The following is a 49,228-nucleotide window of genomic DNA, read 5'->3' as shown; positions in this document are numbered from 1 at the left end:
ACGGCCATTATCTTCACAGTACATTTCAGCAAAATCTTCATCATCAAACAAAGAAGACCCCAAACGATGTAAGGAATGATAAAAACTATCTTTCGGTACTACGTCTTCACAGATGTAATCAGCATCATGAAAAGATTTCTGGGAAGACTTCTTGCCCATCATGAATTTTTGCCCCCATATATGTATTAAATTCAACCCTTTACTTAATTATATTATACCACATAGTTGCCTGCATTAACAGGGTTTATGGGAGTTTTCATGATGAAAACTGCGGCGAAATTTGTCTTGTACACATGGGGGTTTTTCAACACCCTCCTAGCAGAATAATTGTTGATGATATTATGGGTGATGATCTGTTTGATACAATGAGGATGGACTTTGATTTTATTGGTTTATAAATAATTTAGAGGTGTATTACGTATTGCCGAGATTGTCATAAGGAAACGAAAGGAGGGTTATTATTTATTGTCCAGAATGCGGTGAGGAAAACAAAGATGGTGCTAATTATTGTTATAATTGCGGTGAGAAACTGAATTTTTATTCTGAGGACAAAGATAATTCTGAAACCGAAAACGAAGCTGATAAGAATAAAGAAGATATTGAAGAGGCTTTTGAAGAAGAAGTAGAAAAAGATGAACCAGAAGGAGATGGGTCATTAGATAAAGAGGAAAGCGATGAAGAAAGGTTTACATATGATGATATAGCAGCATTACAATCTAATAAAAAAAGTAAAATAACATATTATTTTGTAAAAGTTATATTTATTTTATTAAATATATTCATTCCTCCTCTGGGAGCTATTTTAGTCTTTAAATCTAATAAGTTTTCCAAGGTAGGTAAGGGAATTGGAGTTCTTTGGGCAGTTGCATTTATTGCGATAATAATATTTGTTCCTGCTGAAGAGGTAGATATATCAGAAGAAATTGAGGAGGCTAGAGAATACAAAGAAGCAGGTAATTATTCAGAAGCTGCAGATAGTTATGAGACAGCTTTAGAACATTGGGATGAAGATGAAGATTATCCTTTTAGCAGAGAAGAAATTGAAGAAGAAATTGATACAATTAATGAAGAACATATAGTTGAGGTAAATTTGGAGGTTGCTCAGGGAGAAGGAAAAATTACACCATCATCAGGCACCCATCAGTTCTATGAAAATGAGAATATTGAAATTGAAGCAGAGCCTGAAGAGGAATGGGAATTTGATAAATTGCAAATTGGAGATGAAGAAATTGATAGCGCTGAAACAGCTATTGAAGAATTAAGTAAAGATAAAGTAATTAAAGCAAGCTTTAGTCGTTTAGAGGAAGATTTAGTTCAAGATGATAAAGAAGAGGTAGAACCTGAAAAAACTCCAGTTGCGGAAAAAGACATGAATGATTATGTTGATCATTTAATTAGTTCAACTGCTGGCCACTCAACAAATACAGGTTACAAAAGAATTGTAGATTTTTGGGCAGAAGGCCAAAACAATAATGTATTAAATTTACGCCTTCAAGGCGATGAAAATTTTACAACAGGAATGACTCGTGGAGGAATAATGGATAACACAGAAGATATTATTAAGCAAGTTTTTGAAGAAAGAGAAGATATATCAACTCTAAAAATTGAATGGTATATGGTTTTAATAGACCAGAAAGGCCAAGAAAATAACACCAATATTATTACGATTGAGTTTAGTCGACAAACTTATAACGAGATTAATTGGGATAGATTTTTAAGAGAAAACTTGCCAAATGTAGCTGACTATTTTTGGGCTCATCCAAATTATAGATGAGTGAATAAATGGCTTGTAGAAGTAAAATATCCAAAATAGAGTTTTAAAACAACTAGCTTTAAATGTGTGTTCTGATTTTCTTGCAACCGCCGATTGAGGGGCAGCAAAGTTGGTCAAAATTATTTTTTAATTAACTATCCGCTTATATTTATTTCTGCCAGGGAGTAAAACATCGCTGAGAGCTGATAAAAGGATAATTATATTGTTAAAAGTATGTACTCACATAATCCTGTTAATGCTTACTATGCCAGTAATGCCGGCCAAAATTAATTTTTTCCGGAAATGATGCCGCTTATATCGGAAAATTATTCCCGCCATAGGGTATTACACACTAAGAATGCCGCTAAGAGCCGATATATAAAGCGGTTTCCGGCTGAAGGGTTAAAAATGTAACATTTTCAACAAAAAAACAGGCTTAGCAATAGCAGGGTTAGTCTTAAGTGTTCTAGGGGTGATAATTGGTTTTATATTGGGTTTAAGATTAACTTCAGTGTAAGGAGCAGATGTAAAATTTATAGGAATGCAGCATAATTAATTATTTATTTTCTATGGAGGGATAATTATGAAAAAATATTATGTTTATCTATAACTTTGATTTTATTGCTTTCATTAAGTCTCAATTCTTTCGCTTCGAATGATATGACTGATAATGCTACTTACATTGATGACAGGACGGAAACAGAATACAATTTTTGGGGAGAAGATGATTGCTGAGGCTATGAAATTAGAGGAAGAAGAAACCACTCACACCTTTTATATGAGCAACAAAAAAGATAATCAATTTATTGATATAGATTACACTGAAAGCGAAAAGCAATTATTGAATAATTATTATGACAAAAAGTTAACGCTCGAAAATTTAAAAGAATTGAACGAAAATTTTACCCTGGTAGGTATAACTGGAAAAAGGCCGTCAGATGTTGCTATAGAAAAAACAAATTCTGCTGAACTTAGTGAGATAATGGCAATTAAGGAAGAAGGAATCGTTTATGATACTGATGAGTTGGAATATTTGACTGAAAATGAAGATTGGATTGAAAATGATTCCCTGCGATTTACCCCGGGGGGCGCTCCAGGTATGATCTATATATTACCGGAAACTGATTTTCAGTCTATGGTAGTAGAGTTTTACTCAACTGTGGATAATGTTTATAGAACTGAGAGAAAAGAAGTTAAATGATATAGCCTTAACATTATGCAAAAAAGCAATTCGAATATTTTTATTTTTAATCCTATTATTGTTTGTACTGCATAAAGTCCATTTAAACAAGATTCAAAATTATAATCCCCAGCATAGCAAGCTCCCTATCCATCGAATTAAGGATAAAATGACTTTTCGCATTGAATCCATTATTTTAATTTGTTCATTTATCACTTAAGGGGTGATCGAAATAGATAATTTAGACATTTTAAAAGAACTGGTTAAAAAAAATGAATTTGAGAAAAAAGTTTTTGCTAAAAACAAAAGTTATCGAAAACACCCTGTCAAGAAAATTATAGGTACACTTGAGAACCCAAAGCTTAGACCTGGCAGCTTAAAATATGCAAAATACACATTAAGAGCAATAATCAATGTCAAAAATACAAAGAATGACTGGTTCAAACGAATATGGGAAGAAAGAATAATGGATTTTAATGATAATTTTAATAATGTCATAGGAGCTTTGGGAGAAATAAGAACTTTATATAGGTTAATAAATTCAAATTTTAATGTAAATATAGTTAAAAAAGATAGTGATAAAAGCCCTGATTTTGAGGCCTGTTGCAAAGAAGATAAATCTATTTTCATTGAAGTTTTTACACCTCGCATAAAAAATGAAGAAGAGCAGAAAAAATCTTCTCTTTTTCAACAAGAGAAAAAATCGACATCTCTTCTGGATATATATACAGAAATTATTAGACCAACTACAGGAGAAACCGAAAATATTATACATTTTATTGGAAGATTACGCAATAGAATAGTGAGCAATAAAAAATATGCCAAACAAACAATAGACGGCAACTATAATATCTTGTGGGTGGATTTAATTTCAGATGAATTAAACATCAAAAAGGAAGCAACTAAACCTTATGTTTCAAAAAAATTTAAAAATAACTATATTACTGGCAATTTCGGTTTATGGCAAAGTTTTTATGGGGAACCTAAGATGAAAATTATTAAAGACAGAACTTCTTTAAAATATGCTCAAAGGCGAGATTTTAAAGAATTAGATAAGCCTGGATATTTCAGGCCAACAAATGAAAATCCGAGTCATAAATGGTCAGGAGTTATTTTTGCTTTTACTACAGGTATAGTTCTTTATCAAAATCCCTGGGCAAACATAAAATTAGATATAAAAACTCTAAAAAGAATGATTAGAATTGAGGACTTTAATGCGGAATATAGCTGGTTTTCTGTGAATAATGAAAATATCAAACGCAAAATAAAATTAACTATAAATGAATGTGAGGAGATTTATAATTTGATTTTATAAGTTAATACAACTAATTTAAGTTCACAAAACAAAAATTCAATAAATAGCAAAAACGTCGGTTTTACTGGTGTTTTACAAGTTATTCAGGGGAGGAAAATATATTATCTCGAGCTATTTGACTCCCACTCTGACCAACTACTCTATATCCTCTTCCGTCTGTCCGTATCTATCTGCCATAATGCATTCTCAATTATCTGCTTACATTTACATGTAAAATTTTTCGGATTTCTTGCTGCAAGACCCTAAATTTTAATTAGACCAATAAACCCATTTATTCAATTTACAGCAGTATTTTTATTCAACCGATTTTTAAATGCAAACAATTTGCTAATGCCATACTTAAGCTACCGCGATTAAAAAAGGCTAAATTAGGTTGATTCAAGAGGTAAATATTACTCGCATAGCGTCTTTTAATATCCACCACAAACATAGCATGAATTTTTAGAACAAATTAAAAACCGGGCCTTTTACAGCCCGGAATTTGAATAGCAGTACAATCAGTTTTTACATAATAAGCGGAGTTGCTTTGTTTGTTGACATAGCAATGGTGCGCCTGGGAGGACTCGAACCCCCAACCTGCTGATCCGTAGTCAGCCGCTCTATCCAATTGAGCTACAGGCGCAAAATAATTAATTATATTTATTAACCTTTATCCTGCATCACTCATTTTAATAAAAAAAACCCCGGTTGTCAACTCCAACACCGGTCAATTATTTTTCATATTCTATATTGTTTAACAGGAGAACTTTCTTCTCTGTTGCTTGAGGTGGTGCTAAAACAGTTATATCTTTGCTCCCCACCCTCTGAGTTTTCTTTTCCTGATAATTACTGCTATAATTAAAATTAAGCAAAATAATAAAGTTTTTGGAGGGGGGTTCACTGTGGATGATTTTTATGGAGAACAGCCGAATCATAAAGAGTCTACCTCTATTTCCGATAGTAAAAACTCCCGGGAAGATGAGAATGAGATTTTTTCTGCCATGAATAGAAGAGAATTTATAGTCAGAGGAGGAGCTATGATGGCCGGATTTAGCCTGATGCCCTATCTTTTTAGCGGAAATATTAGCGCGGAATCAGGTGAGAAAGCCGAGGTAGGTCTTATCAGGACAGATGATCGTCGCGAGGCTGTCCAGAGAAGTTTTGAGCTCATGTCTCCGCCCGAAGTTGAAGGGGATAGCGTGCTCATCAAACCCAATTTCAACACTGCCGATCCTGCTCCAGGTTCAACTCATAATGATACTCTCACAGCTATAATCGATTGGCTGCAGAAAGAAGGCGCCGGTGAGATAATTATCGGGGAGCGCAGCGGTCCCCCCAACACAGAAGAAGTGATGAAAGAAAAGGGAATTTTTGAGCTGGCTCAGGAAAAAGGAGTAGAAGTCGTAAATTTCGACCAGGTATCAGATGACGAACTCATTCATTTTCAGCATGATGATCTCAACTGGAGAGATGGCTTTCACATTCCTCGCATACTGCATGAGGTCGATCACATAGTAGCAGCAGGCTGTTTGAAAACTCATCAGTTCGGCGGTCAATTTACCATGGCTCTCAAACTGGCTGTGGGCATAATTCCCAGAGTCGACACGAATTATATGGATGAGCTGCATGGTTCTGACAATATGAGAGATCTCATAGCCGAAATAAATCTGGCCTATGATCCCGATATATACGTTATAGATGGAGTAGAAGCATTTACAGATGGAGGACCTTCCTCAGGAGAGCGGGTACAGGCTGATGTAACCCTGGTCAGCGGAGACCCGGTTGCCGTCGATGCTGCTGGAGTTTCAGTTCTCAAAGAACTGGGCGCTAAAGATGTGATAATGAAAACGCCTGTTTTTGAACTTGAGCAGATAGCTCGCGCGGCTGAAATTGGGCTCGGAGTGGGTCGGCCCGAGCAGATAAGGCTAATAAGCGATAATGAAGAAGGCAGGGAGTACAGTAGAAAAATAAAAGAGCAGCTGACTTAAAAAATCAGGGGGCGGGCTCTTTAAAGTTAAGTTTTATTGGAACAGGATTAGAATTATTATTTTAACTCCTTTCTTTTTCGCTCAATTTTGATATAATCTATTTGAGGCATCTTCAGCATCCTTTCTATTATCTCCCGAATTTTGGGTATTCAGGGGGCTTATTCGGGATGGCTGGAGATGTCTTTTGTTTATTAGCTGTATCTCCGTAATTTTAGCTGCGATTATCTGCATTTTACTCCGCCATAAACAATACTATATTACTTGAGCTCGGATATATTTTCAACAAAAGATATGATAGAAATTTTAACCGAAGCGGCATCTGGAGAAAAAAGGGGAAGTCAAAAATTTCTGAGAGGAGAAATAATATGTCATTAATCGATCAGGCTTACGGAACTTTGCTGGGAGTGGCAATTGGTGATGCTCTGGGAATGCCTTCTGAGTTGTGGCCCAGGCAGAAGGTAAAGAGACATTTTGGAGAAATTACCGATTTTATGCCCGGGCCGGATGGCCATTTTGTAGCTGAAGGGATGGAAGCGGGCGAGATTACCGATGATACAAATCAGGCCCTCAAAATAGCTGAGGCTGTAATTCAGTCCGAAGGTGAGATAGAAGCTCGTAAAATTGCCGATAATCTGCTGGAATGGGTGAAGGAAAATAATGCTTTAGAAAATAACCAGCTGGGGCCGAGTTCCCGCAGAGCACTTCAGAAAATTAAAGATGGTGAGCCGGTGGAAGAAACAGGTAAATTTGGCAATACCAATGGGGCAGCTATGCGGATCTCACCGATTGGTATCCTGAAATCAGAGAAAGATTTCGAGAGTTTAGTAGATGCCGTAGAGGAAGTATGTCTTCCCACTCATCATACCGATGTTGCTATAGCAGGAGCTTCGGGCGTGGCAGCTGCGATTTCTACAGCCATGACCTCAGATTCTTTAGATCGGGTTTTTAATAATGCGATCAAAGCCATGCGCATGGGTTATAGAAGAGGAAGAGGGGTATTTGATCCGTCCGTTATTGAACGAACTTATCTGGCTTTTCAGATAATCGAAGATAGTTCTTTGCAGGAAGAAGCTCTGGAAAAATTGTATAATGTTGTTGGTGCGGGAGTGTCAGTTCCTGAAAGTGTACCTACTTCTCTGGCGATAGTGAAATTGGCTCAGGGAGATCCAATTGAAGCTGCTTTTATTGCTGCCAACCTGGGCGGTGACTGCGATACAATTGGTGCTATTGCCGGCGGAATTGCTGGAGCATATACAGGGGCCAGAGAGATTCCCGATTATTATAAAAACAAAGTTGAAGAAGTCAATGATTTGAATTTAAAAGAAGTTGCCGGAGAGCTTTTGCAGCATCGGAAGTAGTTGAAAGATGGATTTTAAACTGGCTTTTCTCGGTTTGATAGGGCTGGCCTGGGGAAGTATTATATTATAAAAGGGTGAGGGAAACGATATGCCATTCATGCCGCTTTTAAATCAAATACTGGCCCTCTTTTTGATTCTTTTTTTCGGTTATTATCTGCGCAAAAAAGGGATCATAAAAGAGCGGGATAGAGAATTTTTATTTGATCTGCTTCTGGATTATATACTACCATTTATGATAATTTCAGCTATGATGGTTGATATAGAGGGGGAGATGCTGCAGAATGTTCTGCTGCTTTTGGCCGGCTGGGCGGGAGTATATTTTATCATCGTCCTGCTCGCCTCGCTGACGTCCAAAAGATTGTCGGGCTCTCCGCGGCACAGACAGACCATAAAGTTCCTGATGATTTTTTCTAATATCGGTTATATGGGACTTCCGGTTCTGGGGGCTATATTTCCCGAATACGGGGTTTTTTACGGTTCGATAGGACAGATTCCTTTTAACGCGGTTATCTGGACTTATGGAATATACATATTGCAGGAGAAAGGTGAAAGCATGAAGCCTGCCAGAATGTTACAGATATTCAAAAATAACGGAACACTGGCTCTGGGCGTCGGCTTTTTTATCCTGCTGACGGGAATAGAGGTGCCGGGAGCTCTGGCGGAAGCTATCAATTTGATCGGCGATGCAACTTTTCCCTTCTCCATGATAGTCATAGGTGCTTCACTTTACGGGATGGAACTGCGCAGACTGATTGTAAAACCTGAGCTGCTGGGCCTGAGCTTATTCAAACTTTTGGTTTTTCCCCTGGCAGCTCTGGCAGTTTTCCGGCTGGTTTCGCTGCCAGCAATACTGGCTTCAGTGATAACTTTGCAGATAGCGATGCCCGCAGCTGCCAACAGCGTTATTTTTGCTGCGCGCTTTTCGGGAGACCATCGGCTGGCCTCTGAAGGAGTCTTTATAACCACTCTATTGAGCCTCTTCACTATTCCTTTCATAACAGCAGTGGCAGTAATTGTTTTCTGAGCTGTTCTTGACAGCCGAGGGAAAATCTTCTAAAATAGATACTGATAAAAGAAAAAAATTCACAATTGAGGCGAGGTGGCCAAACCCGGTTAAGGCGGGGGACCGCAGGTCCCCGATTGCTGGTTCAAATCCAGCCCTCGCCTCCATTTATATTTTTTGATCTTCTCCATATCAGCTGGTTTAATATAGTTTTAGTCATATTCATGTTGCTTATCATCGCAGGCTATAATGCTCTGTTCACGATGAAATTTTTCCTGGGTTTAGGTTTAGTTTTCGGCCAAAAAATAGTGCTTCCTTCGCAAAAGCATTTCCCTGAGCTTTAAGTTCAGACCGGCAGATCCTGAGCCAGGGATACAATTTTTTTGGCCAGGGAGCTGACCCGAGCCTTGAAAAATTTCCAGTATCACCCCGCTTTATAGCTTACGATGCTTTTTGAAACCAACAATCAAGGTTATAAGCAACCTTGATTATACAGTAAATATAGAAATTTACCCAGCTGTTTCGGAGGAGGACCATATCTCTATATACATCGCAGGCAGGGGGATAAAAATGTCAGCAGAATTGATCCAGGTTCTGGGACAGAGGCCGGCCTGCACCGGCAGCGGTATGTACTTACAGTCAATCTACCGTCAGGCTCACCGCCGGGAATATGATCAGGCGGTTGTAGCTGCAGCACAAAAAGGAAGTGCAGAAGAGGACTGCGCAGACTTCAGGGAGGATTACTGGCCGGTGAAATTTCTTAACGGCCGTCTGGATTTTCCCATCTTCGGAATGAGCGATAATATGCCCTATCAATCCCGGAGATATTCTTCTCTGACGAAAAATGAAGAGAAAAAATTGTTGAAATCCTATCTTGAGCAGATTGAAAGGGCTGTAGGTGAATTTGAGGCCCCCACTATTCTTGCCCATCATCTCTGGCTTGTTACAGCTGAGGTTGCTAAAAAGTTTACCGGGTTGAAAGTCATAGGAATCTCTCACGGCACAGGATTAAGGCAGCTTCAAAAAAATCCCCGCTTCGCGGATAGAATAAAAAGAGGAACGGAAAGACTGGACAAAATATTTGCTCTCAATAAATATCAGAAGCGTCAGATTGTTGATATGCTTGAGGTTGATGAAAATAAAATAGCTGTCACAGGACTTGGCTATAATCAGGATAATTTTTATTTTCCCGGTCGGGAGGACATTTCCTCCCGGAAAGAAGACGATGAAATTGAAATCGTTTACGTGGGCAAGCTGAGCCGTTCTAAAGGCGTAATTTCGCTGCTGAGAGCCCTGGAGCGGGCTCTGACTTCTACCGAAAATAAAAACGTGAAGCTGACTTTGATCGGTTCCGGCCAGGGAAAAGAAAAAGAATTAATCTGTCAGCTTGCTGAATCGGCGGATTTTTCGGTTGAACTGACAGGACTTCTGCCCCAGCACGAGGTGGGAGAGAGGCTTCGCCAGGCCAGCATCTTTTGCCTGCCTTCCTTTTATGAAGGATTTGCTCTGGTTATCCTGGAGGCACTGGCCTGCGGTCTCAGGGTGGTAACCAGCGATATACCCGGAGTTTCGAATTATCTGCCGGAAGTAATTCAGGAAAAGTCAGTGCTTCAAAAAGTAAAACTGCCCCCCTTGAAAAATGTTGATATTCCATCCGAGAAAGGCATGAAAAATTTTGAAAAGAGGCTGGCCCGGGCACTACAGGCTCAAATTACAGAGTCAGAGGATTTTTCATTCCTCGCAGATAAGGAGTATAGAGAGGCTGTTAGATCGCTGGGCTGGGAGGGGGTTTTTCGGCGGCTGGAAGATTATTTTTGACCATTACTGCCGGTGATAATGATCGATCATCGGCGTATTCAATTGTCATTAAAATTTTATGAAATTTTTAATTTTTTTTGCAGGAGTTGCAGATCATGATATACAATTATAATAATGATCGATAGTTTTAATATAAAATTATACTAGTAATAAAAATATTATTTTTAAACTTATTTAATTATAATAACTTATACTGACAACAATTTCCCCTATCATTTCTATAAAAGCAGTAAAGGGAGTGGTGCTGAAAAATATAAAAATGCTTTAAACTGCGGATATTTTAATCGGCTGCATATAATAAAAATAGGGGGAATAAAGATGATTGAATCGCTCCTGGAGTTGAATGATGCGGTTAATGCAGTGGTTTGGGGACCGCCTTTTTTAATTTTGCTGGTTGGTACCGGCGTGTACCTGACAGTCAGATTGAACTTTTTTCAATTTACTCATTTTAAATTATCCTGGGATCAGAGTTTCGGAAGATATTTTAGCAAAGAAGCTGAAGATGAAGGCGGAGTTTTGAGCTCCTTTCAGGCGATAAGCTCGGCTATGGCGGCCACCCTGGGTGTGGGAAACATTGCGGGGGTCAGCACCGCTCTCTCGCTTGGAGGTCCGGGAGCTATTTTCTGGATGTGGATATGTGCTCTCTTCGGCATGGCCACCAAATTTGCCGAGGCCCAGCTGGGAATAAAATACCGTGAGAAAAAAGGTGAAGATGATTTTACCGGTGGAGTTATGTATTATATTCAAAACGGTATGGGTGGCAAATGGAAATGGCTGGCTGTTCTTTATGCTTTCTTTGCCGGCATAGCTGCTTTTGGTATCGGCAATATGGTTCAGTCGAACACGCTGGCACATGCTGCTGAAGACGGCTTTGCGGTTCCCACCTGGTTGACCGGCATTCTTGTGGTCTTTTTTGTGGCCCTTGTTATCCTTGGCGGAGTTAAAAGAATTGGTCGTGTTGCTGAACGACTGGTGCCGATCATGGCTATATTTTACTTTATCGGCGGCGGTTTGATCATAATTTTGCATATCGGTTCGGTGCCGGCTGTTTTTGCCGATATTTTCACCAAAGCTTTTACACCGGCTTCGGCCTTCGGTGGTTTTGCAGGAGCTACTGTCAGGATGGCGGTGCGCTTCGGTGTTGCCCGCGGAGTCTTTTCCAACGAAGCCGGCCTGGGAGCAGCTTCGATAATTCACGCTCAGGCCCGCAACAAACCTACCCGTCAGGGCATGTGGGGTATCTGGGAAGTATTTATAGATACGATAATTGTAGGAACCATTACAGCTCTGGTAGTTCTTTTGACCGGCGCTCTTGGTACCGGTGAAACGGGAGCGGTGCTGGCGGCTGAAGGTTTTTCCAGAGGCCTGCCAGGTCCGGGAGGTTATATCATAAACACCAGCATCATCATATTTGCCTACACCACCATGCTGACCTGGTCTTTTTACGGGGAGGAGAGCTGGCGGTATATATTCGGTAAGGGAGTAGTAGTACCCTATCGCTTTCTGTTTCTGGGCTTCCTTTTTCTAGGAGCGGTAGGTGCCTTAGAACCGATATGGCTGCTGGCTGACACGCTCAATGGTTTGATGGCAGCTCCCAACCTGATAGCTTTGATAGTGCTGGCCGGAGTTGTGGCCAAAGAGAAGGACAATTACATGGAAGAGCTTACTCGCCCGGCCGAAGAGTAATCCGTTAATCTCTTAAAATCTAAAATTGAAATTAAGCGTCTGATAAGCGGCCTCCTTTCATCAGGAATCACCAAAAGATGATTGAGGAGGCTGCTTTTTATCTGTTATTTCAGTGGATGGGTAAGGCGAATGAGGGTAGTCTGACTTACTTTTTATCAGGCGGGCTGAATTAAGAACCGCCAGCAGCGCCACTCCCACATCGGCAAAGACCGCCCCCCACATCGTGGCTAAACCAAAAGCTCCCAGCAGCAGAAATATTCCTTTGATGCCCAGAGCCATAATAATATTTTCCATCACTATCCGGCGGGTCGACCCGGCTACATTCAGAGCGGCTTGAAAATCTGATAGGCGGTCATTCATCAACACGACATCGGAAGCTTCCACCGCGGCATCGGACCCCAGACCGCCCATCGAGATGCCAATATCAGCCCGGGCCAGAACGGGTGCATCGTTGATTCCATCACCTATAAATGCCGTTTTTTTCTTGCTGTCGCGGATGATTTTTTCCAGCTTCTCGACTTTATCGTCAGGAAGCAGTTCGGCAAAATATTCTTCCAGCCCTGCTTTCTCTGCCAGTTCTGCAGCTGCTTCCCTGCTGTCTCCGGTGAGCATTACCACCCTGGTGCCGTTATCCAGAAGATTTGAGATAATATTCAGGCTGTCGGGCTTGAGACGATCGGAAATTTCTATCCTGCCGAGATAATTTCCGTCAGCTGCCACGTGAACCCGGGTTCGGCCGGAGTCAGAAGAGATATAATCGACATTTTTTTCCTCCATAAGTTTATCGTTTCCTACCAGTATTTCCTCTCCCTTTATGGTGGCAGTTACGCCCCGACCGGCCATTTCCCGATAATTATCTATATCGTCCTGCTTTATCGGCAGCTCGCCGGCGCTTTTGCGGAGAGCTTCAGCTATGGGATGGTTGGAGTTTAGTTCGGCTGCCGCGGCTGTTTTAAGAAGCTCAGAGCGCGATATATTGGCCGCCGGCAGGATCTGGTTGACTTCAAAAACTCCTCTTGTTATCGTGCCTGTCTTATCCATCACCACAGTCGAGACATCGTTTAAGGCTTCCAGATAGTTTGCACCTTTTATCAGCACCCCCTGCCGGGAGGCGGATCCGAGCCCTCCAAAAAATCCCAGGGGAATGGAGATTACCAGCGCACAGGGACAGGATATGACCAGAAAGATCAGCGCTCTGTAAATCCAGCTGCTGAAGGCTGCTCCTTCCAGTATTAGCGGGGGAATTGTTGCCAGCAGGGCTGCTGCCAGAACAACCGCAGGAGTATAATAATGGGCGAATTTGGTTATGAATCTTTCTGTTTTTGCTTTGCGGCCGGCAGCTTCTTCGACCAGCCGCAGAATTTTGTTTACCGTAGAATCGGAAAACTCCTCTTTCACTTTTAACGTCAGAGTTCCGCTTTTATTGATGGAGCCGCTGAGCACATCGTCACCGGGGCGTTTGGTTTCGGGCACCGATTCTCCGGTCAGAGCCGAGGTGTCCACTGCCGATTCCCCGTTTACGACCACCCCATCCAGCGGAATTCTTTCGCCGGGCTTTGCGATGATCTCATCGCCAATATTTACCTCTTCTGGAGAAACGGTCTTTATCCCTTTATCCATTTTTAAATGAGCTATTTCCGGTTTGATATCGAGAAGCGCTTTAATTGATTGGCGCGAGCGGTTGACAGCAGCGTCTTTAACTGTCTCACCGGTTTCATAAAATAGCATTACAGCCACACCTTCGGGATATTCACCAATGACGAAAGCTCCCAGAGTTGCTATCGTCATAAGAAAATTCTCATCGAAAAAATTGCCGCTGATTCCGTTTTTAACCGTTTTGATCAGGACTTTATAACCGGTGACTGCATAAGCTGACAGATAGAGAAAGAGAGTGACAGCAGTTCCAGCATTGAGCAGTAAAGCTGCTGCCAACAGAAGGACTCCGGCTGTCAATCTCAAAATTTTAAACTTAAGAAAGCTTAAACCCGTCAGTATTCTCCTGAAAGTATTCCTGTCCGCGGCAGATGATTTTCCAGGGCCGATATTACGGTCGTGGTTTGAATTTGAATCTTTAGGCACAACTCTGGCGTCGTTTTCTATCCTGTTCACGATATCTTTGATCTTTTTGCTGATCCTGTTCTGTTCCAGCTGTTCGGAGTTTTCTATTTTTAATTTGAGCTCTTTCGTGGCGAAATTCAGATCGGCCCGCTCGACCTCGGATAAATTATTCACTTCTTTTTCGATTTTCAATGAACAGTCAACACAGCTCAAACCGTCGATTTCAAATTTTTTTTGCAGCATGCAATACCCCCAAAAATTCAATGTTTGAACAGATATTCATATAAATGATAAAAATATATGCACGTTTATTCATATGTTGTCTTCAATTATAGGATAAATTCGTTTCTCTGTCAAAGTTTAAAAAGAACTGGCGATCTCGGAGAGAAAAAATTTACTCCCGCACATGATTCAATCCCTGACAGAAAAGCTGAAGTATGTGATCATCGCTCAGAGAATAATAGACCACTCTACCTTCTTTTCGATATTTAACCAGATCAAGATCGCGCAGTTTTTTCAGTTGATGGGAGATGGCCGACTGACTCATATCCAGAAGTTCACTGATATCACAGACACAGAGTTCTTCCCGGGCGAGAGCGTTTATTATTCTCAACCTGGTCGGATCTCCCAGCACCTTGAAAGTTGATGCCAGTTCCTTAACTTCACCCCTGGCCAGGTTATCATTCTCCAGTGACTCGATTTTATCCCAGTGAGGGCAGTAATGCTGGCAGGTTTCAAAGTCTTTTTCTTCCTGAACATCTATATTTTGCTGCTGTTCATCACCCATTTTTTTCATCTCCTGAAGAATTTCTGTATTGATTTTAATTATAACACCGGCTGGTGGTTTTGTCGAATTGAGGGGACTTTCTGTTTGAGTTAATCAAATGTGGGTGTGAAATTTCTATTCACCCGGGATTGGCTTTAACCTAAATTGGTGTTGAAAATACACTAACAGGGCAATATTAAAAACGTGATGTTGCGGACTGAATTAGCGGCTGAGAAAGTGTTTGAGCGTTCTGTGGGAATTATATCCGGAAAAAGCAAACTTTAATTATTACCTAAAGTGGTGGATCGAGTAATGACCTATATCGATTTCTGTAAACGTTTTTTTCAGCATGCTCTAAATGGATATGCCATCCACCGCATGATTTTTTCTCCAGAAGGCGAGCCTATCGATTACAAGTTTTTAGAGGTAAATGAAGCTTTTGAAAAGTTGACCGGACTCAAGCAAGAGGATGTAATCGGGAAAAATGTGAAAGATGCGCTCCCTTCGCGAGAGCTCGTCCTTGAGCTCACGCTCAGCCCGGCACATCCTGAGCCGGGGACACTATTTTTTGGCCAGGGACTTAACCTGAGTTTCGAAAAATTTCGAGTATCATTTTGCTTTATATCTTCCAGCCATTATTGTCATGACAGTGATCTTATGGGATATCTACCAGCTGAAGACAGGAAGATCCTGAATTAAAAGTTTGAGCAGAAAAAATTAATTTCAGAAAATTATTTTTACCTGTTTTGTGACAGGAATATTGTCTGTTCCTGCAGAACAATATAATGGATGAATACATGTATTGAAGTGGGCAGGTGAATTTTGAGCTGTCTTAATTTAATGTGTTTTAATTGGAGGAGGCGTAAAATTGGTCGATATCAGCAGCAAGGAGCGAGAGGATAAAAGCTCAGCAGAAACTTTAAGAGCTGTGATGATTGCCGGAACCGGCAGCGGGGTGGGAAAAACTTCAGTTTCCCTGGGATTGATGAGCGCTCTGAAGAAAAAAGGCCTGCGGGTACAGCCCTTCAAAGTAGGGCCTGATTATATAGATCCGGGTTTTCACGAATACGTCACCGATACCGGTTCTTATAATCTCGACAGCTGGCTCATTCCCTCCGGACAGTTGAGGCATCTATGGCAGCAGAAAAACGCCGAAGCCGAAATTTCGGTGGTCGAGGGAGTGATGGGGCTTTTCGATGGCGCAAGTCCCAGGACGGACCGAGGCAGCTCGGCGGAAATAGCAAAAATGTTAGACATCCCGGTGCTGCTGATTATAGATACAGGCGGCATGGCCAGGAGTGCAGCCGCCATGGCAAAGGGTTACAGCGAGTTCAGTTCTGAATTGAACCTGGCTGGTGTTATCGCCAACAGGGTGGGCAGTCAAAGTCATTTTGAACTCATAGCTGAGGCCTTAGAAAGCGAGACGGATCTCGAATGCGTCGGTTATCTGCCCAAAAATATCGATGTTGAACTTCCGGAGCGGCATCTGGGTCTGATTCCGGCCGGAGAACTAAAAGAGCTGGAGAGAGCTGCGACTGTTCTGGGTGACATGGTGGCAGAAAACTTATCGCTCGATTCTATCCTCAATCTCGCCGAAGAGGCTGATAATTTTACGAAGCCAGAAGAGGAGAAAAACAGCGGGCCGGCTGCCTCTCTGACCGCTAAAAATTCCGGAAACCTGCAGCTGCCGGGCCAGAATTTGAAAATAGGTGTGGCACGCGATGAGGCCTTCAGCTTTCACTATCGGGCCAATTTCGATCTTCTCCGGGAACTGGGCTGTGAGCTCGTTGAATTCAGTCCTCTGCAGGATGAAAAACTCCCCGCCGGACTTGACGGCCTCTATATGGCCGGCGGTTTTCCTGAGGTTTTTGCAGAAGAACTCAGCTGCAATCGCAAATTTCGTGAGAATTTGAAACAGCGGCTGGAACAGGGCCTGCCCTGTTTTGCTGAATGCGGTGGTTTTATGTATCTCATGGAGGAAATCTGCAGCCGCGGAGGAGATTGTTTTACCATGGTCGAATATTTCTCCGGAAGAACTGTGATGACCGACAGTCTGCAGAATTTTGGTTATGTAAATATCGATCTGTCCGACGGCTTAAAATTGCGCGGCCACGAATTCCACTATTCCCGCCTGGAAGAGAGCGGATCTTTGCCCTTTCAAGGCCGGGTGAAAAGACAGAGAAGCGGCGAGGCCCGCCCGGGAATGGCTGTAAAAGAAAATGTGCTGGCCGGCTATCCTCATCTGCATTTTTTCGGCAATCAAAAATTCGTGGCTCGCTGGTTAAACCTATGTGCGGGGGAGATAAATTCATGGCTGTAAACCTAGCTGATAATATTATGGTCCAGGGAACCGGCTCCTCGGTAGGCAAGAGTGTGCTGGTGGCCGGAATCTGTCGTCTGCTTAAAAGAGAGGGAATCAGCGCTGTTCCCTTCAAAGCTCAAAATATGGCTTTGAATTCTTTTGTAACAGCAGATGGCCGGGAGATGGGCAGAGCTCAGGTTTTTCAGGCGGAAGCTGCCGGGCTTGATCCCGATGTGAGAATGAATCCCGTGCTGTTAAAACCTTCTGGAGAGAAGGGATCGCAGATCATAGTGAGAGGGAAGCCTCAGGAAAATATGAAGGCTGGAGAATATTATGAGTATAAACCACAGCTGAAATCGGTCGTCAATGAAGCCTATCGAGAACTGGCTGCAAAACACGATGTGGTGGTTATAGAGGGAGCAGGAAGCCCGGCGGAAATAAATCTTCAGAAAAACGATATCGTCAACATGGGAATGGCTGAGATGGTGAATGCGCCTGTGCTGCTGGCTGGCGATATCGATAGAGGAGGAGTTTTTGCCTCGCTTTACGGTACCGTGGAGCTGCTTCCGGAAAAGCACCGCAAACTGGTCAAAGCTCTAATCATCAACAAATTTCGAGGCGACAAGAGCCTTCTGGAACCGGGTCTGAGGCAGCTGGAGGATATGCTTGACATTCCCTTCATGGGGGTGCTTCCCTATATCGAACTCGCTCTGGATGATGAGGACAGCCTCAGCGAAAGATTGAGCTCTTCTGTCGACGACAGCAGCGGTCTGCAGATCAAGGTGATTCTGCTGCCCCATATATCCAACTTCACCGATTTCAATCCCCTGGAGATGTATGATGGGGTCAGCGTTGAATACATCAAAAACCCCGAAGAGGTCGACTCTGCCGACGTGCTGATCATACCCGGCAGCAAAAATACTCTCGAAGACAGAATCTGGCTGCGCAACAGAGGGTTAGACCGGGCTATTAAACAGCATGCCAGCTCGGAGGGGATGCTGATCGGTATCTGCGGAGGGTTTCAGATGCTGGGCCGAAAGCTGGCCGATCCTGAGGGAGCTGAGAGCAATCTGCAGGAAATTCCCGGCCTCGATATGCTGCCGCTGGAGACCGAGATGAACCCGGACAAGCGCACCGTACAGTCATCGGGGAAATGGCTATATGAGGATGACGGTTTTTTTGCCGGTATGAAGGGGCTGGAACTTGAGGGTTATGAAATCCACATGGGGGAAACAGAACTTCTCTATGGTGATCATTTAAGGCCTCTGGTGCCGGGAGAAGAGTGCGATGATGAAGCTGCTGGCCTGGCCCGGGCCGATAGCAATATTATCTCTCTTCTCAACGAGGACGGCAGTATTCTCGGGACTTACTGGCACGGAATATTTGAGAATGGAGAATGGACAGGAAAGCTGCTGGAAAATTTGCGCAGGGAACTGGGGTATGAAGGAGTAGAGACGGAGGGAAAAAATTATCAGGAGTTGAAGGAACAGGAATACGATAAGCTGGCCGATATGCTGGGCGAAAATCTCGATCTCAACCTTCTGCGCGATATTATCGGCCTGTCGGAAAATATCTGGAGGTGATCAGATGTCGGATGATCTCAATCTACCGCCGCTCGACTCGTACAGCTATAAACCACTGAGAAAACAAATTTATGAAAATCTGCGGGAAAGCATACTGGATGGAATCTTGAAACCCGGGGAAAAAATAACCGAAATGGAGATTGCCAGCGAACTGGATGTGAGCAGAACCCCGGTCCGGGAAGCTATACAGATGCTGGAACTGGAAAATCTGGTAGCGGTAGTCCCCAAAAGGGGTATTTTTATCGCCGGAATAAAATCGAAAAAAGAGATCAATGACCTGTTTCAGGTGCGGGCGGAGCTCGAGGGGCTGGCTGCCTATCTGGCTGCCCGGGAGATGAACCAGGAGATTCTAAACAGGCTGGAGCAGCACATCGTTGATCTGGAAGACTGTCTTGATGAAAATGAGCTGGATGAATGCGTCGAAATTGAGATTTCCTTTCATCAGATTATTTACGATACTGCCGATAATATCTGGCTGAAAAAGATGCTCGACAATCTTTTTGAGCAGATAAATCGGTTCCGCTCGAGCAGCCTCGATCGAGAGGGCAGAATGAGGCAGACTCTGGAAGAGCTTCGGGAGCTGGTGGAAGCCCTCAGAGAGGAAGAACCGGAAAAAGCCCGGGCCCGGGCCCGGGAGCATATAGAACAGGCCAGAAAAAGCATCATAGAAGTTTTTGATGAAGTGTATGATGAAGAATGAGCTAAAACTAAATATGATCTAACCCTCAGCAGGGCTGATGCTTAATACATGTATACTAGTATCATAGTCAGCCCTGCTGTTTATTTTTGGCGAACTGTATAGTAGTATTAAACTAGCGAAGTTGAAAGAACAGATTTTGAACGGCCGGAACGAAAAGCAATTAGATTCTGTTATTAAACTTTAAAAAGGAGCTGTGATAATCATGAGCATGAGCAAAGAGATCATCCTGGAAGAAGCTGAAAAGCACAATGTCAAGTTTATCCATCTGCAGTTTGTCGACATTCTGGGTACTCTGAAAAATGTAGCTATAACAGTTGATCAGCTGCCCGATGCACTCGATGGTGAGATAATGTTCGATGGGTCCTCTATCGAGGGTTTCTCCCGGATCCAGGAATCGGATATGTATTTAAATCCTGATCTCGACACATTTACCATCTTCCCCTGGGAAAACGGCCACGGCAAGGTAGCCCGGTTGATGTGCGATATTTATACGCCTGAGGGAGAGCCATTTGCCGGCTGCCCGCGCAGCACTCTTAAAAACGTGATAGCCGAGGCAGAAGAGATGGGTTATTCCATGCACGCCGGACCGGAACCAGAATTTTTCCTTTTTAAACTCAGCGAGAATGGAGAACCCACCACCATAACTCACGATAAGGGAGGATATTTTGATCTTTCACCGGTGGATAAAGGCGAAAGTGCCCGTCAGGAGATTTCCATAGCTTTAGAGGAGATGGAATTCGAGGTAGAAACCTCCCATCACGAGGTGGCTTCCGGCCAGCATGAGATAGATTTCAAACATACTGATGTTCTGCGCACAGCTGATAATATAGCCACCTTTGAATTCGTCACCAAGAAGATAGCTCGGGATCATGGGCTGCATGCTACTTTCATGCCCAAGCCCATAGAAGGCATCAATGGCTCGGGTATGCACGTTCATCAGTCTCTCTTCGAGGACGGAGAGAACATATTTTATGATCCCGATGATGAGCTGGGGCTTAGCCAGGAAGCCTATTATTATATGGGCGGATTGCTGGAATATGCTCCTGAATTTGCCGCCATTACCAACCCCACAATCAATTCTTACAAGAGACTGGTGCCGGGTTATGAAGCTCCTGTTTATGTGGCCTGGTCTTCCCGCAACAGAAGCGCTCTGGTGAGGGTTCCTGCTGCCCGCGGTCAGGGTACCAGAGTGGAACTCAGAAACCCCGATCCTTCTTCCAATCCCTATCTGGCCATGGCGGTCATGCTCAAGGCTGGTTTAACCGGTATCAAGAACGAGATTGATCCCGGATCTGAAACCGTAGAGAATATTTATAACCTTTGCGATGAGGACCGTGAGGAGAAAGGAATCCCCAGTCTTCCCGGCAATATCAAGGAAGCTGTGGAAGAGCTCAAGCAGAGTGAATTGATGGAAGAGGCACTGGGCGATCATATCTACAACATGTTCATCCGGGCTAAGGAGCTGGAGTGGAACGATTACAAGAAGCAGGTTCATTCCTGGGAAATTGATACCTATCTCCGCAAATATTAAAACTTAAATCTCCGCCTGGTTATATATCTGCAGACTTAAGGGGTTTTATTCCGGAATGGGGCTTTTTTCCAGGCCCGGCCGGAATAAACCCCCAAATCTATCTTAGAAGCAAGCAGAACTGCAAAACACATAATATTATGAATAGCGAGGTTTGAAGACATGAATAGTACTGCAACCAGAAGATCTGATGGCTGTGCCATCAGCGGTGTTCTCGACCAAAAAAAGAATAGATTTTCCGCCAGCACAATAGTCAATTCTATCGCTTCGCTCAGGGAGAGATCTAACGGATTGGGCGGGGGATTTGCCGCTTATGGGATCTATCCCCAGCATGCAAACGAATTTGCCCTTCATATTTTTTATGAGGATAGAAAGAGCAGAAAAAGCACTGAGGAGCTGCTGGAAAGTAGCTTCATAATTTCCTCGCGGGAGGAGATTCCCACCCGACCTCCCAAAAATCTTTCCAAACCTCCACTGATCTGGCGCTATTTTGTCGAGCCCCCTACCGAAGGTCTCCGAGATCTCAAGATCAGCGGCAAAGAGTACGTAGCCCGGCAGGTTATGGAGGTCAACAGCAGCATAGAAGGAGCTTATATAGTATCCAGCGGCAAAAATATGGGTGTCTTTAAAGGGGTCGGTTTCCCCGAAGATATTGCAGAATTTTACCGGCTGGACGATTATGAGGGTTATCTCTGGACGGCTCACGGAAGATTTCCCACCAATACTCCCGGCTGGTGGGTGGGAGCACATCCTTTTTCACTTCTGGACTGGAGTATCGTGCACAATGGCGAGGTTTCATCCTATGATGCCAACAGGCGCTATATCAATACTTTTGGTTACAAGTGCACCATGAAGACGGATACCGAGGTCATCACCTATCTCTGCGATCTTTTGCTGCGGCGCCACGATATGGATCCCGAAGGGGCAGCGGCGGTTTTTTCCGCCCCTCTCTGGGAAAAAATCGCCAGAATGGACGAAGAGAACAGAGAATATTATAAAAAATTGAGGACGGTATATGGAAGCGGCCTGCTAAATGGCCCCTTTTCCATAATACTCGGTTCTCAAAACGGATTTATGATCCTTAATGATAGAATCAAGCTTCGGCCCATGGTTGTGGCCGAAAAGGGGGATAAAATTTTTGCCAGCAGCGAAGAATCGGGCATCAGAGAAGTCTGTCCGGATCCGGATGAGTTATATTTTCCTGCTGGTGGAGAACCGGTAGTAGGTCTTGTTGAAGGAGCTGATAGACTATGAAAAAAAATATGACCGGCGGTAATTTCCAGGTCATGAGGGATGATGATAAATGTGTGAACTGCCGCATCTGCGAAAAACAATGTTCATATGATGTTCACAGTTATGATGAAGATAAAGAGACCATGGAGGCCGAAAATGATGGCTGCGTAAACTGTCAGCGCTGCACCTCGTTCTGTCCGCAGGATGCCCTGCATATAGAGGAGAAAAATCAGACATTTCCCGATAATCAAAATTGGAGCGATGAAAAGATTCGCAGCATCTATCGACAGGCGGAGACGGGAGGTATATTGCTTTCCGGCATGGGTAATCCGGAGAGCGGTAAAATTTACTGGGATCATATGCTGCTCAATGCCAGTCAGGTGACCAACCCTTCCATAGATCCGCTGAGGGAACCGATGGAGGTAAAGACTTTTCTGGGCAGAAAACCCGACAGTTTTTCTGATAAGGATGAGGAAATTCCTCCGCAGCTGGAGATTGACACTCCGATACTTTTTGCGGGCATGTCCTTTGGGGCTTTGAGTCTCAATGCCTGCCGCTCAATCGCCCGAGCGGCTTCGGAGCTTAATACGATATATAATACCGGAGAGGGCGGTCTGCATGAAGATCTTTACAGATTTCAGGATAACACCATGGTTCAGGTGGCTTCGGGACGTTTTGGGGTACACCGCGATTATCTTCAGGCCGGGCGGGCGATCGAGATAAAAATAGGCCAGGGCGCCAAACCGGGAATAGGTGGACATCTGCCCGGAGAAAAGGTGAAAGAGGACATATCGCAGACGCGAATGATTCCGGAGGGAACCGATGCCCTCTCGCCGGCCCCTCATCATGATATTTATTCTATCGAAGATCTGCGTCAGCTCATATATTCTCTCAAAGAAGCCACCGATTACGAAAAACCGGTGGCGGTAAAAGTTTCGGCCGTCCACAATGTGGCCTCAATAGCTGTGGGTATAGCTACGGCCGGAGCTGATATCATAGCAATAGATGGATATCGCGGAGGCACCGGGGCTGCACCCACCCGCATCAGAAACAACGTGGGTATTCCGATCGAATTTGCCCTGGCTGCAGTCGACGATAGGCTGCGCGAGGAGAACCTCCGCAACAATGTCTCGCTGATAGCCGGCGGCAGCATCCGCAGCAGCGCCGATGTGGTCAAGGCTATTGCCTTAGGAGCTGATGCTGTTTACATTGGCACTGCGGCCATGATAGCTCTGGGATGTCATATGTGCAGGCAGTGCTTCACCGGCAGCTGTCCCTGGGGAATCGCCACTCAGGATCCTGATCTGGTCGGGAGGCTGGATCCGGAAGAGGGTGCTGAGCGCGTGAAAAATCTGATCACAGGCTGGACTCATGAGATAAAGGAAATGATGGGAGGAATGGGAATCAATGCTATAGAAAGCCTACGAGGTAATCGGTTGATGCTGAGAGGAGTAGATCTCACTCGGGAAGAGCTAGATATTTTGGGCATACATCACGCGGGGAGATAAATATTTTTGGATCTTCCTCTCTTCAGTTGATTAATAGGTGTGTCAAAAACCTCATTTAGTTGTACTGTAAGATATAAAGCTGCGTTCACAAAGCTGCGTTCACAATGAAATTTTCCCCGGTTTAAGTTTAGTTTTTGGCCAGTTTTGAAAGGAGTGAGCGGATATTGACAGCAAAAAGTTCTACGACCCAGCGCGGAGAGACAGCTGTGATAGATGCGGATGGAGTATATTATCAGGATTTGAATCGCAGAATCCGGGAGATTACGGCCGATGGAATCGAGAGAGTTATTTTGAAAAACGTCAATGGGCAGAGGTATATAGGAGATGGACTGAATCATGATGCCCACCTGAGAGTGGAAGGCACCCCCGGCAATGACATGGCTGCATTTGCCGAAAATATAGAGATCGAAGTCATCGGCAATGCTCAGGATGCGGCTGCCAATACTATGGGAGGTGGCCGAATAATCATTCACGGTGCGGCCGGTGATATACTCGGCTATTCCATGCGCGGAGGGGAAGTTTATGTAAGAGGAAGAGCGGGTTATAGAGCCGGTATTCATATGAAGGGTTTTGAGGAGAAACAGCCGAACATCGTCATCGGGGGAAAAGCAGGTGATTTTTTGGCTGAATATATGGCCGGCGGCCGCCTTGTGGTACTGGGCCTCGACTGCGAGGGAGAGATAGTCGGTGATCATGTGGGAGCAGGAATGCATGGCGGCAGGCTATTCATTAGAGGGGGAGTCCAGAAATATAAGCTGGGCCGCGAGGTAAAAATAACCGGAGTCGATGCGGAAGCCAGAGAAGAGTTGAGGGAGATCCTTTCAGATTATGCTCGTGTTTTTGATCTGAATCTCGATGAGATAATGAGCGAAGAGTTTTCATTAATCACTCCGGTCTCGCATCGACCCTATGGTGATCTCTACGTAGATTGACATCAAGATCATATAAATTTATTTAATTATTTAACTGGGGGATCATTTTAGGATCTGGAAAAAAGCTCGTCGGTCAGGGCGTTGAGAAAAAGTTCCACGTCGGTAACCATTCCGGTGGCCTGGGCGCTGCCTCGATCGGCGAGCTTGGTTACCGCGTCGGTGTTGATGTCGACACAGACAGATTGCACTCTGGCAGGCATCACGTTGCCGGTGGCGATGGAATGAAGCATGGTGGCGAGCATGAGCACAAAATCGGAATTTTGAGCTATTCTTCTCATCTCCTGCTGTGCTTCCATGGTATCGGTGATGGTATCAGGCAGAGGACCATCGTCCCTGATCGAACCCGCCAGTATATATTCGACGTCGTTCCGGACTGCCTCGTACATAACACCCTCATCGAGCACACCTTTTTCGACAGCTTCTTCGATAGATCCAGCAGCTCTTATTTTATTTATGGCTCGCATATGCATTCCCCGCTGACCTTCGCAGGAATCACCATCTTCAGAACGCTCTTTAACGCAGGAATCCAGGGCGGTTCCGAATATTGCTGATTCGATATCGTGGACGGCCAGGGCATTGCCCGTAAGCAAGCTGGTCACGTATCCTCCGCGGATCATCTCCGCCAGATACTTTTGAGCTCCGGTGTGAACTATGGCCGGACCGCCAACAACAGTTATATTTCCGTCCTGTTCCCGGATGCTTTTTAAAGCTTCCGCTATGCTGGCAATCTGCTCTCCTTTTGACCTTTCCGCGGAGACTTCGCTGCTCATAAAGTCGAAGTCATCTTCACTTTCTCTTTCTTTTTTTTTCACTTTTTCTTCCTGTGAAATTGTTTTGACTCCCCTGCTTCCCACAACTATTTCATCTCCTGTCTGAACCTCGGTAATAGCTACCAGCTCGGCTTCTCCATTTTCAATCTTTATGGCGCAGTCCATCTCCGCGAGTTCCGGCTTGAGCCATTTATTTTGATATCTAACCAGCGTTTCTTTATTGGTAGTTACATAAAAGCCCTCGGGCAGGACACCATTCGCCGGGGCTGACCGGGTTTGGACTTCCTCAATTTTTTGCTGTCCTTCATAATCCCGTTCTCCGATTTCCTCCGCTCTGTGATCATGATCTGCTAATTTTTGAGTTTGCATGTTTTTTTCCTCCCAAAAGCTATTTAATAATTTAGATTAGATAAACTAGAAAAACCCCGCTCCTGCTGATCAGCAGGAGCGGGGTTGTAATTTCCCGCGGTACCATCCTTGTTGACCTCTTTTGCGAGGTCCGCTTCAGTCACAGCCGCCCTTTGGACAGCCATAACCTATTTCTGTAACGGGAAATCCCGACGGAGCCTACTCTTTTCAGCCCGCGGCTCACAGATGGGTTCAACAAAATTTACGGTTCCCGGGCTTTCACCTGCCCCGGGTCGCTTGCAACCTCAATTTTGCCTACTGGCCTGATCAACGCCTTTAAAATATTTATTTTCAACCTCTGAATCAAATTATAATGCAAATCTGCGGCTTTGTCAAGAGTCAAACCTGAATATTTTTTTAGTTTATATTGAGCTGGCCGGACTTTGCCCAAAGTTCATGTATTTTACCGGGATATTAAATTATCAGGTTCTTCTCCGAGACAATTAGTTAAGATCTTGTTAACAGAGCTTTATATCTTCCAGTATAACTAAATAAGTTTTTGACACATTTATTAACCAGCTGACACTGAGAAGATCCAATTATTAAAATAGTAAAAAATTTGAAAGGATATTCCTCTCTTTCATAGAAGTTTAAACTATACGGGGGGGATTATCATGGAGAAGGAGTTTTCCGATAAGTTGGTCAGGGGAGTACTGGAGGAGATTGCCGGAGAAGGAGCAATTCTTGATGGGAGCGGAGATATTTTAATTGCCAGCAGCAGCGAATGGGAGGATTTTTTTCGGATAAGATCAAAAGATGGCGCCGGGGAAAAAGAAATTTTTAAAGAAGGTGATAGATTTTATCACCTAAAAAAAGATACAATCTCAGCTGGAGTTAACAGCGATTATACGCTCATGATGGCGGAGGATATAACCGAAAAGGAGAAATTATCGGCCAGGCTGGGTAGATTTCAGGAGTTTTTGGATGACGTTCTGGATCTAATGAGTGATCATGTTTTGATGATTGATACCGACTACACTATAAGATTTATGGATTCTGAGCTTGAAGAAAAGCTAAATATTAAAAATCCGGAAAAATGTCATGAGATATTTGGACGAAAAAACCCCTGTCAAAATTGTCCTCGCAAGGCTTTGAATCAGGGCAGAAGTCTTACCGGCAAAAATGCGGAACGCAGATCGGAAGAAAAAATTTTTATGGCCACATCACTGGTTAAAAAAACAGGGGAAAAAGAGCCTCTGCTGGTAGAGCTTCTCGAAGATTTGACCGAAAAAAGAATTCACCGGGCAGCTATAAAGTACAGTTCGTATCACGATCCCTTGACCGGTTTGTACAATCGCACATATATGGGCAAAGAGATTGAGAGGCTGGATACTAAAAGACAGCTGCCGATAAGTGTAATTATGGTAGATGTCAGGGACCTGCAGAGCATAAATAAAAAACGCGGCCATGATGTGGGAGATGAATTGCTGTTGAACACGGCAGATCTGCTGCGGGAAAGTATCCGCAGTGAAGATATTTTATCTCGCTGGTCGGGCGATGATTTTTTGATTTTGCTGCCGCAGACCAGCAGAAAGGAAGCGATAAAGGTTGGGAGCCGCATCGCGGAAAACACTAAAAATCTTTTTCCTGACGGCGACCTTTTAAATCTTGGGATGGGACTGGCGGTTAAAATGCATGTTGATCAGGATATTTATGGCATAATTTATCGTGCTGAAGATAATATGGATCAGAGAGATAACGAGAGCTTTTGATCACTTGTATTTCGTTTAAAGTTATGCTAGAATTAATACTGGATAATTTGCAGAGCTTTTCCTCGCGATCCTATTTGAATTGTCTTTCCTGCAGGGAAGAGGATTAAAGTGATAGATAAAGGTTTTCAGCGCAAATTTATGGATATAGCTCTTGATCAGGCAAAAAAAGCAGCTGCCAGAGGCGAAGTACCGGTAGGTGCTGTGGTAGTAAAAGAAAAAGAGATTATTGCCCAGGCTCACAATCTGTGCGAGACCAAACAGGACCCTGGTGCCCATGCAGAGATGCTTGCACTCAAAAAAGCCGCCCAAAGATTGGACAGCTGGCGCCTGGAAGATTGTTCTCTCTTCGTCACCCTTGAACCATGTCTTATGTGTGCCGGTGCTCTCCTGCAGGCAAGGATTTCCCTGCTGGTTTACGGAGCTAAAGACCCCAAAAATGGTGCTGTAGATTCTCTCTACAGTGTGCTTGGTGATGAGAGGCTAAATCATCAAGTAAAAGTTATATCTGGGAAAATGGCTGAAGAGAGCAGCAGGCTTCTCAAAAAATTTTTTCAGGATCTGAGGAATTAAATTAACAAATTTATATGCGGAAGGGTGGGTGAGTCTGGCTTAAACCGCTCGACTCGAAATCGAGTAGGCACTTCATCGTGCCTCGGGGGTTCAAATCCCTCCCCTTCCGCCAATAATAAAATTGACCATTGAAATTCAGTACGAAAAGCTTTATAATGTGACAGTGCAGCAGGAAAGAATATGTAGTAGTTAAGCAGTATATATAAGCTGATTAAAATTCTTAATAAATCGCGGAGAGGTGACCGAGTCTGGCTTATGGTGCATGATTGGAGATCATGTGTAGGCCTTGTTGCCTACCGAGGGTTCGAATCCCTCCCTCTCCGCCATTTTGTATTCTTATTTGAAAAACGGAGATATTGTAGCCCGGGATTTTTTACCCGGGCTTTTATAGATTTCATCCTATATTTTTCAGCTTAGCTTAACTTTCTAAATCTTTTATCCTATAATGGATAACAAAGAAAGAATAGAGGTGACTTCAATTTATGCAGGACTTTATTGATACAGGTATAATTGTTTCTTCGCCTGAAGGTGAAATGTTAATTTCAGTTCTCAAGGATATTTCCGAAAAATGGTGTGGCATTTTGCCGGCTGATGATCAAGAAGGATATTTTTCAATTTTCATGACCAGTCAGGATACCGTCTTCGTCATAAATTCGGAAGAAGTACTTGCTGATATCATCGAAAAAATTGAGCTGATTAGTGAGAAGGCTGTCAGCCTGGAGAAAGAATCTGATAAATTTGCCTCCATAGAAGAGGTCTCTGCCAGTCTGATCAGCAGACTCAAACCAATAAAACAGGAATTATCAGGTTAATTTCCCCTTGATTAATCATCATAAATAAGTTAAAATAAACATCGGACGATGAAGATATGTATTTTAGAAGAGTTGGTTTATTTAAATTTTGTTTCGTATTTGTGTTTATGCAAAAAAGTGTGGCCGCACTAGACGGGGTGGTAGCGGTGCCCTGTAACCTGCAAGCCGCTAAGCAGGGTCGAAGGCCGCTCTGAGGATTTCTCCCCTGGAGGCCTGGCCCCAATAAGTGGTAATGACAGCCGGGTCTCGCGCAATGGAGCTCTGTGAACCCCGTCAGGTCCGGGAGGAAGCAGCGGTAAGCAGATGTTTCCATGTGCCGCGAGGGAGCCTGGCTCGAGCTAACTGTTGGGGTAACGCTCCGGGGGAGGAATTCGAAGACGGTGTGCGGCCCTTTTTAATTTTTGTCATACTTTCGGGGGAACTTTATTGTCAAAGGAGAGATTTCACGCATGGGCTTTGTATCCCTTTACCGAAAATACAGACCGGTTAAATTCTCCGATCTTGTAGGACAAACCGGGGTTGTAAAAACTTTGAAAAATAGCATCAGGTATGACCGTATAGCTCATGCCTATCTTTTTGCTGGCCCCCGGGGTACCGGTAAAACTTCCATGGCCAAAGTTTATGCCCGCGCTTTAAACTGCAGGGATGACGAAGAAGTGGAGCCCTGTGGAGTGTGCGATAACTGCCGACGTATAGAATCTGGTCAATCAATGGATGTTATCGAAATTGATGCTGCTTCAAATCGGGGTATTGATGAGATCAGGGAACTCCGAGAACAGGTCAAATACCAGCCGGGCGAAGGAGGATACCGAGTATATATAATAGATGAGGTTCATATGCTGACCGATCAGGCATTTAATGCTCTTTTAAAAACCCTTGAAGAACCTCCGGATAACATAGTTTTTATTCTGGCCACTACAGAACCGCACAAAGTTATATCTACCGTTTTGTCCCGTTGCCAGCGATTTGATTTTTCACTTCTGACTGAACCCGAAATTGCTAAAAGATTGAAATACATCTGCAGTGAAGAAAATGTGGAGTATGAAACAGAAGCTTTAAACATGATCGCATACAGCTCCAACGGAGGGATGCGCGATGCCATAAGTATCCTCGATCAGGCGATTTCATTTTCGGTCGGTGCTTTAACTCCAGAAAAAATTGAAGATCTGCTCGGTAAAATAAATATTTCCGTTCTCTCCGAACTGGCAGCGAGCATATCACAGGGCAGTTCCTCTGACTCTCTCGATATTATTAAGGATTTACAGCAGCGTGGCAGGAGCGTGGACAGGATTGTCTCGGACCTGCTGGATTATATGAGAAAAATTGTTCTGGTTCTCAATGATGGTTATGAAATCGCCACCTCGGGCATTTCCGAAGCCAGAAAAACCCGCCTCAAGGAAGATAGTCAGCTTTTTTCTCGTTCGGAAGCCGGAAAGATAATGCAGGAACTTATTGAACTGGACAGCAGACTGCGTTACGCTGATAGACCTGATATTTTACTCGAATCATCTCTTATCAGATTGTGCGAAAATTCGGCCGGAATCCAGGAGACTTCTTCAGCTGCTGGAATTGAAAAGCTGCAGAGAAGGGTGGATAATCTGGAAAAAAGCCTGGAAAAACTAACCGCTGGTGAAAAGGGCGAGGATCAAAAAGTTCAAATCAGCAGCAGGAAAAAAGTAGAAAATAAAAAAAGTTATCCGGAAAGCAGCGAAACCAGCAAAAAGGAAACTGCCGAAAAGTCGATAGAACGAGAAAAGACAGAAAAAAAGGAAGCCCGGGAATCTCCTGATAGTTCGGCAAAAGAAAAGATTTCGGAGGTAGAGCCAGAAGGAGTAGATCTGCCCTGGCAAAAAATCCTTCATGAAATTCGCAGCCATGATATAAAAACGCATGCTAAATTAAAGGAGAGTCTACCTCCTCGTCTGGAAGATGGCAGGCTTATTCTGGAATTTCCGGAGGAAAAGGAATTTCACTGCAACCAGGCTCGCAAGGAAAAACAGTTTATCAGCCGGGTTGTCAATAAAAATTTTGATAAAGGTGTGGAAGTTATCATCAGACTGCAGGGGGAATCAGAATTTGACGGAGAAGATTTGGATTCATCATCTGCAAATCAAAGTCAGGAAGCTGAAGACAGCAATCAGGAACCAAATTTGCTGAAAGAACTTCAGCAGCGCCTGGGTGGAGAAATTATCACGGTTTCTTCGCAGGCAGTCAAAAAATGTCAGGGAGGTAATAATCATGGATATGAAGAAGATGATGCAAAAAGCTCAGCAGATGCAGAAGAAGATGCAGCAGAAGCAGGAGGAGCTTGAAAACGAAGAGGTTGAAGCCACAGCTGGAGGCGGAGCTGTCAAAGTTGTTATGAACGGAAATCAGGAGCTTGTTGATCTGCAGATCGATCCTGAAGTTGTAGATCCAGAAGAAGTTGAAATGCTGGAAGATCTTATCCTGGCTGCAACCAAACAGGCCATGGACAAGGTTCAGGATATGATAAATGATGAGATGGGAGATATAACCGGAGGCATGAATATTCCCGGGATGCCCTAAATGTATTCCTATCCAGGCTCTTTAAAAAAGCTGATAGCTCGGCTTGAGAGGCTGCCCGGCATCGGGGAAAAAACGGCCACCAGGCTGGCTTTTCACATACTTGAGGAAAGGCAGGAAAGGGTTAAAGAGCTGGCTGATTCTCTGCTGGAAGCGCGCAGAGAAATTCAGTATTGCTCAAAATGTCATAATATAACAGATGAGGATCCCTGCCGCATCTGCAGCAGCCCGGATCGTCACAGGGAGATGCTCTGTGTGGTCGAGAGCCCTCGCGACGTTGCAGCTATGGAAAAAACGGATGAATACAGAGGTTTATACCACGTGCTGCACGGTTTGATCTCGCCTCTGGATGATATTGGTCCAGAAGAACTGTATCTGGATAATTTTGTCGAAAGGATTCGCAATGAAGAAAAATTGGAAGAGGTAATAATTGCTACTGATCCCAGCACCGAAGGAGACGCCACAGCCATGTATATCGGACGTCAGCTTGAAGATGAAGATGTAAATGTCACCAGGCTGGCCCAGGGGCTGCCTGCCGGAGGAGATCTTGAATACGCTGATGAAGTGACGCTTTCTAGAGCCCTCTCAGGACGCAGCAAACTGGATAATAAATAGTAAACTCCGCCCGCTTATTGCTGATCGAGAGTTACGAATATCAGTCTGCGGGCGGATTCTGTATTTCTAATCGTCTTTCCATTTAAGCTCTGAATTTAAATTTCTTCAAGTTCATAATCTCTGCTGCCCATGCCCAGCTCTTCAGCGTATTCGATTAATCTCACTCCTCCATCGCTTTCCGGGTAAAGCAGCTCGAATTTATTTTTGCCGGCGGCCTCCCCCTGATATTCACCGAGCTCGGAGTTGGGGAGAACTTCAGCCTGATTGACCATATCAAGTGAGGCCTGTTCGACTGCTACCGGATCCTTTCCTGCTATGATACCCTGGTCAGGAATTATTGGCTGATCGCTCCAGGAAGGACAGTCGCAGTCAGGGGTTACATCGGTTATAAAATTGATGTGACCGGCCTTTTCATCGAGAACTTTGAGTACTCCGTAGGTGAACTCCACCATTCTTTCCTGGACACCGATGCTGCTCGCCTCCCATACTATCGAGATTGCGTCGTAATTGCAGGAAATCACGCATTCTCCACAGCCTATGCAGTCCTCTTCGATGATATAACTCTCATCTTTATTGATAATTATGCAGTCTTCCGGACAATATTTAACACACTCCCTGCATTTAACGCATTCTTCAGCATCTATTGAAGGCTCAACCGTCGAATGCATCATCTGTTTTCCGCTGCGGCTGCCCAATCCCATACCGATATTTTTGAAAGTTCCACCAAAAGCAGTGAGATCATGTCCTTTAAAATGGGCCAGACTAATTATGCTATCCGCCTGGCAGATCTCTTCGCCCAGTTTTACCCGGTCGAAGGTTTCCAGATTGACTTCGACTTCCCGGGATGACCTTCCGGTCAGGCCGTCCGCTATTATAATTGGAGCTTTTACTGTGGCCGGAGTAAAACCGTGAGAGTAGGCAGTGTTGAGGTGATCTATGCTGTTAAATCTCTGCCTTTCATAGAGAGTATTGGCATCGGTTAAAAAAGGTTCTCCACCCGCTTCTCTTATAGCTTCCACCAGTCTGCGAGTAAAAACCGGTCTGATATGGGCGGTGTTACCGGCTTCTCCAAAATGCTGTTTGATGGCGGTAAAGTCATTTTCCTCGATTATCTCATCAAAACCAGCTTTTTGAAATAGTTGATAAAGTTTTTCGACGAGACTTTCGCTGCCGCTCTCGGCGCGTGTATCAGCGAAGTAAACTTTGGATTTCATATTTGACCTCCTATAATTTTTAATTCTGTGTCAGTTATTGATATTAAGTAGGTTCACGTAACAAATATATATTATTTCGAAAGTTTTTGCAAGGAGGGCGTATTCCGGCTAATTATTTACAGAAGTCTAAAACTCCTAATCTATCAACTGATAACAAGAAGAACCATTATTAAAAACAGCCGGTGTTGACACGGCAGGATAACTCTGTTAAACTTATTTAAATAAAACAATCGGATAAAAGCAAGGTTCTTCCTGTCTTTAGCTGGTAAACAGGGGTGTCAAAAAAGCTTATTTAATTACACTATCTATCAACTGATAACAAGAGGAACCAAAAACAATTGGGGGGAGAAATTTATGGATTTTTCAGATAAGATGGGGGAAGTAGCACTCACATTTGACGATGTGCTCTTAAAGCCTGCGCATTCCAGAATAAAACCGCGTGATGTTGATACCAGTACAAGGCTAACTGATAATATAGAACTTGAAGTGCCTATACTCAGCGCCAGCATGGACACAGTCACGGATTCTGATCTGGCTATCGCTATGGCCAGAGAGGGGGGGCTGGGAGTTCTGCATAAAAATTACACAGCCGAAGAACAGGCTGCTGAGGTCGATAGAGTAAAAAGATCGGAAAGTGGTGTTATAATAGATCCATTTCATCTTTCTCCTCAGGACAGCATTTACTCGGCTGAGGAATTGATGTCCAGATACCGCATTTCAGGGGTGCCGATAGTTGATGATGATAAAAGGCTTGTCGGCATTCTTACAAATCGAGATCTGCGGTTCGAGGATGATTACGACCGCCCCATCAAAGAGGTGATGACCGAGGAGAATCTGGTCACGGCTCCGGAAGGGACCACTCTAGAAGAGGCAAAATCTGTGCTGCAAAAGCACAAAATAGAAAAGCTGCCCCTGGTCGATGAGAATAATGTTTTAAAAGGTCTTATTACAATAAAAGATATAGAAAAAGTCAAAGAACATCCCAATGCCAGCAAGGACAAGCAGGGCCGGTTGAGGGTAGCCGGCGCTGTTGGTGTCGGCGAAGCCGGCATGAAACGGGCTGAAAAACTGGTAGAGGCCGAGGTGGATATGCTGGTTATTGATACCTCTCACGGTCATTCTCAGGATGTGATCGAAATGGTTAAATCCCTGAAACAGAAATATTCGGAGGTCCCTCTAATTGCCGGCAACGTCGCCACAGAAGAGGCCGCTGATGATCTTTTTTCCGAAGGAGCTGACATAGTCAAAGTTGGTGTAGGCCCCGGATCTATATGTACAACCCGGGTTGTGGCCGGGATAGGTGTGCCTCAGATCACCGCTATTTTTTCCGCAGCGCGGGCCGCTCAAAAGCACGGTAAGACCATCATTGCCGACGGAGGCATAAAATATTCCGGGGATATAGCCAAAGCTCTGGCTGCCGGCGGCCATGCGGTTATGATCGGCAGTCTGCTGGCCGGGACCGAAGAAAGCCCAGGAGAAAAAGAGATATATAAAGGCCGCAGTTACAAAGTCTATCGGGGGATGGGTTCAGTTTCTGCCATGCAGGAAGGCAGCAAGGACAGATATTTTCAGGATGAGGCGGAGGATGAAAAGCTGGTCCCAGAAGGGGTAGAAGGAAGAGTGCCTTACAAAGGTCCTCTGGCCGATACTATCTTCCAGCTCGTGGGAGGAGTTCGCTCTGGAATGGGTTACTGCGGGACTCAAAATATAAAAGCTTTACAGGAAGAAGGCGAATTTATCAGGATCTCACCCGCCGGCCTCAGAGAAAGTCATCCCCACGATATCAATATTACCCGCGAGGCTCCCAATTACAGTCTCGATGAGCAAAATTAATTTTCTGGGAGCCCGGGGCCGCTGTTGTGAAAGTGTTAACTGTTTTATTGAAAATAGGTTAGTTTGCTGATTAAATTAATTACTGGATTATATTCCGGCCTTCGGGCCGGTAAATTTTTTGTAATAAATTAAGGATCTTCTTGTTATCAGTTGATAGATATCGTATAAGATCGGGGAAAAATTTCATTGTGAACGAAGCTTTATATCTTCCAGTACAACTAAATGAGGTTTTTGACACACCTATTAACTAACTGAAGACAAGAAGATATAAATTTAAATATTAATCGGGAGGGAGTTAATCATGGGTAATGCTGACAGAAAGACGCATGATCTAATAATAATTGGAGGAGGACCGGCCGGTCTAACAGCCAGTATTTATGCCGGCAGGGCAGGCCTTAAGCCTGTAACTATAAATGGGCCCAACCCGGGAGGTCAGATTATGAATACTGATGTGCTGGAAAATTTCCCCGGTTTTCCGGACGGAATAAAAGGTCCGGAACTCGGACAGAAGCTGGTGGAACAGGCTCAAAATCAGCAGGTGGAGCTTCTCTTTGAAGAGGTCAAATCCATAGATCTGGAGAGCAGGCCTTTTTCGGTCGTCACTCACATGCAGGAACTGCAGAGTCGGACAATGATAATAGCCACCGGAGCTCATCCGCGCCGGCTGGGCCTGCAAAATGAGGGAAGACTCACTGGTGATGGTGTTTCTTACTGTGCTGTCTGCGATGGAGCTCTTTATGATGATGAAACGGTGGCCGTTGTCGGCGGGGGAGACAGCGCGCTGGAAGAGGCCGATTATTTAACCCGTTTTGCAGACAAAGTCTATCTCATCCATCGACGTGATGAGTACAGAGCGGGCCCGACTGCAGTAGAGCTGATAGAATCCAACGACAGTATCAAACCTGTTTTGAGTGCAGAGATAACTGAACTGATGATAGATGAAGGTCTGGACGGTCTGGTGCTGGAGGATAAGAAAAAAGAAGAGGAATTCGAACTGCCGGAAGTCACCGGCCTCTTTATATCGATAGGTTATGAGCCAAACACGGATTTAGTCTGTTCACAGTTAGAATGTGATGACTGGGGTTATATCATAACAGATGAATTTATGAAGACCAGCAGAGAAGGAGTTTTTGCCGCTGGCGATGTTCAGGACCATCATTACCAGCAGGTTATAACTGCGGCTGCTTCGGGAGCTAAAGCCGCGATGGAAGCCAACAGCTATCTGCGCCAGCTCAAAAGATAGCACTCGCACTGTGTCGGGGAAATTGCATTATACCCCCTTATTGTGATAAAATTAATCTAAATATAGTGAATTAGCTCAGGATAATTTGGCATTGAACAGTCAGGGGGAGCAGAGATGACCGGCGTTTTTATAACCCTGGAAGGAATTGAGGGTTCAGGAAAAACGACTCAGGTTGAGAAGCTGGGAGATTATTTTAAACAAAAGGGGAGAGAAGTTAAGATCTCCCGGGAGCCAGGCGCAACTCCTATAGGAGAATCTATTAGAGATCTGCTGTTAAACCCCGGACTTGACAGCATGAATCGCCGCACCGAAATTTTGCTCTATGCTGCTGATCGGGCCGAGCATCAGCAGAAGGTAATAGCTCCGGCTTTAGAGCAGGGGAAAATTGTAATATCCGATCGCTATTATGATTCGAGTTTGGCCTATCAGGGATTTGGACGGAGAATCGATCTCGATATGATCAAAAAGATTAATCGCTGGGCTGTCAGGGATTTAAAACCAGATCTGACCTTCCTGCTCGATCTGGAGGCTGAGATCGGTCTCAGCCGGGCTCGTTCACTGGCTGCTGATGATCTGGGTGATAGACTTGAAAGAGAAGAGATCTCCTTTCATCGCCGGGTGCGGCAGGGATATCTGCAGCTGGCCTGTGATAGTGATCGCTTTGTAGTCATAAAAGCTGATAGAGATGCGGAAGATATTCAAAAAGAGCTCAGAAAAAAGATAGAGGAGAGGCTTTTATGAGTGATAAAAATGATTCTATCGAAGATGCTCGCCTGGTAATAGCTATAGTGCACGATAACGATGCTGATATTTTGGAATCGAGCCTGGAAACAGCTCACTTTAGAGTTACCAGACTTAAAAGCAGCGGAGGTTTTCTGAAAGAAGGAAACACCACCTTTTTTATCGGCACCGCAGCCAGATATCTGGATGAGCTTATGGAAATTATCGATGAAAACTGCCGGGAAAGAAAAAGAACCATCTCTCCGCTGTCACCAATCGCCGCTGAAATGCAGAGCTATCATACCCTCCCCATGGAAGTTGAGGTCGGGGGAGCAACGGTTTTTGTTATAGAGGTTGAACAGTTCAAAAAACTTTAGCTGGAGTGAACCGGATGAGCTGGAGCAAGATACCCGGCCAGGAATTTGCCAAAAATGTTTTGCAAAATCAGCTTCGCGAAGAGAGACTCTCCCATGCCTACCTTTTTTCTGGAGCGAAAGGGCTGGGAAAAAAAGCGCTGGCTCTGGAGCTGGCTGCTGCGTCTCTCTGTTCCCGCGAAAACTTTGAAAGCTGTGGTCGTTGTCTCAACTGTCAGAAAATTTCTCACGATAATCACCCGGATGTGCAGGTGTTTGGACCAGCTGAGAGCAAAAAAAGTCTGGGGATAGACGTCATTAGGGAGCTGCAGCGGGAGCTGGCCCTGAAGCCCTTTGAAGCCGGGCGAAGATTTTTTGTGATCGAAAAGGCGGAGGAAATGACTGCCCAGGCGGCGAACAGTTTGCTCAAATCGCTGGAGGACCCCCCGGCCTATACAGTTTTGATTCTGCTGGTCTCGGAGGAAAGCAGACTGCTGCCAACAATTATTTCCCGGTGTCAGCAGTTAAATTTGCATCCGCTCTCCCGGGAAAAAATTGCCTCTCTTTTACAGAAACAGGGTATTCGCCCCCAATTTGCCTCCCATATTGCCCGGCTGGCCGCCGGCAGTCCCGGGCGGGCTCAAGAACTGGCTGAAAAAGAAGAGCTTCTGGAAAGAAGAAACGAAGTTCTGAATTTCCTCGCCGGTCTTGAGCAGAAGAACGATATTGAAATATTTTCCGCAGTTTCTAAGTGGTCCGATTGGTTCGCTGAAGATTTTCCGCTAATACAGATCCTTTCGGAGTGGTGCCGGGATTTGATCGTTTACAGCTGTTCGAGATCTGAGGACGTGCGCAATCATAATTTTTTGCAGGATATCGAAGCAATAGCAACCAGCAGCAATTTCGATCAGCTCTCGCGTATGCTGGAACTCGTTGAGAAAGCTGCTGATGACATAGATGCCAATGTAATGTCAGACCTGGTTCTATCCGTGTTGTTTTTTGAATTAAAAACATTAATGGAGGCTGATGAGACGGAAAAGGTAGATCTTCAGGCCTCCGTTTATCAGGGAAGTGATCTGTAAAATAAAAGGGTGTGTGGTTTTATGCCAACAGTAATAGGTGTTACTTTCCGTCCGGCCGGCAAAATATATTATTTTGCCCCCGGAGATATGGAGATAGAGGAGAACGATTATGTAATCGTGGAAACTTCCAGAGGAGTTGAATTCGGTCTTGTTATTCAACCGCCCAAAGAGGTCAGCCAGGATGAGATAGTGGAGCCGCTCAAACCTGTGATTAGAAAAGCGACAATTCGCGATAAAGAACAGTATTATGAGAATAAAGAACTGGAAAAAGAAGCTTTTGGCATCTGCCTGGATAAAATAGAAGAACACGGCCTGCCGATGAAGCTTGTGGATGTTGAATACACCTTCGATCATAATAAAATAATTTTCTATTTTACAGCTGATGGCAGGGTGGATTTTCGCGAGCTTGTGAAAGATTTAGCTCATATTTTCAAAACCCGTATAGAACTCAGACAGATAGGAGTTCGGGATGAAGCGAAGCTGATAGGCGGCCTCGGCCCCTGCGGTATGCCTTCATGCTGCACAAGATTTTTGCGTGATTTCGAACCTGTCTCCATAAACATGGCAAAACAGCAGGAGCTTTCCCTCAACCCGGCCAAGATTTCCGGCATCTGCGGACGCCTGATGTGCTGTTTGAGATATGAAAAAGAATGTTATAAGGATATGAAAAAGGAGATGCCCGATAGAGGGGAAACCGTGGATCTGGAAATAGGTTCGGGGGAGATAGTTGATCGTAATTTGATCAAGAAAACTGTGAAGGTCGGTTTGAGTGAAGATGAAACAGTGGAAATCGATGCCGGCCAGCTGCCAGGCTATGATCCCGGTCGTGATGAAGAGATCGATGATGGTAGGGCTGAAGATATTAATAAAGAATAGAAAATCCGGTTATCAGGATATTAAATATCAAGATATAAATATAGGAGGGCCATTTATGGATGAAGAGCTTCTGAGCGCTCTGGCCCACTTCCAGGAGGAGATCGAAAGACTGTCTCAGAAGTTTAAAGAGCTTCAGAGCAAAACCTACGAGCTTTACAAGGAAAACGAAGAACTTCGCCAGGAAAACAAAGAACTGCGTGAGCTGGCCCTGAAGAAAAAAGAGGTAGAAGCAGAGGATGACTTTTCTCCTCAGGCCTTCGAATACCTGAGCCATTTATATGAAGAAGAATACCATATATGTCCTCTCAGTTTCGGGGAAAAGCGGGATAGAGATTGTCTTTTTTGTCGGGAACTGCTGGAGAGACAGCAAAAAAACGAGGGGGAGTAAATAAGCTCATGAATGATGAGCTGGACTCAGATCAAAAAAAAATATTTATATGTCCTACTCCCATAGGAAATCTTCGGGATATAACACTCAGAGCTCTGGATATTTTGCGCCAGGTCGATGTAATCGCCTGTGAAGATACGAGGAGAACCGGGGGTCTGCTCTCTCATTACGATATAGAAACTGACATGATCAGCTATCACGAACACAACGCCAGGAAACGCTGCCAGGAGCTCCTGGAGAAGATGAAGAGAGGCAAAGAGGTGGCTCTGGTCAGTGATGCCGGCACGCCGGGCATTTCTGACCCCGGACGGCATCTGATCAGCGAGGCCATCGAGGCGGGTATTGAGGTGATTCCTCTTCCCGGTCCTACCGCTCTTATACCGGCTCTGGTTGCTTCAGGTCTTCTATCCGATAGATTCGTATTTGAAGGATTTCTCCCCAAAAAAGGCGGAGAGAGGCAAAATCGGCTGAAAGCCCTCAAGCGTGAAAAGAGAACTTCTGTTCTGTACGAGTCACCTTATCGGACCATCGCCACTATTTCAGATCTGGCTGAGATTATGCCGGCCAGAAATTTGACCCTCATAAGGGAGATCAGCAAAATCCACGAAGAAAAACTTTATGGGACCTGTGCCGGGCTATCCGAAAGACTGACTCAGGAGGATGTCAGGGGGGAAGTGGTGCTGGTGCTGGCAGGCAAAGAAGAAGCAGATGAAAAGGCAGGTTACGAACATCTCAGCATTGTCGAACATGTTAGAAGGTTGATGGATGAAGGTTATCCCAAAAAAGAAGCCATAAAGATTGTGGCCGAGGAGAGAGAACTTTCCCGCAGCGAAGTTTACGAGGAAGCCATAGCCATAGATGCCCGGCCGGAGGAAAGCTGAAGAATAAAGTTAACCATATTATATCAAAAACATAAAATCAGGTTTTTCTTCGAATACAGCTGGTTAAATTTTCATATATACTGTATACTCAGCGTTGCTTATAATCTTAATTGCCGGGGCTTAAAGAGTATCGGAAGCTATAAAGCGAAGTGATACTGGAAATTTTTCAAAGTTCGGGTCAGCTTCCAGTAATAAGCAGTATGAATATGATTTAAACTATATTAAATCAGCTGACATTGAGAAGATCCTAAATTTATAAATCTAAAGACAAAAATGAGGGGATGAATAATGACGGAAGAACAGTCTGATACTTTTTACGTTACCACACCCATTTATTATCCCAGCGACAGGCTCCATATAGGACATGCATATACCACCGTTGCAGCTGATGCCATCGCCCGCTTTAAGGAGATGAAAGGTTACGACACCGTGTTTTTGACAGGTTCCGATGAGCACGGACAAAAAATCGAGAGAAGGGCTGCTGAAGCCGAAGAAAATCCCAAAGATTTTGTTGATGAAATTGTCGGCACCTTCGTCGACCTCTGGCAAACTCTGGGTATCGATTATGATCAATTCATACGCACGACCGACCAGTATCATAAAGATGCAGTCCAACATATCTTCGATACGCTTCATGATAAAGGGGATATTTACCTGGATGAATACGAAGGCTGGTACTGTACTCCCTGTGAAACTTACTGGCGTGAGCATCAAATCGGCACGGAGAACGAATGTCCTGACTGCGGCCGTGAGCTGGAATGGGTGGAAGAAGAGAGTTATTTTTTCAGATTGAGCGATTACGCAGATGATCTTTACAGCCACATCAAGGAAAATCCTCAGTTTATTCAGCCGGAATCGAGAAGAAACGAGATGTTGAGCTTCATTGAAGACGGACTTGAGGATCTCTCCGTCTCCCGGACCACATTCGATTGGGGCATCGATGTACCTTTCGATGAAGATCACGTGGTATACGTCTGGATCGACGCTCTCAGCAATTATATAACTGCTCTGGGTTATCCGGAGTCCGACCAAAGATTTGAAAAATACTGGCCGGCTGATATTCACATCGTCGGTAAAGATATTCTTCGCTTTCATACTATCATCTGGCCGGCAATTCTTATGGGGCTTGATCTTCCCCTGCCCGAGCAGGTTTTTGGCCATGGATGGCTTTTGACAGAAACCGGCAAGATGTCCAAATCGCGCGGTAATGTGGTCGATCCCATGGAGCTTTCTGAAGACTTCGGCCGCGATGCCATCCGTTATTATCTGCTGCGGGAAGTACCTTTTGGCTCTGACGGAACCTATTCGACCGAAGCTTTGATTAACCGCATAAACTCCGATCTGGCCAATGATTTAGGCAATCTACTTCACCGCACTCTAAGCATGGTGGAACAGAATTTTGCCGGTGTTATCCCGGCTCCGGATAAAAAGTCTGAGATTGATAAAGATCTCAAAAATATGGCGCTTAAAACAGCCCGATCCGTGGCAGATCAGATAGATGGTCTCCGCTATACTCAGGCGCTTGAAGAGCTTATGAATTTTGTTCGCCGCAGCAACAAATATATAGATGAGACCAGACCCTGGATATTGGCTGAAGATGAAGATCAGCACGACAGGTTAAAAACAGTTCTGTATAATCTTCTGGAGGCTTTGAGGTTTATCTCCATCATGCTCAAGCCCTTTATGGTGGACACCCCCGAGGAGATCGGACATCAGATGGGCTGCCGGCGTGAAATCGTTATGTCGGACTGGTCCGACCTTGATGAATGGGGTCAGCTTCCTGTCGGCAGATCAGTCCGCAAAGGAGACCCTATTTATCCGCGCATCGATTTGGAGGAATACTTTGCCGGTAAAGAAGAAACCGAAGAAGTCGATAGTGAAACAGAACAGACCCAGGAAGAAAAAAAGGAGATGCCTGAGGGTTTGATTTCTTTCCGGGAATTTCAGAGACTGGAATTGAAAGTTGCCAAAATAGAAGAAGCCGAAAGAATTTCGGGAAGCGATAAGCTGCTCAGGCTGGTCATCGAAATAGGAGAAGATGAAAAAAGACAGCTGGTTGCCGGTCTGGCCCGGCATTACAGCGCCGAAGAGCTTATGGATAAACAGATAGCTGTCATCGAAAATCTGGAACCGGCAGAGATTTTTGGAGTTGAATCTCAGGGGATGCTGCTGGCCGCTGAAGATAAAGACGGATCGCTTTCTCTGCTCGAGCCCGATGTCCGGGTTGAACCGGGAGCGGAAATCAGCTGATAATTTTAACAGATACAGTAATGCCTCTTCTTTCTGATCATGCAGGCTGAAAGAAGGGGCGCTTCCTGACTTTTTTCTATATGGTGTTATTTTTGCGATAATAGCTTTTTTTGTGCTATAATTAACATGCATTATAGTAAATTTCAATCATTATCCATTATAGCGAAGAATTCAAAATCTTTGACATAAATAATTCTAAACTGGGGGGATATTATGAAGGATAAAGATTCGATCCCGAAAGCGACCATCGAAAGGCTTCCTCTATACTACCGCTGCCTGGATAAACTCGATAAGTTTGAAGAAGTGGACGTGGTTTCTTCCAAGGAGCTGGGCGGCAGGCTGGGTATACCACCGACTCAGGTGCGCAAGGATCTTTCCTATTACGGCGAATTTGGACGCAGGGGAGTGGGTTATAATGTTCATGACCTGAAGAAATCTGTGGGCGAGATTCTGGGTGTAGACAGAAAATGGCAGACTGTTTTGGTCGGGGCCGGCAACCTCGGTAGAGCCCTGGTCAATTATGATGGTTTCGAGAAGATGGGTCTTGATATAGTGGGAGCTTTTGATAATGACCTCAATAAAATCGATAATAGAATAGAAAATTTGACTGTGCGCAGCACCAAGGAACTGGAGGAAACAATTGAAGAGGAAGACGTCAAGGTAGGAATAATAGCTGTACCGGCAGAAGCGGCTCAAAATGTGGCAGAGAAGCTGATAGAAGCCGGGGTTAAAGCTATATGGAACTTTGCTCCGACCCGGCTTTATGTTCCCGATGAAGTGGCGGTCAGAAACGAAGATCTTGCTGTGGGAATAGTCAGTTTGATCTATCATCTCAGCTGGCAGGAGAGAGAAGAACAGGAAGAGGAAGAAGAAAATTAGCAGCATGCCGGCAAACTGTACAGCCAAACAGACAGCACCGATGTTACGACCATTGCTATGATTTAATTTTTCTGATAAAATGACATCTGTACCTTTTCCAGATTAAACTTATTCGGATTGAATATAAATTCTGTATTGCCCAGGAAAAGATAACAGCCGGGATTGAGCACATCGACGAATTTTTGGGTGAGCTCCTGTTTGAGATCTTTGGTCAGATAGATAAAGAAATTTCTGCTCAATATCAGGTGCCAGTCATTTTGAAAGCCTTTGTTGATGAGGTCCATTTTCTTGAATTCGACTTCATTCCTGATCTTCTTTTTGAGCTGATGGGAGTCTCGCTCATCTGAAATTTGGTTAAAATATTTATCAATGAGTTCATCTGGAACGTTCTTGAGTGCTTTTTCTGGATAAATACCCTCTGCGGCTTTTTCAAGAATTTCCGGGTCTATATCGCTGGCGAGAATCGAATAATTTCTTTTCTTAACTCCCATTTCATTGAGAATAATCGCCAGCGTATAGGGCTCGGATCCATTTGAGCAGGGAGCACTCCATATATTTATCGAACCGTGTTCTTCCAGAAGTTCGGGCAGTATCTTCTCTTCCAGATATTCGAAACTGTCAGGATTTCGGTAAAATTCGGAAGTATTTATGGTGAAGTGGTTTAAATAAGCAGCTCTGAATTCGCTGTCGCGTTCGAGTTTTTCCAGACATTCGTCAAAATCATCGATATCGTGTCTGCGCATCAGGCTTTTGGTTCGTCTTTCGACTCTCTTCAGCTTATAACCATCCAGATTGAGATTTAATAGTTCTGCGGCTTCATCCTTAAATTCCATGAAGTCCAATTTAGACCAGTCTCCTTTCCACTATTTTGGTGATCTCGCGGGGTATTTTGGGGCGCGGAAGAATTATATCGTAGGCGTCTTTTTTTATGGCTGATTCAGGCATTCCATAGACCAGAGCGGTGCTTTTATCTTCGATGATTCCATATCCGCCTCTGGATTTAACCATTTTCATTCCCTCGCCGCCGTCGCTGCCCATGCCGGTGAGAATTACACCGATTACTCTGCTGCCGAAACTTTCAGCCAGCGAGCTCAACATATAATCAGCACAGGGTCTGACTCCCCATTTTTTAGGTTTTTGATTTAGTCTGGCTCTGATTCCTTCAAATTCCATATGATAGTCGCCCGGCGCCAGAAGTGCGGAACCTGGCTTTAAGCGGTCTCCGCTTTCAGCTTCCTGAACGTTTAAAGAGGTTTCTTTGTCGAGGCGGCTGGCGAGCGAAGCGGTAAAACCGGCCGGCATATGCTGAACTATGGCCAGAGCGGCAGGGAAATCAGCTGGAAGATGCATCATAACGTGCTTGATAGCTTTCGGTCCTCCAGAAGAGGCTCCTATAGCCACAACAGGAAATTCATCCCGGCGGGGGGATACAGTTTTTTTCTCTCTGTCAGGAGATTTTTTTTGGATTGTGGGTTTTTCAGCGGCTGCAGGAGTAGAAGCAGAGGCTGTTTTTGACCCGGCTCTGGCTCCCGCTTTGAGCTTGACCAGAAGTTCATCGGCTATGTCATCGATTTCCAGCGAGATCGAGCCGGAGGGTTTAGGGATGAAATCGAAAGCTCCCATATCCAGTGCTTTCATTACCGTATCGCGGTTGTCCAGGGCGCTGACCATGAGGACCGGAAGATCAGGGTACTTTTCGTTTAGTTTCTGCAAAGTTGTCAGACCGTCCATCTCAGGCATCTCTATATCGAGTGTTAAAATATCTGGATTTAAAGATTCTAACTTCTCAAGTGCCTTTTTTCCATTGCGGGCGGTATCTATCACTGTCAGTTCAGGGTCAGAATTTATATTCTCCGAAAAGATTTTTCTCATAAAAGCTGAATCATCAACAACGAGAACTTTTATCATTATATTCCTCCTGATTTTCTGGGCTTAATAGTAATTTCTCTTTATGGGAGGAAAGTCCTTCTTTTGAGCCCGGCTATTTTTAAGCAAAATGAGGTGATAAAATTGTCATTACAGATGGCAGTGCTGGCCAGCGGCAGTTCAGGTAACTCGATATATGTCGCCGGCGAAGGCACCGAGATATTGATAGACGCAGGACTGAGCGGCCGAGAGATAAAGAAAAGGCTTGAGCGGATAGAGCGGAATCCGGAGGATCTGGATGCGCTGCTCCTGACTCATGAACACAGTGATCATATCAATGGAGCTGGAGTTTTATCCCGGCGATATGAGCTTCCTATATTTGCCAGCCCGGGCACTCTGTCCGCCTGCAGCGAAAAACTGGGTGAAGTGAGCCTGGGAGGAAAAATATCTGCCGGCGGCAGTTACAGAATGGGAGATCTTCAGGTTGATTGTTTTTCCCTCCCCCATGATGCTTCCGAACCGATAGGTTTTACCATAGAATGCGGGGGAGATAAATTTGGGCTGGCCACCGATATAGGTCAGGTTACCGAAGAGATAAGGACAAAACTTGCCGGGCTGGATCTGCTGGTCCTGGAAGCCAATCATGATGAAGATCTGCTGCGAACGGGGAGTTACCCCGATTTTCTCAAGAGGAGAATCAGAGGCCAGAGAGGACATCTTTCCAATATGGAAGCGGCCAGGCTTTTGCCGCAGCTGCTCTCTTTTGATGGGGACAGGAAACCTGTGATCGTTCTCTCCCATTTGAGCGAGGAGAATAATAGACCGGAGCTCGCCTATATTTCAGTAAAGAATTCTCTGCGAGAAGCCGGCTGGGAGGTAGGAGAAGACGTAGTTTTAGCCTGTGCTTCACGGAAAGAAGCAGAAGAAATCCATCATTACCGGACGGATTGTAGAGGAGGTATCGTAGACTGAGATGATGGAGATAAATGTTATTGCCGTGGGAAAAATAAAAGAGGATTATATTGTTCAAGGCATTAATGAATATACTCAAAGGTTATCATCATACTGTAATTTGAACATAATAGAAGTCAAAGAAGCGAGCATGGCCGGCAAAAATGAAAAAAATGCCGGCGATATCATCAAGAAAAAAGAAGGCGAAAGGTTGCTGGAAAAACTGCCTGAGAGAGGTTATGATATAGCGCTTGATGCCCGGGGTAAGCCGATGACCTCGGAAGGACTGGCCAAGTCCATAAATAACCTGCAGGTCAAGGGTCACAGCAGTTTGAATTTCCTGATTGGAGGATCGCTCGGGCTCTCCGAGGAAGTTCTCGACAGCGTAGATTATTCCCTCGCGCTATCGCGCATGACTTTTACACACCAGATGATCAGATTGATTCTTCTTGAACAGCTTTACAGAGCCTTCAAAATAAAGTCAAACGAACCCTATCATAAATGAGGAGGAATTAAATATGCAGATTAAATCTGAATGGCAGGGTGGACTGTGTTTTACCGGTCTGGGAGATTCTGGTCATGAGGTAGTCACAGACGCTTCGCGTGAGGCTGGTGGAGAGAATCGGGGAGTGAGCCCGCTAGAGCTTCTTCTGCACGGAATAGCCGGCTGTATGGGGATAGATATAGTCAAAATACTCGACAAAAAACAGGCTGATATCGAGGACGTGGAGATAGCAATTTCCGGTGAGAGAGCTGATGATTATCCGCGCAAATTTGATAAGATAGAAATAGATGTGAGGGTAACCGGCAGCAATATGAGCCAGAAGGACCTGGAGCAGGCCGTCAGCCTCTCCCACGAAAAATACTGTTCGGCCAGCAACTCCGTAGCCGCCGAGCAGGAAACCAGCTGTGAGCTCATAAAAGAATAAAAAATGAATCTTCTTTAGTGCGCCAGGACAGTTTCATACCATATAGCAGGCAGTAAAAACATTGTTGAAGTTATTGAGCTCAGAGAGGGTGTGTGAAGCTTTCGGGTGACTCAGTTTAAACAGGTACAAACAATCTCATCTGCCTTCAATTTCTATCCGACAGCTAATTTTTCCAGGAACTAAGTGATTGCACTGCGAAAAGCAATTTTACTGACAACTTGATTGATATGATCCTTGCTATGAAGGCGATTATATTTTCGATATATTATGAAATTGACTTTATGCAGTGCAATCACTCTTTTAATTGGAAGCTATAAAACTCTGTTCACGAGAAATTTTTCTCTGCCTAAGTTTAATTTTTGGCCAGGTAACTGACCGGGATTGCGAAAAATCTCAAGTATCACTTCGTTTTACAGCTTCCAGTAATATACATTATTAAGCCGATCTTAAAGTATCACAACAACTGTTATGGAGAAGATCCTTATTTTTTTATACCTTTTTTAAGCAGTGAAGTCAGGACACTGTGAGCATTGTCAAGCGAATCCAGGTTATCACTGCGCAGGGCATTGTCCATGATTCCCTGAATTGAACCGAAAATTATGGCAGCTGATATTTCGGGATTTTCAATTTCGATCTCGCTTTCATTTTCTATTTCTACGAGCAGTTTTTCGATCTTTTGAGGTATACTGTAAAAATACTTTCTTATCGCTTCAGACTTTTTGCGTGGAAATTCTCTTTCTCGTACCAGCACCCTGCCCAGACTGGGATTATTTTTGATGCGAGCAAAATGATGAAATAAAAATTCCTCCAGCTTTTCCATGGCAGCCAGATCGGACCTGGCGGATAATTTCTCCAGGGATTGCAGACGATCTTCCAGTTCTTTAGCAAAGATCTCCTCCAGTATGGCATCTTTGCTGTCAAAATAATTATAGATAGTACCGACGGCCACGCCCGCTTTTTCTGTTATGAGGGCGGTATTTGTATTGTAAAACCCCTCCCTTGCAAATATATCTACTGCCGCCTTCAGAATAATATCCTTTTTATCCGAGGACATCCCCTCCACCCCTTTCTTATGAATGATCTTTCACTCATAAAGTATCAAAAATAATATCTGTCTGTCAATAAATATATTCAATGTTGAAATTAACTGCATCTGACAGTGAGAATTTCTCCACAGATCTAGTATCATAATAAATCATCTCCTTTGTCAAACTGAAATTTATATTCTTTGATTTATTTAAGCGGTGTGATTAATGTCACAGATTTTATCCAGCAAAAATTATATAATTGAATTGTGATTCAGTCAGAAGTATAAAATTTATCCTGGGAGGTAAAATTAATGGAAGTAATTAAAATGGATGAGATCGAAGGAATAACCAACAAAAGAGGCGTAACTGCCAAACAGCTTCACAAAAACGAAGATGTTCAGATAATGAATTTAGTTTTAAAACCAGGGGATGAGGTGCCATCTCATTCCGTGCCGGTTAATGTTTTCTTTTATGTAGTTTCAGGGCGAGGCACCATTGCTATAGGAGATGAAGAAGCTGAAGTAAAGCAAGATGATATTATTCCCTGTCCAAAAAATACAGAGATGGCGCTATCAGCTGATAGAGGAGAAGATTTTTCCGTGATCAATGTAAAA

The 49,228-nt window shown here is 44.2% G+C and carries 44 protein-coding genes, 4 tRNA genes, 1 other RNA gene, 1 pseudogene and 1 other annotated feature; of the genes and pseudogenes, 41 read left to right on the top strand and 9 right to left on the bottom strand.

Annotated elements, in window-relative coordinates; all coding sequences use genetic code 11:
- Positions 1-457: 457 nt before the first annotated feature.
- A pseudogene (locus BLT15_RS13835) lies at positions 458-526 on the top strand (zinc ribbon domain-containing protein); the annotation flags it as partial.
- A 215-nt stretch (positions 527-741) separates the two neighbouring features.
- On the opposite strand, the gene BLT15_RS13555 reads toward BLT15_RS13835, so the two are convergent.
- Complete coding sequence (locus tag BLT15_RS13555; RefSeq protein ID WP_234985587.1) at positions 742-945, bottom strand: hypothetical protein; 204 nt, start codon at positions 943-945, stop codon at positions 742-744.
- A gap of 145 nt (positions 946-1,090) precedes the next feature.
- On the opposite strand from BLT15_RS13555, the gene BLT15_RS13550 reads away from it, so the two are divergent.
- From BLT15_RS13550 to BLT15_RS09915, 3 genes are all read left to right on the top strand, one after another.
- Positions 1,091-1,774 carry a hypothetical protein gene (locus BLT15_RS13550; protein WP_234985586.1) on the top strand — a complete coding sequence of 228 codons (684 nt, stop codon included), beginning with the start codon at positions 1,091-1,093 and terminating at the stop codon, positions 1,772-1,774.
- Positions 1,775-2,492: 718 nt separating this feature from the next.
- A complete protein-coding gene (locus BLT15_RS09920; RefSeq protein WP_159429897.1) occupies positions 2,493-2,954 on the top strand; it encodes a hypothetical protein in 462 nt (153 codons plus the stop codon).
- 202 nt (positions 2,955-3,156) lie between these two features.
- The gene (locus tag BLT15_RS09915) at positions 3,157-4,248 is read left to right on the top strand and encodes a hypothetical protein (RefSeq protein WP_089761211.1); all 1,092 of its coding nucleotides are present in this window, start codon (positions 3,157-3,159) and stop codon (positions 4,246-4,248) included.
- Positions 4,249-4,793: 545 nt separating this feature from the next.
- Here the strand turns inward: BLT15_RS09915 and BLT15_RS09910 are convergent.
- Positions 4,794-4,870 (bottom strand) — tRNA-Arg (locus BLT15_RS09910).
- Between the two features lie 259 nt (positions 4,871-5,129).
- On the opposite strand from BLT15_RS09910, the gene BLT15_RS09905 reads away from it, so the two are divergent.
- From BLT15_RS09905 to BLT15_RS09875, 6 genes are all read left to right on the top strand, one after another.
- The gene (locus BLT15_RS09905; protein WP_089761209.1) at positions 5,130-6,215 is read left to right on the top strand and encodes a DUF362 domain-containing protein; all 1,086 of its coding nucleotides are present in this window, start codon (positions 5,130-5,132) and stop codon (positions 6,213-6,215) included.
- A gap of 365 nt (positions 6,216-6,580) precedes the next feature.
- Entirely contained in the window at positions 6,581-7,573 is a 993-nt protein-coding gene (locus BLT15_RS09900) for an ADP-ribosylglycohydrolase family protein (RefSeq protein WP_089761207.1), read from the top strand.
- An 88-nt stretch (positions 7,574-7,661) separates the two neighbouring features.
- Positions 7,662-8,597 (top strand): AEC family transporter, encoded by a 936-nt coding sequence (locus BLT15_RS09895; protein ID WP_089761205.1) that lies wholly within the window; start codon positions 7,662-7,664, stop codon positions 8,595-8,597.
- A gap of 69 nt (positions 8,598-8,666) precedes the next feature.
- Positions 8,667-8,743 (top strand) — tRNA-Cys (locus BLT15_RS09890).
- Positions 8,744-9,146: 403 nt separating this feature from the next.
- Positions 9,147-10,394: a glycosyltransferase family 4 protein gene (locus BLT15_RS09880; protein WP_089761200.1), complete on the top strand. Its 1,248-nt coding sequence runs from the start codon at positions 9,147-9,149 to the stop codon at positions 10,392-10,394.
- A 318-nt stretch (positions 10,395-10,712) separates the two neighbouring features.
- On the top strand, positions 10,713-12,080 hold the full coding sequence (locus BLT15_RS09875) for an alanine/glycine:cation symporter family protein (protein ID WP_089761198.1): 1,368 nt from the start codon (positions 10,713-10,715) through the stop codon (positions 12,078-12,080).
- Positions 12,081-12,140: 60 nt separating this feature from the next.
- Here BLT15_RS09875 and BLT15_RS09870 read toward each other — a convergent pair whose 3' ends face one another.
- On the bottom strand, positions 12,141-14,381 hold the full coding sequence (locus BLT15_RS09870) for a heavy metal translocating P-type ATPase (RefSeq protein WP_089761195.1): 2,241 nt from the start codon (positions 14,379-14,381) through the stop codon (positions 12,141-12,143).
- 151 nt (positions 14,382-14,532) lie between these two features.
- Entirely contained in the window at positions 14,533-14,925 is a 393-nt protein-coding gene (locus tag BLT15_RS09865) for an ArsR/SmtB family transcription factor (RefSeq protein ID WP_089761192.1), read from the bottom strand.
- A gap of 279 nt (positions 14,926-15,204) precedes the next feature.
- Here BLT15_RS09865 and BLT15_RS09860 point away from each other — a divergent pair, with 279 nt between their 5' ends.
- The 8 genes from BLT15_RS09860 to BLT15_RS09825 all read left to right on the top strand — a co-directional run bounded on the left by BLT15_RS09860 (position 15,205) and on the right by BLT15_RS09825 (position 24,690).
- Positions 15,205-15,603 (top strand): PAS domain S-box protein, encoded by a 399-nt coding sequence (locus tag BLT15_RS09860; protein WP_159429896.1) that lies wholly within the window; start codon positions 15,205-15,207, stop codon positions 15,601-15,603.
- Positions 15,604-15,772: 169 nt separating this feature from the next.
- Positions 15,773-17,224, top strand: coding sequence for a cobyrinic acid a,c-diamide synthase CobB (locus BLT15_RS09855; protein ID WP_089761186.1), 1,452 nt, complete (start codon positions 15,773-15,775; stop codon positions 17,222-17,224).
- Complete coding sequence (locus BLT15_RS09850; RefSeq protein ID WP_200769743.1) at positions 17,215-18,789, top strand: cobyric acid synthase; 1,575 nt, start codon at positions 17,215-17,217, stop codon at positions 18,787-18,789. Before BLT15_RS09855 ends, BLT15_RS09850 begins: the two co-directional genes overlap by 10 nt.
- A gap of 4 nt (positions 18,790-18,793) precedes the next feature.
- Positions 18,794-19,489: a GntR family transcriptional regulator gene (locus tag BLT15_RS09845; RefSeq protein ID WP_089761184.1), complete on the top strand. Its 696-nt coding sequence runs from the start codon at positions 18,794-18,796 to the stop codon at positions 19,487-19,489.
- Positions 19,490-19,691: 202 nt separating this feature from the next.
- Positions 19,692-21,020 carry a type I glutamate--ammonia ligase gene (gene glnA / locus BLT15_RS09840; protein WP_089761182.1) on the top strand — a complete coding sequence of 443 codons (1,329 nt, stop codon included), beginning with the start codon at positions 19,692-19,694 and terminating at the stop codon, positions 21,018-21,020.
- A 159-nt stretch (positions 21,021-21,179) separates the two neighbouring features.
- Positions 21,180-22,271, top strand: coding sequence for a class II glutamine amidotransferase (locus tag BLT15_RS09835; RefSeq protein ID WP_089761180.1), 1,092 nt, complete (start codon positions 21,180-21,182; stop codon positions 22,269-22,271).
- On the top strand, positions 22,268-23,758 hold the full coding sequence (locus BLT15_RS09830) for a glutamate synthase-related protein (protein ID WP_089761177.1): 1,491 nt from the start codon (positions 22,268-22,270) through the stop codon (positions 23,756-23,758). Before BLT15_RS09835 ends, BLT15_RS09830 begins: the two co-directional genes overlap by 4 nt.
- Before the next feature lie 164 nt (positions 23,759-23,922).
- Positions 23,923-24,690, top strand: a complete 768-nt coding sequence (locus BLT15_RS09825; protein ID WP_200769742.1) for a GltB/FmdC/FwdC-like GXGXG domain-containing protein — start codon at positions 23,923-23,925, stop codon at positions 24,688-24,690.
- A 47-nt stretch (positions 24,691-24,737) separates the two neighbouring features.
- Here the strand turns inward: BLT15_RS09825 and BLT15_RS09820 are convergent, their stop codons facing one another.
- Positions 24,738-25,829 (bottom strand): ornithine cyclodeaminase, nickel-pincer nucleotide-dependent, encoded by a 1,092-nt coding sequence (locus tag BLT15_RS09820; protein ID WP_089761174.1) that lies wholly within the window; start codon positions 25,827-25,829, stop codon positions 24,738-24,740.
- Positions 25,830-25,900: 71 nt separating this feature from the next.
- Positions 25,901-26,148, bottom strand: a binding site (T-box leader).
- A 334-nt stretch (positions 26,149-26,482) separates the two neighbouring features.
- On the opposite strand from BLT15_RS09820, the gene BLT15_RS09815 reads away from it, so the two are divergent.
- The 9 genes from BLT15_RS09815 to recR all read left to right on the top strand — a co-directional run bounded on the left by BLT15_RS09815 (position 26,483) and on the right by recR (position 32,121).
- Positions 26,483-27,580 carry a GGDEF domain-containing protein gene (locus tag BLT15_RS09815; RefSeq protein WP_089761171.1) on the top strand — a complete coding sequence of 366 codons (1,098 nt, stop codon included), beginning with the start codon at positions 26,483-26,485 and terminating at the stop codon, positions 27,578-27,580.
- A 138-nt stretch (positions 27,581-27,718) separates the two neighbouring features.
- Complete coding sequence (tadA, locus tag BLT15_RS09810) at positions 27,719-28,150, top strand: tRNA adenosine(34) deaminase TadA (RefSeq protein WP_200769744.1); 432 nt, start codon at positions 27,719-27,721, stop codon at positions 28,148-28,150.
- An 18-nt stretch (positions 28,151-28,168) separates the two neighbouring features.
- A tRNA-Ser gene (locus BLT15_RS09805) sits at positions 28,169-28,262 on the top strand.
- A gap of 120 nt (positions 28,263-28,382) precedes the next feature.
- Positions 28,383-28,476 (top strand) — tRNA-Ser (locus BLT15_RS09800).
- A gap of 156 nt (positions 28,477-28,632) precedes the next feature.
- Positions 28,633-28,962, top strand: a complete 330-nt coding sequence (locus tag BLT15_RS09795) for a hypothetical protein (protein WP_089761169.1) — start codon at positions 28,633-28,635, stop codon at positions 28,960-28,962.
- 123 nt (positions 28,963-29,085) lie between these two features.
- Positions 29,086-29,350, top strand: an RNA gene (gene ffs / locus BLT15_RS09790) — signal recognition particle sRNA large type.
- A gap of 61 nt (positions 29,351-29,411) precedes the next feature.
- Complete coding sequence (gene dnaX / locus BLT15_RS09785; protein ID WP_089761167.1) at positions 29,412-31,274, top strand: DNA polymerase III subunit gamma/tau; 1,863 nt, start codon at positions 29,412-29,414, stop codon at positions 31,272-31,274.
- Entirely contained in the window at positions 31,201-31,509 is a 309-nt protein-coding gene (locus tag BLT15_RS09780; protein ID WP_089761165.1) for a YbaB/EbfC family nucleoid-associated protein, read from the top strand. Before dnaX ends, BLT15_RS09780 begins: the two co-directional genes overlap by 74 nt.
- Positions 31,510-32,121 carry a recombination mediator RecR gene (gene recR, locus BLT15_RS09775; protein WP_089761162.1) on the top strand — a complete coding sequence of 204 codons (612 nt, stop codon included), beginning with the start codon at positions 31,510-31,512 and terminating at the stop codon, positions 32,119-32,121.
- 95 nt (positions 32,122-32,216) lie between these two features.
- On the opposite strand, the gene BLT15_RS09770 is transcribed toward recR, so the two are convergent.
- Complete coding sequence (locus tag BLT15_RS09770; protein ID WP_089761159.1) at positions 32,217-33,335, bottom strand: DUF362 domain-containing protein; 1,119 nt, start codon at positions 33,333-33,335, stop codon at positions 32,217-32,219.
- 354 nt (positions 33,336-33,689) lie between these two features.
- On the opposite strand from BLT15_RS09770, the gene guaB reads away from it, so the two are divergent.
- From guaB to BLT15_RS09720, 10 genes are all read left to right on the top strand, one after another.
- A complete protein-coding gene (gene guaB, locus BLT15_RS09765; RefSeq protein ID WP_268762246.1) occupies positions 33,690-35,168 on the top strand; it encodes an IMP dehydrogenase in 1,479 nt (492 codons plus the stop codon).
- A gap of 301 nt (positions 35,169-35,469) precedes the next feature.
- The gene (gene trxB, locus BLT15_RS09760; RefSeq protein WP_089761156.1) at positions 35,470-36,411 is read left to right on the top strand and encodes a thioredoxin-disulfide reductase; all 942 of its coding nucleotides are present in this window, start codon (positions 35,470-35,472) and stop codon (positions 36,409-36,411) included.
- 114 nt (positions 36,412-36,525) lie between these two features.
- Positions 36,526-37,152, top strand: a complete 627-nt coding sequence (tmk, locus tag BLT15_RS09755) for a dTMP kinase (protein WP_089761154.1) — start codon at positions 36,526-36,528, stop codon at positions 37,150-37,152.
- Positions 37,149-37,508 carry a cyclic-di-AMP receptor gene (locus BLT15_RS09750; protein ID WP_089761151.1) on the top strand — a complete coding sequence of 120 codons (360 nt, stop codon included), beginning with the start codon at positions 37,149-37,151 and terminating at the stop codon, positions 37,506-37,508. The genes tmk and BLT15_RS09750 overlap by 4 nt, the downstream gene beginning before the upstream one ends.
- Positions 37,509-37,522: 14 nt before the next feature.
- Positions 37,523-38,566, top strand: coding sequence for a DNA polymerase III subunit delta' (holB, locus tag BLT15_RS09745; protein WP_089761149.1), 1,044 nt, complete (start codon positions 37,523-37,525; stop codon positions 38,564-38,566).
- Positions 38,567-38,587: 21 nt separating this feature from the next.
- Positions 38,588-39,442, top strand: a complete 855-nt coding sequence (locus tag BLT15_RS09740) for a PSP1 domain-containing protein (protein WP_089761147.1) — start codon at positions 38,588-38,590, stop codon at positions 39,440-39,442.
- 55 nt (positions 39,443-39,497) lie between these two features.
- Entirely contained in the window at positions 39,498-39,830 is a 333-nt protein-coding gene (locus BLT15_RS09735; RefSeq protein WP_089761223.1) for an initiation control protein YabA, read from the top strand.
- Positions 39,831-39,838: 8 nt separating this feature from the next.
- Positions 39,839-40,711 (top strand): 16S rRNA (cytidine(1402)-2'-O)-methyltransferase, encoded by an 873-nt coding sequence (gene rsmI / locus BLT15_RS09730; RefSeq protein WP_089761144.1) that lies wholly within the window; start codon positions 39,839-39,841, stop codon positions 40,709-40,711.
- A gap of 288 nt (positions 40,712-40,999) precedes the next feature.
- A complete protein-coding gene (gene metG / locus BLT15_RS09725; protein WP_089761142.1) occupies positions 41,000-42,961 on the top strand; it encodes a methionine--tRNA ligase in 1,962 nt (653 codons plus the stop codon).
- Positions 42,962-43,174: 213 nt separating this feature from the next.
- Positions 43,175-43,840, top strand: coding sequence for a redox-sensing transcriptional repressor Rex (locus BLT15_RS09720; protein WP_089761140.1), 666 nt, complete (start codon positions 43,175-43,177; stop codon positions 43,838-43,840).
- A 62-nt stretch (positions 43,841-43,902) separates the two neighbouring features.
- Here the strand turns inward: BLT15_RS09720 and BLT15_RS09715 are convergent, their stop codons facing one another.
- Positions 43,903-44,673, bottom strand: a complete 771-nt coding sequence (locus BLT15_RS09715; protein ID WP_089761220.1) for a CheR family methyltransferase — start codon at positions 44,671-44,673, stop codon at positions 43,903-43,905.
- Positions 44,674-44,683: 10 nt separating this feature from the next.
- Complete coding sequence (locus tag BLT15_RS09710) at positions 44,684-45,748, bottom strand: protein-glutamate methylesterase/protein-glutamine glutaminase (protein WP_089761138.1); 1,065 nt, start codon at positions 45,746-45,748, stop codon at positions 44,684-44,686.
- Positions 45,749-45,850: 102 nt separating this feature from the next.
- Between BLT15_RS09710 and BLT15_RS09705 the strand changes: the two genes are divergently transcribed.
- Genes BLT15_RS09705 through BLT15_RS09695 form a run of 3 tightly spaced genes read left to right on the top strand, consistent with a single transcriptional unit; the run spans position 45,851 to position 47,586 of the window.
- The gene (locus tag BLT15_RS09705) at positions 45,851-46,678 is read left to right on the top strand and encodes an MBL fold metallo-hydrolase (RefSeq protein ID WP_089761218.1); all 828 of its coding nucleotides are present in this window, start codon (positions 45,851-45,853) and stop codon (positions 46,676-46,678) included.
- 4 nt (positions 46,679-46,682) lie between these two features.
- A complete protein-coding gene (gene rlmH, locus BLT15_RS09700; RefSeq protein ID WP_089761216.1) occupies positions 46,683-47,162 on the top strand; it encodes a 23S rRNA (pseudouridine(1915)-N(3))-methyltransferase RlmH in 480 nt (159 codons plus the stop codon).
- A 13-nt stretch (positions 47,163-47,175) separates the two neighbouring features.
- A complete protein-coding gene (locus BLT15_RS09695; protein ID WP_089761135.1) occupies positions 47,176-47,586 on the top strand; it encodes an OsmC family protein in 411 nt (136 codons plus the stop codon).
- Between the two features lie 481 nt (positions 47,587-48,067).
- Here BLT15_RS09695 and BLT15_RS09690 read toward each other — a convergent pair whose 3' ends face one another.
- Positions 48,068-48,640 carry a TetR/AcrR family transcriptional regulator gene (locus BLT15_RS09690; protein ID WP_089761133.1) on the bottom strand — a complete coding sequence of 191 codons (573 nt, stop codon included), beginning with the start codon at positions 48,638-48,640 and terminating at the stop codon, positions 48,068-48,070.
- Between the two features lie 285 nt (positions 48,641-48,925).
- On the opposite strand from BLT15_RS09690, the gene BLT15_RS09685 reads away from it, so the two are divergent.
- Positions 48,926-49,228 (top strand): cupin domain-containing protein (locus BLT15_RS09685; protein ID WP_089761131.1); only part of this gene is annotated, 303 nt, incomplete at its 3' end.

This window comes from Halarsenatibacter silvermanii (genome assembly GCF_900103135.1).
Lineage (GTDB): Bacteria > Bacillota > Halanaerobiia > Halanaerobiales > Halarsenatibacteraceae > Halarsenatibacter > Halarsenatibacter silvermanii.
The sequence above is the reverse complement of the archived record's forward strand: the minus strand, read 5'-3'. Positions and strand labels throughout refer to the sequence as shown.

Excerpts from the sequence above, each read along its gene's own strand:
- BLT15_RS09920 (WP_159429897.1), top strand. The coding sequence starts at position 2,493 with ATGAAATTAGAGGAAGAAGAAACCACTCACACCTTTTATATGAGCAAC.
- BLT15_RS09900 (WP_089761207.1), top strand. The coding sequence starts at position 6,581 with ATGTCATTAATCGATCAGGCTTACGGAACTTTGCTGGGAGTGGCAATT.
- BLT15_RS09895 (WP_089761205.1), top strand. The coding sequence starts at position 7,662 with ATGCCATTCATGCCGCTTTTAAATCAAATACTGGCCCTCTTTTTGATT.
- BLT15_RS09880 (WP_089761200.1), top strand. The coding sequence starts at position 9,147 with ATGTCAGCAGAATTGATCCAGGTTCTGGGACAGAGGCCGGCCTGCACC.
- BLT15_RS09875 (WP_089761198.1), top strand. The coding sequence starts at position 10,713 with ATGATTGAATCGCTCCTGGAGTTGAATGATGCGGTTAATGCAGTGGTT.
- BLT15_RS09870 (WP_089761195.1), bottom strand. The coding sequence starts at position 14,381 with ATGCTGCAAAAAAAATTTGAAATCGACGGTTTGAGCTGTGTTGACTGT.
- BLT15_RS09865 (WP_089761192.1), bottom strand. The coding sequence starts at position 14,925 with ATGGGTGATGAACAGCAGCAAAATATAGATGTTCAGGAAGAAAAAGAC.
- BLT15_RS09850 (WP_200769743.1), top strand. The coding sequence starts at position 17,215 with ATGGCTGTAAACCTAGCTGATAATATTATGGTCCAGGGAACCGGCTCC.
- BLT15_RS09845 (WP_089761184.1), top strand. The coding sequence starts at position 18,794 with ATGTCGGATGATCTCAATCTACCGCCGCTCGACTCGTACAGCTATAAA.
- glnA (WP_089761182.1), top strand. The coding sequence starts at position 19,692 with ATGAGCATGAGCAAAGAGATCATCCTGGAAGAAGCTGAAAAGCACAAT.
- BLT15_RS09835 (WP_089761180.1), top strand. The coding sequence starts at position 21,180 with ATGAATAGTACTGCAACCAGAAGATCTGATGGCTGTGCCATCAGCGGT.
- BLT15_RS09830 (WP_089761177.1), top strand. The coding sequence starts at position 22,268 with ATGAAAAAAAATATGACCGGCGGTAATTTCCAGGTCATGAGGGATGAT.
- BLT15_RS09820 (WP_089761174.1), bottom strand. The coding sequence starts at position 25,829 with ATGCAAACTCAAAAATTAGCAGATCATGATCACAGAGCGGAGGAAATC.
- BLT15_RS09815 (WP_089761171.1), top strand. The coding sequence starts at position 26,483 with ATGGAGAAGGAGTTTTCCGATAAGTTGGTCAGGGGAGTACTGGAGGAG.
- tadA (WP_200769744.1), top strand. The coding sequence starts at position 27,719 with ATGGATATAGCTCTTGATCAGGCAAAAAAAGCAGCTGCCAGAGGCGAA.
- BLT15_RS09795 (WP_089761169.1), top strand. The coding sequence starts at position 28,633 with ATGCAGGACTTTATTGATACAGGTATAATTGTTTCTTCGCCTGAAGGT.
- dnaX (WP_089761167.1), top strand. The coding sequence starts at position 29,412 with ATGGGCTTTGTATCCCTTTACCGAAAATACAGACCGGTTAAATTCTCC.
- BLT15_RS09780 (WP_089761165.1), top strand. The coding sequence starts at position 31,201 with ATGGATATGAAGAAGATGATGCAAAAAGCTCAGCAGATGCAGAAGAAG.
- recR (WP_089761162.1), top strand. The coding sequence starts at position 31,510 with ATGTATTCCTATCCAGGCTCTTTAAAAAAGCTGATAGCTCGGCTTGAG.
- BLT15_RS09770 (WP_089761159.1), bottom strand. The coding sequence starts at position 33,335 with ATGAAATCCAAAGTTTACTTCGCTGATACACGCGCCGAGAGCGGCAGC.
- guaB (WP_268762246.1), top strand. The coding sequence starts at position 33,690 with ATGGATTTTTCAGATAAGATGGGGGAAGTAGCACTCACATTTGACGAT.
- trxB (WP_089761156.1), top strand. The coding sequence starts at position 35,470 with ATGGGTAATGCTGACAGAAAGACGCATGATCTAATAATAATTGGAGGA.
- tmk (WP_089761154.1), top strand. The coding sequence starts at position 36,526 with ATGACCGGCGTTTTTATAACCCTGGAAGGAATTGAGGGTTCAGGAAAA.
- BLT15_RS09750 (WP_089761151.1), top strand. The coding sequence starts at position 37,149 with ATGAGTGATAAAAATGATTCTATCGAAGATGCTCGCCTGGTAATAGCT.
- holB (WP_089761149.1), top strand. The coding sequence starts at position 37,523 with ATGAGCTGGAGCAAGATACCCGGCCAGGAATTTGCCAAAAATGTTTTG.
- BLT15_RS09740 (WP_089761147.1), top strand. The coding sequence starts at position 38,588 with ATGCCAACAGTAATAGGTGTTACTTTCCGTCCGGCCGGCAAAATATAT.
- BLT15_RS09735 (WP_089761223.1), top strand. The coding sequence starts at position 39,498 with ATGGATGAAGAGCTTCTGAGCGCTCTGGCCCACTTCCAGGAGGAGATC.
- rsmI (WP_089761144.1), top strand. The coding sequence starts at position 39,839 with ATGAATGATGAGCTGGACTCAGATCAAAAAAAAATATTTATATGTCCT.
- metG (WP_089761142.1), top strand. The coding sequence starts at position 41,000 with ATGACGGAAGAACAGTCTGATACTTTTTACGTTACCACACCCATTTAT.
- BLT15_RS09720 (WP_089761140.1), top strand. The coding sequence starts at position 43,175 with ATGAAGGATAAAGATTCGATCCCGAAAGCGACCATCGAAAGGCTTCCT.
- BLT15_RS09715 (WP_089761220.1), bottom strand. The coding sequence starts at position 44,673 with ATGGAATTTAAGGATGAAGCCGCAGAACTATTAAATCTCAATCTGGAT.
- BLT15_RS09710 (WP_089761138.1), bottom strand. The coding sequence starts at position 45,748 with ATGATAAAAGTTCTCGTTGTTGATGATTCAGCTTTTATGAGAAAAATC.
- rlmH (WP_089761216.1), top strand. The coding sequence starts at position 46,683 with ATGGAGATAAATGTTATTGCCGTGGGAAAAATAAAAGAGGATTATATT.
- BLT15_RS09695 (WP_089761135.1), top strand. The coding sequence starts at position 47,176 with ATGCAGATTAAATCTGAATGGCAGGGTGGACTGTGTTTTACCGGTCTG.
- BLT15_RS09690 (WP_089761133.1), bottom strand. The coding sequence starts at position 48,640 with ATGTCCTCGGATAAAAAGGATATTATTCTGAAGGCGGCAGTAGATATA.